48 protein-coding genes and 4 pseudogenes (2 of these 52 running past the window's edge) are annotated in these 57,671 nt (G+C 67.0%); 30 read left to right on the top strand and 22 right to left on the bottom strand.

All coding sequences use genetic code 11. The features are described 5' to 3' along the window. A protein-coding gene (locus tag LHA26_RS18255) for a LysR family transcriptional regulator (RefSeq protein ID WP_252168514.1) crosses the window boundary here: on the top strand, nt 1–168 show its final stretch. Its footprint begins 729 nt before the window's first position; the window shows 168 of its 897 coding nt (coding positions 730–897); its start codon lies off the left edge, out of view; the stop codon is at nt 166–168. A gap of 117 nt (nt 169–285) precedes the next feature. Here LHA26_RS18255 and LHA26_RS18250 read toward each other — a convergent pair whose 3' ends face one another. Then, complete coding sequence (locus LHA26_RS18250; protein ID WP_252168513.1) at nt 286–1,182, bottom strand: AraC family transcriptional regulator; 897 nt, start codon at nt 1,180–1,182, stop codon at nt 286–288. Nucleotides 1,183–1,332: 150 nt separating this feature from the next. On the opposite strand from LHA26_RS18250, the gene LHA26_RS18245 reads away from it, so the two are divergent. Beyond that, nucleotides 1,333–2,058, top strand: coding sequence for an SDR family oxidoreductase (locus LHA26_RS18245; RefSeq protein WP_252168512.1), 726 nt, complete (start codon nt 1,333–1,335; stop codon nt 2,056–2,058). A gap of 209 nt (nt 2,059–2,267) precedes the next feature. On the opposite strand, the gene LHA26_RS18240 is transcribed toward LHA26_RS18245, so the two are convergent. After that, nucleotides 2,268–2,789, bottom strand: coding sequence for a TetR family transcriptional regulator (locus LHA26_RS18240; protein ID WP_252168511.1), 522 nt, complete (start codon nt 2,787–2,789; stop codon nt 2,268–2,270). Nucleotides 2,790–2,956: 167 nt separating this feature from the next. Here LHA26_RS18240 and LHA26_RS18235 point away from each other — a divergent pair, with 167 nt between their 5' ends. Next, complete coding sequence (locus LHA26_RS18235) at nt 2,957–3,892, top strand: SDR family oxidoreductase (RefSeq protein ID WP_252168510.1); 936 nt, start codon at nt 2,957–2,959, stop codon at nt 3,890–3,892. 90 nt (nt 3,893–3,982) lie between these two features. Here the strand turns inward: LHA26_RS18235 and LHA26_RS18230 are convergent, their stop codons facing one another. Further along, the gene (locus tag LHA26_RS18230) at nt 3,983–4,927 is read right to left on the bottom strand and encodes a LysR family transcriptional regulator (protein WP_252168509.1); all 945 of its coding nucleotides are present in this window, start codon (nt 4,925–4,927) and stop codon (nt 3,983–3,985) included. Between the two features lie 85 nt (nt 4,928–5,012). On the opposite strand from LHA26_RS18230, the gene LHA26_RS18225 reads away from it, so the two are divergent. The 7 genes from LHA26_RS18225 to tehA all read left to right on the top strand — a co-directional run bounded on the left by LHA26_RS18225 (nt 5,013) and on the right by tehA (nt 10,656). Beyond that, on the top strand, nt 5,013–5,312 hold the full coding sequence (locus LHA26_RS18225) for a hypothetical protein (protein WP_252168508.1): 300 nt from the start codon (nt 5,013–5,015) through the stop codon (nt 5,310–5,312). A 530-nt stretch (nt 5,313–5,842) separates the two neighbouring features. Beyond that, entirely contained in the window at nt 5,843–6,817 is a 975-nt protein-coding gene (locus LHA26_RS18220) for an alpha/beta fold hydrolase (protein ID WP_252168507.1), read from the top strand. 132 nt (nt 6,818–6,949) lie between these two features. After that, nucleotides 6,950–7,414: a nuclear transport factor 2 family protein gene (locus tag LHA26_RS18215; protein WP_252168506.1), complete on the top strand. Its 465-nt coding sequence runs from the start codon at nt 6,950–6,952 to the stop codon at nt 7,412–7,414. A gap of 15 nt (nt 7,415–7,429) precedes the next feature. Then, nucleotides 7,430–7,759, top strand: a complete 330-nt coding sequence (locus LHA26_RS18210) for a hypothetical protein (RefSeq protein WP_252168505.1) — start codon at nt 7,430–7,432, stop codon at nt 7,757–7,759. A 95-nt stretch (nt 7,760–7,854) separates the two neighbouring features. After that, nucleotides 7,855–8,745, top strand: a complete 891-nt coding sequence (locus LHA26_RS18205; protein WP_252168504.1) for a LysR family transcriptional regulator — start codon at nt 7,855–7,857, stop codon at nt 8,743–8,745. 264 nt (nt 8,746–9,009) lie between these two features. Then, nucleotides 9,010–9,612 (top strand): pyridoxamine 5'-phosphate oxidase family protein, encoded by a 603-nt coding sequence (locus LHA26_RS18200; protein ID WP_252168503.1) that lies wholly within the window; start codon nt 9,010–9,012, stop codon nt 9,610–9,612. Nucleotides 9,613–9,678: 66 nt separating this feature from the next. Further along, the gene (tehA, locus tag LHA26_RS18195) at nt 9,679–10,656 is read left to right on the top strand and encodes a dicarboxylate transporter/tellurite-resistance protein TehA (RefSeq protein ID WP_252168502.1); all 978 of its coding nucleotides are present in this window, start codon (nt 9,679–9,681) and stop codon (nt 10,654–10,656) included. Between the two features lie 172 nt (nt 10,657–10,828). Here the strand turns inward: tehA and LHA26_RS18190 are convergent, their stop codons facing one another. Both LHA26_RS18190 and LHA26_RS18185 read right to left on the bottom strand, forming a co-directional pair. Further along, complete coding sequence (locus LHA26_RS18190) at nt 10,829–11,893, bottom strand: LLM class flavin-dependent oxidoreductase (RefSeq protein WP_252168501.1); 1,065 nt, start codon at nt 11,891–11,893, stop codon at nt 10,829–10,831. 52 nt (nt 11,894–11,945) lie between these two features. Beyond that, the gene (locus tag LHA26_RS18185) at nt 11,946–14,228 is read right to left on the bottom strand and encodes a TonB-dependent receptor (RefSeq protein ID WP_252168500.1); all 2,283 of its coding nucleotides are present in this window, start codon (nt 14,226–14,228) and stop codon (nt 11,946–11,948) included. A gap of 190 nt (nt 14,229–14,418) precedes the next feature. On the opposite strand from LHA26_RS18185, the gene LHA26_RS18180 reads away from it, so the two are divergent. The 7 genes and pseudogenes from LHA26_RS18180 to LHA26_RS20270 form a co-directional block, all read left to right on the top strand. After that, on the top strand, nt 14,419–15,378 hold the full coding sequence (locus tag LHA26_RS18180; RefSeq protein ID WP_252168499.1) for an aldo/keto reductase: 960 nt from the start codon (nt 14,419–14,421) through the stop codon (nt 15,376–15,378). Nucleotides 15,379–15,396: 18 nt separating this feature from the next. Beyond that, nucleotides 15,397–16,371: a TauD/TfdA dioxygenase family protein gene (locus tag LHA26_RS18175; protein WP_252168498.1), complete on the top strand. Its 975-nt coding sequence runs from the start codon at nt 15,397–15,399 to the stop codon at nt 16,369–16,371. 32 nt (nt 16,372–16,403) lie between these two features. Then, a complete protein-coding gene (locus LHA26_RS18170) occupies nt 16,404–17,483 on the top strand; it encodes an ABC transporter substrate-binding protein (protein ID WP_252168497.1) in 1,080 nt (359 codons plus the stop codon). Next, a complete protein-coding gene (locus LHA26_RS18165) occupies nt 17,480–18,334 on the top strand; it encodes an ABC transporter permease (protein ID WP_252168496.1) in 855 nt (284 codons plus the stop codon). Before LHA26_RS18170 ends, LHA26_RS18165 begins: the two co-directional genes overlap by 4 nt. Continuing rightward, nucleotides 18,331–19,110, top strand: coding sequence for an ABC transporter ATP-binding protein (locus LHA26_RS18160; protein WP_252168495.1), 780 nt, complete (start codon nt 18,331–18,333; stop codon nt 19,108–19,110). The genes LHA26_RS18165 and LHA26_RS18160 overlap by 4 nt, the downstream gene beginning before the upstream one ends. Before the next feature lie 285 nt (nt 19,111–19,395). Then, nucleotides 19,396–19,833: pseudogene (locus tag LHA26_RS20275) on the top strand (ATP-binding cassette domain-containing protein); the annotation flags it as partial. Nucleotides 19,834–20,481: 648 nt separating this feature from the next. Beyond that, nucleotides 20,482–20,976, top strand: a pseudogene (locus LHA26_RS20270) (ATP-binding cassette domain-containing protein); the annotation flags it as partial. Between the two features lie 43 nt (nt 20,977–21,019). Here the strand turns inward: LHA26_RS20270 and LHA26_RS18150 are convergent. The 3 genes from LHA26_RS18150 to LHA26_RS18140 form a co-directional block, all read right to left on the bottom strand. Beyond that, nucleotides 21,020–21,754, bottom strand: a complete 735-nt coding sequence (locus LHA26_RS18150) for a hypothetical protein (protein ID WP_252168493.1) — start codon at nt 21,752–21,754, stop codon at nt 21,020–21,022. Then, a complete protein-coding gene (locus LHA26_RS18145; RefSeq protein ID WP_252168492.1) occupies nt 21,730–22,197 on the bottom strand; it encodes an SDR family NAD(P)-dependent oxidoreductase in 468 nt (155 codons plus the stop codon). The genes LHA26_RS18150 and LHA26_RS18145 overlap by 25 nt, the downstream gene beginning before the upstream one ends. 467 nt (nt 22,198–22,664) lie before the next feature. Further along, nucleotides 22,665–23,582: a LysR family transcriptional regulator gene (locus tag LHA26_RS18140; RefSeq protein ID WP_252168491.1), complete on the bottom strand. Its 918-nt coding sequence runs from the start codon at nt 23,580–23,582 to the stop codon at nt 22,665–22,667. A 102-nt stretch (nt 23,583–23,684) separates the two neighbouring features. On the opposite strand from LHA26_RS18140, the gene LHA26_RS18135 reads away from it, so the two are divergent. Next, complete coding sequence (locus LHA26_RS18135; protein WP_252168490.1) at nt 23,685–24,860, top strand: epoxide hydrolase family protein; 1,176 nt, start codon at nt 23,685–23,687, stop codon at nt 24,858–24,860. Between the two features lie 495 nt (nt 24,861–25,355). Here LHA26_RS18135 and LHA26_RS20115 read toward each other — a convergent pair whose 3' ends face one another. The 4 genes from LHA26_RS20115 to LHA26_RS18120 are packed head-to-tail and all read right to left on the bottom strand — an operon-like array spanning nt 25,356 to nt 31,217. Beyond that, complete coding sequence (locus LHA26_RS20115) at nt 25,356–25,487, bottom strand: hypothetical protein (RefSeq protein WP_302898083.1); 132 nt, start codon at nt 25,485–25,487, stop codon at nt 25,356–25,358. A 28-nt stretch (nt 25,488–25,515) separates the two neighbouring features. Next, nucleotides 25,516–26,955: an efflux transporter outer membrane subunit gene (locus LHA26_RS18130; RefSeq protein ID WP_252168489.1), complete on the bottom strand. Its 1,440-nt coding sequence runs from the start codon at nt 26,953–26,955 to the stop codon at nt 25,516–25,518. Between the two features lie 4 nt (nt 26,956–26,959). Beyond that, entirely contained in the window at nt 26,960–30,061 is a 3,102-nt protein-coding gene (locus LHA26_RS18125) for an efflux RND transporter permease subunit (protein ID WP_252168488.1), read from the bottom strand. Next, nucleotides 30,054–31,217 carry an efflux RND transporter periplasmic adaptor subunit gene (locus LHA26_RS18120; RefSeq protein ID WP_252168487.1) on the bottom strand — a complete coding sequence of 388 codons (1,164 nt, stop codon included), beginning with the start codon at nt 31,215–31,217 and terminating at the stop codon, nt 30,054–30,056. Before LHA26_RS18120 ends, LHA26_RS18125 begins: the two co-directional genes overlap by 8 nt. Nucleotides 31,218–31,482: 265 nt before the next feature. Between LHA26_RS18120 and LHA26_RS18115 the strand changes: the two genes are divergently transcribed. Both LHA26_RS18115 and LHA26_RS18110 read left to right on the top strand, forming a co-directional pair. Beyond that, nucleotides 31,483–32,592, top strand: a complete 1,110-nt coding sequence (locus LHA26_RS18115; RefSeq protein WP_252168486.1) for a sensor histidine kinase — start codon at nt 31,483–31,485, stop codon at nt 32,590–32,592. After that, nucleotides 32,589–33,233 (top strand): response regulator transcription factor, encoded by a 645-nt coding sequence (locus LHA26_RS18110; RefSeq protein ID WP_252168485.1) that lies wholly within the window; start codon nt 32,589–32,591, stop codon nt 33,231–33,233. The genes LHA26_RS18115 and LHA26_RS18110 overlap by 4 nt, the downstream gene beginning before the upstream one ends. Before the next feature lie 679 nt (nt 33,234–33,912). Here LHA26_RS18110 and LHA26_RS18105 read toward each other — a convergent pair. Beyond that, nucleotides 33,913–34,284 carry a nuclear transport factor 2 family protein gene (locus LHA26_RS18105; RefSeq protein ID WP_252168483.1) on the bottom strand — a complete coding sequence of 124 codons (372 nt, stop codon included), beginning with the start codon at nt 34,282–34,284 and terminating at the stop codon, nt 33,913–33,915. A gap of 543 nt (nt 34,285–34,827) precedes the next feature. Between LHA26_RS18105 and LHA26_RS18100 the strand changes: the two genes are divergently transcribed. The 7 genes from LHA26_RS18100 (at nt 34,828) to LHA26_RS18070 (ending at nt 44,035) form a co-directional block, all read left to right on the top strand. Next, the gene (locus LHA26_RS18100; protein WP_252168482.1) at nt 34,828–35,484 is read left to right on the top strand and encodes an RNA polymerase sigma factor; all 657 of its coding nucleotides are present in this window, start codon (nt 34,828–34,830) and stop codon (nt 35,482–35,484) included. A gap of 25 nt (nt 35,485–35,509) precedes the next feature. Next, nucleotides 35,510–36,415: a FecR family protein gene (locus LHA26_RS18095; protein WP_252168481.1), complete on the top strand. Its 906-nt coding sequence runs from the start codon at nt 35,510–35,512 to the stop codon at nt 36,413–36,415. Between the two features lie 125 nt (nt 36,416–36,540). Continuing rightward, nucleotides 36,541–39,939, top strand: a complete 3,399-nt coding sequence (locus tag LHA26_RS18090) for a TonB-dependent receptor (protein ID WP_252168480.1) — start codon at nt 36,541–36,543, stop codon at nt 39,937–39,939. Nucleotides 39,940–40,008: 69 nt separating this feature from the next. After that, a complete protein-coding gene (locus tag LHA26_RS18085; protein ID WP_252168479.1) occupies nt 40,009–40,542 on the top strand; it encodes a PraA/PraB family alkane oxidation protein activator in 534 nt (177 codons plus the stop codon). Nucleotides 40,543–40,685: 143 nt separating this feature from the next. Then, nucleotides 40,686–41,177 carry a PraA/PraB family alkane oxidation protein activator gene (locus tag LHA26_RS18080; protein ID WP_252168478.1) on the top strand — a complete coding sequence of 164 codons (492 nt, stop codon included), beginning with the start codon at nt 40,686–40,688 and terminating at the stop codon, nt 41,175–41,177. A gap of 114 nt (nt 41,178–41,291) precedes the next feature. Continuing rightward, on the top strand, nt 41,292–43,472 hold the full coding sequence (locus tag LHA26_RS18075) for a TonB-dependent receptor plug domain-containing protein (protein WP_252168477.1): 2,181 nt from the start codon (nt 41,292–41,294) through the stop codon (nt 43,470–43,472). Between the two features lie 296 nt (nt 43,473–43,768). Continuing rightward, nucleotides 43,769–44,035, top strand: a complete 267-nt coding sequence (locus LHA26_RS18070; protein WP_252168476.1) for a hypothetical protein — start codon at nt 43,769–43,771, stop codon at nt 44,033–44,035. 182 nt (nt 44,036–44,217) lie between these two features. On the opposite strand, the gene LHA26_RS18065 is transcribed toward LHA26_RS18070, so the two are convergent. Continuing rightward, complete coding sequence (locus LHA26_RS18065; RefSeq protein ID WP_252168474.1) at nt 44,218–45,306, bottom strand: DUF5110 domain-containing protein; 1,089 nt, start codon at nt 45,304–45,306, stop codon at nt 44,218–44,220. 672 nt (nt 45,307–45,978) lie between these two features. After that, nucleotides 45,979–46,260: pseudogene (locus LHA26_RS20265) on the bottom strand (ISNCY family transposase); the annotation flags it as partial. A gap of 787 nt (nt 46,261–47,047) precedes the next feature. On the opposite strand from LHA26_RS20265, the pseudogene LHA26_RS18055 reads away from it, so the two are divergent. Then, nucleotides 47,048–47,462 (top strand): annotated as a pseudogene (locus tag LHA26_RS18055) (recombinase family protein); the annotation flags it as partial. Between the two features lie 521 nt (nt 47,463–47,983). On the opposite strand, the gene LHA26_RS18050 reads toward LHA26_RS18055, so the two are convergent. Next, nucleotides 47,984–48,925 (bottom strand): ROK family protein, encoded by a 942-nt coding sequence (locus LHA26_RS18050; protein ID WP_252168473.1) that lies wholly within the window; start codon nt 48,923–48,925, stop codon nt 47,984–47,986. 50 nt (nt 48,926–48,975) lie between these two features. After that, nucleotides 48,976–49,410, bottom strand: coding sequence for a winged helix-turn-helix transcriptional regulator (locus tag LHA26_RS18045; protein WP_252168472.1), 435 nt, complete (start codon nt 49,408–49,410; stop codon nt 48,976–48,978). Between the two features lie 77 nt (nt 49,411–49,487). On the opposite strand from LHA26_RS18045, the gene LHA26_RS18040 reads away from it, so the two are divergent. Beyond that, a complete protein-coding gene (locus tag LHA26_RS18040; protein ID WP_252168471.1) occupies nt 49,488–50,366 on the top strand; it encodes an alpha/beta fold hydrolase in 879 nt (292 codons plus the stop codon). Between the two features lie 280 nt (nt 50,367–50,646). Here the strand turns inward: LHA26_RS18040 and LHA26_RS18035 are convergent, their stop codons facing one another. Continuing rightward, entirely contained in the window at nt 50,647–50,943 is a 297-nt protein-coding gene (locus tag LHA26_RS18035) for a putative quinol monooxygenase (protein ID WP_252168470.1), read from the bottom strand. Nucleotides 50,944–51,011: 68 nt separating this feature from the next. After that, nucleotides 51,012–51,812 carry a type 1 glutamine amidotransferase domain-containing protein gene (locus tag LHA26_RS18030; RefSeq protein ID WP_252168469.1) on the bottom strand — a complete coding sequence of 267 codons (801 nt, stop codon included), beginning with the start codon at nt 51,810–51,812 and terminating at the stop codon, nt 51,012–51,014. A 111-nt stretch (nt 51,813–51,923) separates the two neighbouring features. Between LHA26_RS18030 and LHA26_RS18025 the strand changes: the two genes are divergently transcribed. After that, nucleotides 51,924–52,847: a LysR family transcriptional regulator gene (locus tag LHA26_RS18025; protein ID WP_252168468.1), complete on the top strand. Its 924-nt coding sequence runs from the start codon at nt 51,924–51,926 to the stop codon at nt 52,845–52,847. A gap of 6 nt (nt 52,848–52,853) precedes the next feature. Here the strand turns inward: LHA26_RS18025 and LHA26_RS18020 are convergent, their stop codons facing one another. The 3 genes from LHA26_RS18020 to LHA26_RS18010 all read right to left on the bottom strand — a co-directional run. Continuing rightward, nucleotides 52,854–54,797, bottom strand: coding sequence for an MGH1-like glycoside hydrolase domain-containing protein (locus tag LHA26_RS18020; RefSeq protein WP_252168467.1), 1,944 nt, complete (start codon nt 54,795–54,797; stop codon nt 52,854–52,856). 231 nt (nt 54,798–55,028) lie between these two features. Next, on the bottom strand, nt 55,029–56,645 hold the full coding sequence (locus LHA26_RS18015; protein ID WP_252168466.1) for an FAD-dependent oxidoreductase: 1,617 nt from the start codon (nt 56,643–56,645) through the stop codon (nt 55,029–55,031). Between the two features lie 194 nt (nt 56,646–56,839). Beyond that, a protein-coding gene (locus LHA26_RS18010) for a M61 family metallopeptidase (protein WP_252168465.1) crosses the window boundary here: on the bottom strand, nt 56,840–57,671 show its end. The gene runs 1,037 nt beyond the window's last position; 832 of the gene's 1,869 nt are visible here — the last part of the coding sequence; its start codon lies beyond the right edge, outside the window — the gene reads right to left on this strand; it ends in the stop codon at nt 56,840–56,842.

Below are 57,671 nucleotides of genomic sequence, written 5' to 3'. Positions count from 1 at the left end.
ATCATGGCGCAGGAGGATCTGCGCGCCGGCCGCCTCGAGCAATTGCTCGGCACCTATCGGCTCGATCCGGCCGAGGTACACGCCATCTTCCCGGCGGGGCCGAAATTGTCGGCCAAAATCCGATCGGTGGTGGATCATCTATCGGCTTCGCTGGGGGCCTTCACCTAGATCGCATCGCCGCCGCGCCAAGTCAGCGCCTTGGCGCCGAACCCGGCGGGACCCGATGTCTCTTTCGCGGCGCGACGGATGCCCCGGCGGCCGCGCCGGCTTCTCGCGCGGCCGCCGCTACAGCGCCATCGCCGACGCCGAACTCATCTGCAGCCGTTCGATGTCCTGGCGCGGCGAAGCGCCGAACAGGCGCCGATATTCGCGGCTGAATTGCGACGGGCTCTCATAGCCGACGGCGAATCCCGCCGCTCCCGCCGTTGCGCCCTGCACCAGCATCAGCCGCCGCGCCTCCTGCAGGCGCAGCTGCTTCTGATATTCGAGCGGCGTCATCCGCGTGACCGCCTTGAAGTGCGCGTGGAGCGAGGACGGGCTCATGCCGGCATCGGCGGCGATCTCGGTGATGCGGATCGGCGCGTCAAAGCGACGCCGGATCGCCGCGATCGCCCGGCTGATCTGGTTCAGATGGCTGCCCGCGGTCGCGACATGGCGCAGCATCGGGCCGTGCGGGCCGGTCATCAGCCGGTAGAGGATCTCGCGCTCGATCAGCGGCGCCAGCGCCCCGATGGTTTCCGGTCGATCGAGCAGCCGGACAAGGCGGCAGGCGGCGTCGAGCAGGTCGGGATCGCTGGGGTAGACGCCCAGCACCGGCAATTCGGTGCGCGCGATCGGCCCGCCTTCCGTCGCCATCAAGTCGGCGAGCATCTTGGAGTCGAGATCGATCTTGCAGCATAGATAGGGTTTGTCGGGGCTCGCCTCGGTGACGAGGCCGACCAGCGGCAGATCGACCGAGACCAGCAGATAGTGCGCAGCATCGTAGACCAGATGCTGCTCCCCGATCGACACCTGCTTCGACCCCTGGGCGATCAGGCAAAGCGAGGCTTCATAGACGGCGGGTGTCGGCGTGCTTGGCTGGTCGGCGCGGATCAGCGAGACGTGGGGCATAACGGTCGTGCAGATGCCCGTACCGCTGACGTGGCGATCGATGATGGCGGCGAGTTCGGCGATCCGGTCCATGTCCGTGCTGATCCCGCAGCCGGGCGGCGCATGCAAGCGCACACCCGCGATTTTGGAGGATCGTGCAAGGCCTCCGGAGGATCGCTCTACCGCTCCGATGCACCGGCGGGCCATCTGCACGCGCACCGGATCAACGGGAAAGGAAGCATCATGACGGGGACCATCGACAAGGTCGTGCTCATCACCGGCGCCTCGAGCGGCATCGGCGAGGCGACCGCGCGCGCGCTTGCGGCGGCCGGCGCGCGATTGTTCATCGGCGCGCGCCGCGGCGAGCGCTTGAAGGCGCTGGCGGAGGAATTGGGCGGCGATGTCGCGTGGCGGACGCTCGACGTGACCGACAGCGCGGATTTCGACGCCTTTGTCGCGGCGGCGGCGGCGCGCTTCGGGCGCATCGACGTGCTGGTCAACAATGCCGGCGTGATGCCGCTCTCGCCGCTCGCCGCGCTGAAGCGCGACGAGTGGAAGAAGATGATCGACGTGAACATCCACGGCGTCCTCAACGGCATCGCCGCGGTTCTTCCCCGTTTTGTCGCCGACGGATCGGGGCATATAATCAACGTCGCCTCGGTCGCGGCGCACATGGTGGTGCCGACCGCCGCCGTCTATTGCGCCACCAAGCATGCCGTGCGGGCGATCACCGAGGGCCTGCGGCAGGAGCATGACGACATCCGCTCGACGCTGATCTCTCCCGGGGTCGTCGCGACCGAACTGGGCCACGACATCACCGATGCGAACGTCGCGACCGCGCTGGCCGGATGGCGGAAAAAGTCGCTCACCCCGGACGCGATCGCGCGCGCGATCCGCTACGCGGTGGAGCAGCCCGAGGGCGTCGACATCAACGAGGTCATCGTCCGGCCGGTCGCGGCGGACATGTGATCGGTCTGCCCCTGGCCCGCATGCGCAGGAAGGACGCTTCGACGAGCGTCCGCCTTCGCGCGGGGTCGGGGATGATGAAGGCTAGGGCGGCGCTGTACGGCCCATGGCGCCGTCCTGGTTGTTCACCGGAGGCGACACCTTGTCCAGGCCTTGCGGAGCCCGTGGCCCGGTCCTGGAAGGCCACCTCCTTTGCGGCGTTCGCCTGGTCGCTACTCGGCGGCGAAGGCGGCGGTGACCGCGTCGAAGGCCTCGCGGAGGACCGCGTCGAACGGCCGCGCGCCGCCCTCCCGGTTGAAGGTTTCGGACGCGACCCGCGTGGTGCCGACGGCGACCATGGCGAGCAGCCGCAGCCGTGTCTCCCGCTCGGGCTCGGGCCATAGCGCGCGGAGCGCCGCAAAGAGCGCTTCCTCTTGCTGGCGATAGCTCGCCTGCTTTCGCGCCTGCACCGAGGCGCTGCTCCGCATCAGCCTGTCCAGCGCCAGCATGTCGTCGTGCGGAAAGGACGCGCAGACGCGCAACGCGGCGTCGCGGACGAGCGCGAACGGCGAAGCGCCGGGACCCTCCCGGAGGATCTCGGCGGCGAACAGCGCCCCGACGTCGCTCTGCAACGAGAGCAGAATGTCGTCCTTGGACTCGAAATAGTGGAAGAAGGTGCGCCGCGATATGCCCGCGGCGGCTGCGACTTCGTCCACCGTGGCGCCGTCAAAGCCCTTCTGGATGAAGAGACGCACGCCCGCCTCGGTGATCCGCCGTCGCGTCTCGCGGCGCTTCCGCGCCCGCGCGCCGGACGGGGAGGGGACATCAGGCGATTGATCCACGCGCAGACCTTCGAACAAACAGTTGCACTCGGTGCAAAAGGCATCTTACACTGAGTGCAGCTTTGAGGAAAGGCATGCGCATGGCAAGATGGACACAGGCCGACATACCCCCGCAGCAGGGCCGAACGGCGATCGTCACCGGCACCGGCGGCCTCGGGTTCGAGGATGCGCGCGCGCTCGCGCGGGCGGGCGCCTCCGTCATCCTGGCCGGGCGTAACGCCGCCAAGGGCCGCGCGGCCTTGGCCAGGATCCGAGCGGCCGTCCCGTCTGCCGATCTGCGCTTCGAGGAACTGGACCTTGCCAGCCTCGGCTCGATCGAGGCCTTTGCCGGCCGGATCGCGGAGCGCCACGCACGCATCGACATGCTGATCAACAATGCCGGGGTGATGGTGCCGCCGCGTCGCGCGGTTACCGAAGATGGCTTCGAGCTGCAGTTCGGGACCAATCATCTCGGGCATTTCGCGCTCACCGCGCACCTGCTGCCGCTGCTGCGGAACGGCGGGCGGGTTGTCTCGCTGTCGAGCGTGGCCGCGCGCTCGGGCGTCATCGACTGCGAGGACCTGAACGCAACCCGCAGCTATGCCGCGATGAAGGCGTATAGCCAGTCGAAGCTCGCCTGCCTGATGTTCGCGCTGGAGTTGCAGCGGCGCAGCGACGCGCAAGGCTGGGGGATTCTCGGTATCGCGTCGCATCCGGGTGTCGCGCGCACCGATCTGCTCCACAATGGCCCCGGTCGCCATAGCCTGCCGGGGCTCGCACGAACGCTTCTGCCGTTCCTGTTCCAGTCGGCGGATCGCGGCGCCTTGCCGACGCTCTACGCGGCGACCGCGCGCGATGCGGTGGGCGGCGCTTATTACGGTCCGGACGGCCTTGCCGAGGTGCGCGGCTATCCAAGCCTCGCGAAACTGCCCTCGCAGGCGCGGGATCCCCAGATGGCGGCACGTCTCTGGCAAGCCTCCGAGGCGCTTACAGGGGTACGTTTCCCGGATGGCGCGCCGCGAGCGCAGGCGGTTTAGCGGGCGCGGGCGGCAGCCTGTTCGGCCATGAAGGCGGTTGCCGGGTAATCCGCGACGATAAAGCGGGGGGGGGCTACCGCACAATAGCGATCACGCCCGGTCGTCGGTGGATCGCCATTCAAGCGCCGCCTCGCGAAGATGGTCGAGAAGGCGTCTGATGCGAATGGGCGTGTATCGACGATCGAGCCGGACGGCGTGCACCGCGGTGTCGGCACTGCGCCAGTCCCGCAGCAGCTCGACGACGCGCCCCGCGCGCAGATCGGCAAGCCCGACCCACGCGGGCAGCCACGCGAGGCCAAGCCCCGTGCGCATCATCGACCAGATCGCGCTCATGTCCTCCACTACGATGCGTGGGCGGGGCAGATGCCGGATCCCCTTTCCGTTGGTGGGATCGGTGAAGTGCCATGCGCGCAGCCGGCCGGTGCCGGGATCGCGGAAGCCGATCTGTTTGTGGGCGTCGAGTTCGGCCGGCGCGCGCGGGGCGCCGATCAGCGCGACATAGCGCGGCGTCGCGCAGAGCACCCAGGGAAAGCTGCCGAGCGGCGTGGCCACGAGGCCGGGCTGGCCCTGGATCGGGCCGATCCGGATCGCGATATCGATGCCTTCGGCGGCGAGGTCGAGCGTGCCGTCATCGGCCTTGAGCTCCAGCTCGATGTCCGGGTTCGCGCGCAACAGGCTTGGCATCTGGCGCGCCAGTCGCGCGCGGATCAGCGACGCCGGTGCGCTCAGCCGGACCCGCCCGCCCGCGCCGCTGGCCGAGGCGCGGTCAAGCACCGCCTCGAGCCGCTCCGCCTCGCGCAGAAGATCGCGCGTGCCCTCCAATAGCCGCTCGCCCTCCGGCGTCAGCGAGATGGCATGGGTGGTGCGGTGGAGCAGGCGGACGCCGTGCGCCTGCTCGAACCGGGAGACCGCCTTGGACAAGGCCGATGTCGTCGTGCCGGCGCGGCGGGCGGCTTCGGCAAAGGAGCCGGCATCCACCACGCGCGCGAAATGCAGCAGGTTGATGAGGCGCTGGAAGGAGGGCGGTGTGGACATGGTGGAAACTCCATGCTGCTAGATCCGCCTCTACACGGGCCCAGCGCAAATCGCGATGATCTCCGGAGCAACACGGAGTGCAACGATGATCCCGAAGCTTGAACTTGAGGACAGCCGGCTCGACGAGGCCGCGCGCGCGATCGGCGACGGGCCCGTCGTCATGGTGAACCTGCTGCGCTTCCGCGAGACGCCGGACTATCCCCCCGGCTTCGCCGATCCAAAACCGGATTCGCTCAGCGGCTATTACGAAGGCTATGTCGGCGGCTTCCGCCGGGCCGCGGAGGAACTCGGCATCGCGCCGGCGCTCGTCTATGCGGGTATGCAAAGGGCCGGTCTCCTCGTGGGTGCAGACGACAGATGGGACGAGATCGCGATCGTGCGCTAAGCCGCCTTCGCCGATCTGCGCCGCATCCTCGCCAGCGACACCTATGTCCGGCAGGCCAAACCCCATCGCTTCGCCGTACTCGCCGACTGGCGCTTCATCGCCACCAAGGAGCGCTGACACGGCGCGGCGTAGGCGGACGGGACGCCATCCTGCCGGCGGAAGCGCGACGGGGCCAGCCAAGGGGACGCGGCCGGTCCTTGTTCGCGGCTGACCGACGACTGGCTCCCTCCAGCTGCCGCGTCCCGGAGGTTGCCGCTCTGCCGCCAACCACCGTCCGGTGCATCAGGCCTTTTCGGGCTCGGCAGCGCGTGACGCGCCGATGGGCCGTTCCGATCTAGGAAGCCTTGCGCTCCACCTCGGACCGTCACCTGGGCCGCGGCCGAACTGCATCGTCGACCATCAGCCTCGCTCTTTCGGATTTCGGAACAATCCATTTCCGCTTTCTGCGATTATCGTTGCAGGCGAAAAGGGCGATCTCTCCTCCCGTAGCCGAGCGGCGCTGCTGCCGATCGGGAGTGAGGAGAAGACCGATGAAGCGCATGATGATCTCTCTGCTGCTCGCCTCCGCCGGGGCGATGCTGAGCGTACCCGCCGGCGCCGCGCCGGCGCCCGCCGCCGTCGCAAGCGCGCCGATCCCGGTCACCGTCCACTATCGCACCGCCACCGTCGACGGCGTGAAGATGTTCTATCGTGAGGCCGGCCCCGCTGACGGCCCGGTCGTGCTGCTGCTGCACGGTTTCCCGACCTCGTCGCACATGTTCCGCAACCTGATCCCGGCGCTCGCGGATCGCTATCACGTGATCGCGCCCGATTATCCGGGCTTCGGCCAGAGCGACGCGCCCGACCGCACCAAATTCGCCTATACCTTCCAGCACTATGCCGACATGGTCGACACGCTCGTCCAGCAGCTCGGCGCCCGTCGCTACACGATGTACGTGATGGATTACGGTGCCCCAGTCGGCTACCGGCTCGCCCTCAAGCACCCCGAGCGCGTCGCCGGCCTGATCGTCCAGAACGGCAATGCCTATGAGGAGGGCCTTGGCGACTTCTGGAACCCGATCAAGGCGTACTGGAAGACCGGCGGGCAGAAAGAGCGGGATAGCCTCTCCGGGCTGGTCAAGCCGGAGACGACCAAGTTCCAATATACCGACGGCATGAGCGACCTGTCCAACATCAGCCCGGACAACTGGGTGATCGATCAGGCCTATCTCGATCGCCCCGGCAATCGCGACATCCAGATGGACCTGTTCCTCGACTACCGCACCAACGTGCCGCTCTACCCGAAATTCCAGGAGTTCTTCCGCACCCGGAAACCGCCGACGCTGATCGTGTGGGGCAAGAACGACAAGATCTTCCCCGCCGAAGGCGCGCGCCCCTATCTCCGCGACCTTCCGGACGCCGAGCTGCACTTGATCGACAGCGGGCACTTCGCGCTGGAGGACAGGTTCGCCGAGATCGAGCCGCTGATCCGCACCTTCCTTGACACGAAGGTCGCTGCCCGCTGAACCCTGCCGGCGTCCCGGGCACTGCCCGGACCCCGGCTCGGCCCCGGCCGCGCGGCGCACCGCCGCCTGAACCTGCCCGCGTGACGGCGCTCCACAAGGACCGCCGTCCCCATTTGCGAAGAGGATCCCACCATGTCGCGTCCCCCGCTGCCGCCGTTCACCGCAGAAACCGCTGTCGAGAAGGTCCGCCTCGCCGAGGATGGCTGGAACAGCCGGGATCCGGCGCGCGTCGCGCTCGCCTATACCGAGGACACGCGCTGGCGAAACCGCGCCGAGTTCGTGAACGGCCGCGCCGAAGCCGAGGCCTTCCTGACCCGCAAATGGCATCGCGAGCTCGACTACCGCCTCATCAAGGAGATCTGGACGTTCGCGGGCAACCGCATCGCCGTGCGCTACGCGTACGAATATCATGACGACAGCGGCCAATGGTTCCGCGCCTATGGCAACGAGAATTGGGAATTCGCCGAGGACGGGCTGATGCGCGTCCGCCATTCGAGCATCAACGAGCATCCGATCACCGAGAGCGACCGCAAGTTCCACTGGCCGCTGGGCAGGCGCCCGGACGATCATCCCGGCCTCAGCGCGTTCGGCTTCTGACCCGGCAGTCGCATTATGGATGCGCCCATCCTCACGCCGGTGATGCGGATCCTGATCGAGATGGCGCTGACCGCGCGCGGAGGAGACGAGCCGCGCCGACGGCGACAGGACGCGGAGGCACGACGCCTCGGCGTCTGCGGAGCCGAGATCGACGCCGCGCGCGACGGGCGGAGCTTCGACGCCATCAATTCACAAGCGCTCGATCTGGCCCGGGCCGCTGCCGGACCGGACAGCGGGCGGCGCCGGCGGGCGTCGATCCAGGCGCGCAAGGCCGGTCTCACCGAGGCACAATGCCGGGAGATCGAGATTATGGCGGCCGCACTGTCACCGACCAGCCCCCCTTAGCAGCGGAATAGCGGGTGTCGCTACGGGCCGAAAATCCTTATCCCGTGCAATGATCGCCGGCGTCGGGTCGCTGGCGGCTTGGACGAGGCACGTCGATGGATCGTTGGCAGGCGATGCGGACCTTCGTGAAGGTCGCGGAAACCGGCAGCTTCGCCGAGGCCGGGCGCACCCTCCACATGAGCGCTCCGGCCGTGACCCGCGCGATCGCGGCGCTCGAGGAGCTGGTGGGCGCGCGGCTGTTCGTCCGGACCACCCGCTCGGTCAAGCTGACCGAGAGCGGGCGCCGCTACTTCACCGATTGCCAGCGCATCCTCTCCGACATTGCCGAGGCCGAGGCGGCCGCCGCAGGCGCCTACGCCAAGCCCTCAGGCACGATCGCGGTCACTGCCTCCACCCTGTTCGGGCGGCACTATGTGATGTCCATCATGACCGAATATCTGGACACCCATCCGGGCATGGCGGGTCGCGTCTTCCTCGCCGATCGCCCGGTCAACATCATCGAGGAAGGCATCGATGTCGCCGTTCGCATCGGCCATCTGGCCGATTCCGGCTTCGCGGCGGTGAAGGTCGGGTCGGTGCGGCGCGTGATCTGCGGGTCGCCGGCCTATCTCGAGGCGCACGGCATCCCGACGGTGCCGGGCGATCTCAAGGACCACCGGATCGCCGCCTCGACCAGCGCTTGGGCATCGCCGGAATGGCGCTTCGCCGGCGACCAGCGCGTCACCGTGCATCCGGCGCTCCAGTGCAACACCAACGAGGGCGCGATCGAGGCGGCGCTGGCGGGATGGGGCCTGACGCGGGTGCTCCACTACCAGATCGGCCCCGACCTCATTGCCGGGCGGCTCCAGATCGTCCTCGCCGACCATGAAGAGCCGCCGCTGCCGATCCATGTGCTTCACCCCGAAGGCCGGCAGGCGCCGGCCAAGGTCCGGACCTTCGTCGATCTCGCGGTGACCCGCCTGCGCGAGAACAGGCTGTTGAACTGAGCGCGCGGCTCAGCTCCCGACGTCGGTCGGCTCGCCGGCCTCCCGCGAGCGACGCAGCGCCTCGAGCCGCGCCGTGGCGAAACCGTCGGTTCGGCTCTTGCCCCTGCCTCGAGCAGCTCGGGATCTCGCGCCGTGGCGACGCGAGCGGCGCTCTCGTGCCGCGCGAGAGGGCGGAGGCGGGCAACGATCATTTCCCGCTGCGGAAGGATGAGTTCACCGGGTCGATCATTCCCGATCCCGGGCGTGCATCGTACCTGTTCGGACATGACCGCATCCTATCTCCACACCCTGTTCGGCGACGAGGCGAGGCGACTGCAGGAGCAGGCCGGCTCGCGGAGCGCCTATGCCCGCATGGAGGCGGGGCGCGCGCCCGGCGGTGATCGCCTGGGTGCGCGCGAGATCCAATTCCTGCGCGTTCGCGACAGCTTCTATATGGCCAGCGTCACCGCCGATGGCTGGCCCTATCTCCAGCATCGTGGCGGCGCACCGGGCTTCCTGAAGATCCTCGGCCCCGATCGCATCGGCTTCGCCGACTATCCCGGCAACCGGCAATATATCTCGCTCGGAAACCTCGCGACCAGCGACAAGGTGTCGCTGTTCTTCATGGACTATCCGGAGCGACGGCGCCTCAAGCTGATCGGTCATGCCCGGACGACCGCCATGCCTGACGGATTTGCGGACGCAGGCGCCCCGGAAGAGCGCTTCATCACGATCGACGTCGTGGGCTACGACTGGAACTGCCCGAAATATATCACGCCGAGGTTCACGGCAGCGGAGGTCCGTGAGGTGATCGAGGACCTGCAACAGGAAGCCGCTGTCCTTCGCGCCGAGAACCAGCGTCTGCGCGACGCACTGGCGTCGCGTTGAGGGCCCTCGCGGCGCACGTTGGTCGCCGATTGAACACCCCGCCACGCCCTGTAAGGACTTGTCGCGATGCGAAACGCTTCATCCTCTTCCTCGCTGCCGCGGGTGCCGGCCTCCTTCTTCGGGATCGTGCTCGGCCTTGCCGGCCTCGCGAATAGCTGGCGCGCAGCGCACCTCGCCTGGGGAATGCCCGCCATGATCGGCGAGGTCCTGTTCCTCCTCGCCGCTCTGGCCTGGGCGATCGTGTCGACGCTCTACGCTTTCAAGTGGATCGTCGCGCCTCTGGAAGCCCGCGCCGAGGCGGACCATGCCGTCCAGTGTTGCTTCATCGGCCTGGGCGGGGTCGCGACGCTGCTGATCGCGCAGGGGGCGCTGCCCTACGCCCGCGCGCTCGCGCTTCTCCTGTTCGCGTTGGGCGCCGTCTTCACGCTCGGCTTCGCGCTGTGGCGCACCGGGCTGCTCTGGCGCGGCGAACGGGACGCGGGCGCCAGCACGCCCATCCTCTACCTGCCCACCGTCGCCGGCGGCTTCGTCGCGGGCACCACCGCCGCGGCCTTGGGCTGGCAAGAATGGGGTCAGCTCGCGTTCGGTGCCGCCTTATTCTCCTGGCTCGCCATCGAATCCGTGCTGCTCCACCGGCTCTACACCGCCGCAACGCTGCCGCCGGCCATGCGGCCGACGCTCGGCATCCAGCTCGCGCCGCCGGCGGTGGGCGCCGCAACCTATCTCGCGGTCGGCGGCGGCGCGCCCGATCTGATCGGACGTGCGCTGATCGGCTATGCGTTGCTCCAGGCGCTGCTGCTTCTGCGGATGGCGCGGTGGATTGCGGAGGCGCCGTTCGGCGCGTCCTACTGGGCCTTCACCTTCGGCGCGACAGCCTTGGCGACCGCCGCGGTGAAGCTCGCCGCGACGGGAGATGGCCCGATGGCATTGCTGGCGCCGGTGCTGTTCGGGGCCGCCAACCTTCTGGTGCTCAGCATTGCCCTGGGCACTTTTTTGCTGCTCGGCCAGCGCCGCCTGATACCGGCTCCCGTCGCGAAACCCTGACCGGCGACCGGGCAGGCGGTCCGGCGAGAGGATCGGACGAGCGAAATGTCTCCTCGCGCGAAAAGGCGGGGTCCGCCATGGCCTTCCGCCTGCACCCAGCCCGCACGCGCCGGCGCCCCGGTTTGATCGGGAAGCAGGGCGGCCCGTATGCCGGTCCACTCGACGCTCCGGCTCAGCCACGCAGCAGCGGAAGCAACTGGTCGCCCTGTCGCCTGATCTCGGGCAGATAGGGCGTGTCCGACAGGATGAAATGGGTGATGCCAAGCGCGCGATAGTGACGCAGCGACGCCGCGACATCGTCCGGCGAGCCGACCAGCCACGTCGTGCCCGCGCCGCCTCCGCCATAGCGGCCGGGCGCCGTGTAGAGATTGTCGTCGAGGACGTCGCCCCGCGCGTGGAGGTCGAGCAGGCGCTGCTGGCCGACCGCCGGCGCGCGACGATGCTCGTCGACGCGGGTTCGCTCCTTCATCGCTTCCACCTTCGCTTCCGCGTCGGCCCAGGCCTGCGCGGTCGTGTCACGGACGAGCGTGGTGATGCGCAAACCGAATTCGAGCGGCGGCAGGTCGCGATCGAGGTCGCGGCTCAAGGCTTTGAGGCGGGCAATCCGGTCGGCGACGCCTTCGCGGGGCTCGCCCCAGAAGAGCTGGACGTCCGCTTCGGTCGCCGCCACCTTTTCGGCAGCGTCGGAGGCGCCGCCGAAGTACAGCTTGGGATGCCGGCGCGCTCCCTGCAATTGGATCCGGGGCTCGACCGTCGAACCTGCGACGTGGAAATGTTCGCCTTCGAACGTGACATCTGTCTCGGTCCAGAGGCGTCGGACGAGCCGCATGAACTCCTTGGTGCGACCGTAGCGGTGCGCCTGATTGCCTTCGCTGTCGCCATAGGCCGCAAGATTGTCCTGGCCCGAGACGATATTGATCTTCACCCGGCCACCGCTCAGATGATCGAGCGTCGCGGCCGCCGAGGCGAAATTGGCGGGACGCCAATAGCCGGGGCGAATGGCGATCAGCGGCTGGAACGTCTTGGTGCGAGCGGTGAGCGCGGTCGCCACGGTGAAGGTGTCGGGCCGTCCCCAGCCCGCGCCGATCAACGCGCCGCCCCAGCCATGCTCCTCGAGCGCCAGCGCATGCTCGGTCAGCGTCTCCAGGCTGTTATGGCCGGCCACAGTGGGATCGCCACGATGGCCGCCCTGCACCTCATTAGGAATATACCAGAGAAATTCGGATCGCTCGGTCATGCCTGGCTCTCGCGCTGTTTTAAAGACGAAGTCGGGGGGAATGCGGCCGGCGTCACAGGGTGACGCGCACTGTGCCGCCGACGGTCCGGGGCGCGCCGATCTGGCCGCCATAGCCGTAGGTGCCCGCGCCCACGACTGCGAGCGCGTTGAGGTTCGTGTAGAAGGTCTTGTCGAAGGCGTTCTCGACCCAGGCCGAGGCGTCGTACCGGCCGTTGGCGAAGGTCGCGCCGACCCGGAAGCTGGCAAGTCCATAGCCTGGGATACGGCCGTAAGGGCCGTCATCGACGGTGCCGAACATCGACGACCGATAGGCGTAGCGGCCGATGACATAGGGCGTCACGCCATGGCCGGCATCGAAACGATAGTCCGCGATCGCATTGGCGACCCATTTGGGCGACTGGTAGACGCGCTTGCCGGTGAGATCGCACACCGCCGCGCCGCCCACCGGGCATGGGGCATTGCGATAGCGGCTGTAGCGCGTGTCGTTGAAGGCGCCATTGGCCGACAGGCTGAGGCCATCTGCGACCCGCCATTGGCCCTCCACCTCGATGCCACGGGCACGCACATTGCCGACATTGGCGAGATAGGATTTGCCGCCGTTGATCGGGTAGATATTGGCCTGAAGGCCGCTCAGCTGCGTCCAATAGCCGTCGATGTTGAGCGTCACGCGCTGATCGAAGAACTGCTGCTTCACGCCGACTTCGTAGCTGTGCACCTTTTCCGGCTTGAGGATGAGGGGCGTGCCGCTGGAGGTCGACGAATTGAGGTTGAGGCCGGCGCCCTTGTAGCCCGTCGAGGCGGATGCATAAGCGAGGAGGGTGCCGGTCGGCTTCCAGGACAGGCTGCCGAGCCAGGACACATTGTTGCCCTTGACCGACACGTCATAGTGGAAGGGAATCGAGGTCGCGGCGTACGGGGTGCCGACGGTCGACGTGTCGGAAACACCGCTGCGCTTGTCGTGCGTGTAGCGGACGCCGCCGGTGAGCGTGAGGGTCGGCGTGATCTTGAAATTGGCCTGGCCGAAGGCGGCCAGACTATCCACCGACGTGTCGACATCGTCGAGATATTGGGAGCCCGGTGCGATCGAGACGGCGGCTGCGGACGGATTGGCCGTGCGCAGATAGCGGGTGAAGAAGGCCGACGCGTCGCTGCCGAACTGGTTCAGGATATAATGATCGAGCAGCTGCTGGTGGAAATAGTAGGCGCCGATCTGCCAGGAGAATCGCCTCGTCGAATCCGATGCGAGCCGGAATTCCTGCGAGACCTGCCGATCGCGCGTGATCGCGACGTTGCGATCGAGAATGTCAAAGGGCGTAGAATCCGACTCCTGGAGCGGATTGAAATACCAGTAGCGATAGTTCGTGACCGAGGTCGCGATCGCGAAGCCCAGATCCCAGTCGGCCTGCAGTGACGCGCCCCATTGATGCGTCCGCATCAGCTGCGGCGCATCCCACACGACATGATCGTTGCTGGCGGTCGGTGTCCAGCCCATCTGCGCGAGGGTCGCCAGCGTCCGTTTGGTGCCGCTGGAGATGGCGGGCGGCAGCACCGTCTTGATGGCGCTGACGCAGCATGTGTCCGATTCCCGCGAATAGTCGATGATCGCGCGCAGCTTGAGCTTGTTGCTGGGCGTGAGCAGCAGCTGCGCCCGGCCGCCCTGCCGGTTGATGCCGTTCCCGGCCTTGCCGGTCGTGTCATTGTCGATGGTGCCATTGCGATGCGTGTCGAAGCCGGTGATGCGGAAGGCCAGGAGGTCGGACACGATCGGCCCGGTCACGCTCAGCCGCTCCTGATGATAGGCATAGGTGCCGCCCGAAACCTCTCCGGTAACACCCCAGTCGAAGCTCGGCCCGCGCGTGGTGACGTTGACGACGCCCGCCGACGTATTGCGGCCGAACAGCGTGCCCTGCGGCCCGCGCAGCACTTCGACCCGGTCGACATCGATCAGATCCTGAAGCGCCATGCCCGGCCGGCCGAGATAGACATTGTCCACATAGACGCCGACCGAGGAATCCAGACCGTCCGACGCGCTCGATACGCCGATGCCGCGGATACCGAGCGACGAGTTGCGGGGGTTGCTGTTGAAGGCCGTGAGGCTGGGCACCCGCTGGGTGAGATCGGCGATCGTATAGCCGCCCGTCTTCTCGAGTGCCGATCCCGAGACGACGGAGAGCGCGATCGGCACATCCTGCGCGCGCTCGACCTGATGGCGCGCAGTGACCGTGATCTCTGCGGCATCGGGGGCGGGCGGCAGGCTCGCCGCCGCCGCATCGTCGGCGGATCCGTCTGTCGCGGCGTAGGCCGGCGCGCAGGCCCCGACGGCCAAGGCGATCAAGCTAAGCGTCGAGTGGATCGAGATCATTGGCCCCCCAGGCGGATCAGGTCGAGAGCGGGGTGCCTAAATCCCTGGTTACCGACTGGACAACTAGAGAATCTCAGGGATGGGCTAGTTTTTGTATCTCGATCGATCGGGATGGCTGGCCGATCGTGACGACCGCCGCCGGCCACAGGACAGGAAATGACTCATGCCCCTTCTTCGCCATCTCCATGTCAGTCCGCTGGGCCTAGGCGGAATGAGCCTCTCGGGCATCTACGGCAAGTCGGATGACGAGGCGTCGATCCGCACGCTGCAGCGCGCTGTCGATCTCGGCATCACCTTCTTTGACACCGCCACTGCCTATGGTTCGGGGCATAACGAGACATTGTTCGGACGCGCGCTGCGCGACCGGCGTTCCGGGCTCGTGATCGCGAGCAAGTTCACCCATGGCCAGGCGGGCGAGGGAAAGCCGAAGGTCGACGCGAAGGAGGCCGTCGCGGCGAGCCTCACGCGCCTCGGTCTCGAGCATATCGATCTCTACTATCTGCATCGTGTCGATCCCGATGTTCCGGTCGAAGAGTCGATCGGTCAGCTGGGTCGTCTGGTCGACGAGGGGAAGATCGGTGCTGTCGGCATTTCCGAAGCCAGTGCGGCGCAGCTGCGCCGGGGCAATGCCGTCTACCCCATCACCGCCCTTCAGAGCGAGTTTTCGCTTTGGACGCGCGACGTCGAGGCGGAGATCCTGCCGACCGCGCGCGAACTTGGCATCGGCTTCGTGGCCTATGCGCCGCTCGGTCGCGGCTTTCTCGCCGGCGCCACGCCGATCGACGCTGAGGATCGGCGCAACATCCATCCGCGCTTCAAGGCCGAGGCGATCGCAGCCAATAGCCGGCGTCGGCTGGTCATCGAGGCGGTGGCGCAACGCCTGGGCGTGACGGGCGCGCAGGTCAGTCTCGCCTGGGTGCAGGCCAAGCAGCTTGTCCCGATTTTCGGCACGCGCCACATCGCGCATCTGGAGGCCAATTGGGCCGCCAACGCGCTCGTGCTCGACGATGCGACGCTCGCCGAACTCGACGACGCCTTCCCGCCCGGGACGACGGTGGGCGATCGCTATCCGCCCGAGCAGCTGAGGCAGGTGCCTGCGGCACCCGTCGCGGCGCACGGCTAAACCAACGGAGTCCGAACCATGAGCGAAGCCCTGCTGATCGAGTTGCGCGAAGCCGCCTACCGCCGAATTTCCGTCGATGCTGTCACGCCGGTCATTGGCGCGGAGATCGGCGACATCGATCTGTCCCGTCCGCTCGATCCCGAGGCGGTGAACGACATCCGTGAGGCGATCCGACGCCATCGCGTGCTGTTCTTCCGCGATCAGCGTCTTTCCAATGAAGCGCTCAAGGCTTTCGGACGCAGCACCTTCGGGCCCCTCACGCCGGCGCATCCGATCGCCGCCGGCCTGGCGGACGATCCCGAAATCTGGGAGCGGACGGTGGACGAATATCGCCTTCGGCGCACCCGCAACGACACGCTGCCGCCCGGGCGCACCCCGCCCCGGGATTTCAAGGGCTGGCATATCGACATCACCTTCGTCGCCAATCCCAATGCGTATTCGATCCTCTACGGCGCCAGCATCCCGAGCGTTGGCGGCGACACCCTCTTCACCAATCTCGTCGAGGCGTATCGCGGTCTGTCCGCGCCGATCCAGACACTGGTGGACGGCCTCCAGGCCGTTCACCAGACCAGCGACTATGATTTCGGCGGCGAGCGGAAACTCACGGCGGACGGGCGCGAGAAGGGTTGCTTCGTCGCTCTCCACCCTCTGGTGCGGGTACATCCCGAGACGGGCGAAAAGTCGCTGTTCCTCAATCCGGGCACGATCACCCACATCGTCGGGCTGAAAGAGCCCGAGAGCCGCGCGCTCATCGATCTCCTCTATGGCGAGGTGACCCGGCCCGAATATCAGGTGCGGCTGCGTTGGCGGCCCGATACGCTGGTGGTCTGGGACAATCAGGCGGTCGCCCATGCCGGCCCGATCGATTACGCGCATTTCGATCTGCCGCGTGTCGTGCGCCGGATCACCGTGGCGGGCGACCTGACGCGCGGGCCCGACGGCTTCGTGTCCCAGCAGCTCGAAGGCGAGCTATTCGAGACGCTTGACGGATGACATCGGCCAAATCCGAATGGCCGCGGGGAACCTTGCCATTCGCCCTCCTTGTCGCGCTTTCGATCGGGCTGCTCTTTCTGTTCGCCCCGGCTCGCCGGGCTAAGGTCGCGCCGGCGGGCGCGCTGTCGCTCGACGCCCCGCTCCCGGTCAAGGTGCCCGCCGGCGTTGTGCTGCGGGTCGGCGATCCGGTGAACAAGTGGATCTTCCGGCATCTCGGCTGGGACAAGCGACTGCCCTTCCGCATCGAATGGGCAGAGATTACGGGCGGACCCGGCGTCACCGAGGCGTTCCACGCGGGCGCGCTCGATGTCGGTTACGGAGCGAACGTGCCGCCGATCCACGCCAAATGGAGCGGCATTCCCGTCCGCATCGTTGGTTTTGGCCAGTTCCCGCAGGGTGCCGCGAAGGCCCTCTATGTCATCGGCATCGCGCCCGGCGCGCATATCCGCTCGCTCCGGGATCTGAAGGGCAAACGCATCGCCTTCAGCCGGAGCCAGGTCCAGGCGCAGGTTGTCCTCCAGACCCTCAAGGCCGAAGGGATCGATCAGAGGGACGTCAGCCTCGTCGAACTGCCCTCGAGCATCGGCGGTGATGTCTATACGAGTGCGCTCGCGAGCGACGAGGTCGATGCGGCACCACTTGGCGCGGGCCTTGTGGCGCATCATTACATCACCAAATTCGGCGATCGAGGCGCCAGCCTTCTGCCCCATCCGCGCTTCCGCGACAGCGGGCTCGTCCTGTTCGTGCCCGAAAGCGTGCTGGCCGATCCCGGCAAGGCGGCGGCGCTCCGGCTCTACGTCGAATATTGGGGCAAGGCGCTGGCCTGGGCGAACGCCCATCCGGAGGAACTGGCGCGCGGCTATTATGTCGGCGTGCGGGGCCTCCCGATCGACGACGCCCGCCTCCAGGTGCACGCGCTTGGCCCGGTCAGCGCGCCCGAAAGCTGGAACGATGCCGTCGATTTCGAACAGAAGGCGATCGACATCTTGGGGCCGGCCACCGGCCGCCCGAAATTCGATGCGGCGTCGCTGTTCGATCGCCGCTTCGAGGCGATCGCGGCCCATGGCATGAAGGAAGAGCAGGCGTGCACGCCGTGTCGAGACGAGAGATGACGCTGGTCACCCCGCTGGCCGGCGAGGACCCAACAAACCCGGTCGCCGCGCAGGCGCCTTTGAGGCCGGTCGCGCGCAACCGTTTTCTGGGCTCCGCGCCGACGCGCCACGGCATCCTGCTCGGGCCCGGCTTGCTGCTGCTCTACTGGTCGGTCCTGTCGGTCACGGGCTTTCTCGATCCGAGGACACTGCCCGCACCATGGACCGCGGTCACCGCGGCGATCGACCTGATCCGAGATGGCAGGTTGCAGGAGAATCTTGCGGTTTCGGCCGGGCGGGCTCTGGCAGGCTTGGTCTTCGGATCCGCTGCCGCGGTTCTGCTGGCGCTGATCTCGGGGCTGACCGTGCTGGGCGGCTATGTCATCGACGGGCTCGTCCAGATGAAGCGCGGCATCCCCATTCTCGCGCTCATCCCGTTCATGGTGCTCTGGCTGGGCATCGGCGAGGCGATGAAGATCACCGTGATCGCGATCGCGGTCTTCTTCCCTATGTATATCCAGACGCACACGGCGCTTCGCGCAATCGACATCCGCTATGTGGAGCTTGCCGAGACGCTGCGATTGTCGCGCTTCAAATTCCTGGTCCGCATCGTGCTGCCAGGAGCGTTGCCGGGGATGCTGACCGGGCTGCGTTTCGGCACCACCGCCGCCTGGCTGGCACTGGTGGTTGTCGAGCAGCTCAATGCGACGAGCGGTATCGGCTATATGGTGACCCTCGCGCGGGACTATGCGCAGACCGATGTGATGCTGGTCGGCCTGGTCGTCTACGCGCTCCTCGGCTTTGCCTCCGATACCTTGATGCGGCAGCTCGAGCGCTATGTGCTCCGCTGGCGAAGGACGTTGGGCAAATGACCAAGGACATCGCCACCCGCGCGCTCGTGCCCGAACCCGTCGTTCGGATCCGCGATCTCGCGCGCACCTTCACGCTCAAGGGTGTGCTCAAGGGCGTGAATCTCGACATAGCGGCGGGCGAGTTCGTCGCCTTGCTCGGGCGGAGCGGGTCGGGAAAGTCTACATTGCTGCGCGCCCTCGCCGGCCTCGACTTCGAGGCACAAGGCGCGGGCGACTATTATGTCCCGGAACGCACCTCGGTGATCTTCCAGGATGCGCGGCTGCTGCCCTGGCTGCGTCTGCTGGACAATGTCGTACTCGGCATGGGCAAGCATGAGCGCGCGCGCGGCCGCGCCACGCTGGCCGAGGTCGGGCTTGCCGGTCGCGAGGACGCGTGGCCGCATGAGCTTTCCGGCGGCGAGCAGCAGCGCGCGGCGCTGGCGCGCGCGCTGGTCCGTGAACCGGAGCTGTTGCTCGCCGACGAGCCGTTCGGCGCCCTCGATGCGCTGACCCGCACGCGGATGCACGATCTGCTGCGGCGTGTGTCCGACGTGCATGACCCGGCCGTCCTGCTCGTCACCCACGACATCGACGAAGCCATCCTGCTCGCCGACCGGATCGTGATCCTCGAAAATGGACGATTGTCGGCCGACATCCGGGTCGATCTTCCGACCGAGCATGATGCGCGCGTCGTCCGTGTAGCCCGCCTGCGCACGGAGCTGCTGGCGCAGCTCGAAAGCCCCGCCGCCGAGCAGCTGATGGTGGAGGTGGGGCTGGGGAGAGGACCTATCCGCTAACAGAGATGGCCATCCTCCCCGGCACCATCGGCGATGAGCAAGGCCGCACGCCAAGCCAGGCTCGGCTGCGGGACGGCTATCACCAGCCGCTGGCGCTTTCGGTCGTCACTTCGTCGCGCCGGCCGCGGTGCCAGCTCCGACGGCACTACGGGCCCGACAGCGGAGGGGCCTTGCGGGCGCCGGCCCGACCCACTAATCAGCTTGGCCACGCCGCTGGAGATGTAGAACAATGTGATTTCGTCTGAACGCAATGCGGAATGTCTTGCCTTCAGGGAAATCTTGTTCATGCCTGCGATTACGGCGATCGACCTTGGCTGGTCGACGGCAGACGGCCATCCGGTCTTCTCTCATCTCAATCTTAGTTTTTGTGCGGAACGCGTCGGGATTGTCGGCCGCAACGGGGTAGGTAAGACGAGCCTCTTGCGATTGTTGTCGGGAGATCGCGCGCCCACCGCCGGCAGGATCATTATCGACGGGACCGTCGCCGTTTTGCGCCAGATCGTCCAAGTCGGGGCGGAAGACACCATCGCCGACCTGTTCGGGATCGCGGATCAGCTCAGCGTCTTGCGCCGCGCCGAAGCCGGCCTGGCGACCGAAAGCGAATTGGCGGAGGCGGACTGGACGCTCGAGATGCGTCTTGTCACCGCGCTTGCGAGGACCGGCCTGAACGCGGACGGTGCCACCCGGCTGGCGTCGCTCTCGGGCGGCGAGCGGACCCGCGCCGCACTGGCGAGCGCCATGTTCGCCCAGCCTGACTTCCTGCTGCTGGATGAGCCGACCAATAATCTCGATCGCGGTGGCCGGGCCGCGTTGCTCGATCTGCTTGCGTCCTGGAGTGGCGGCGCGATCATTGTTAGCCATGATCGCGAATTGCTCGAGCGCATGGACGCGATCGTCGAACTGACCTCGCTCGGCGCACGTCGCTACGGCGGCAACTGGAGCCAGTATCGCGCGCGCAAGGCGATTGAGCGCGCGTCCGCGCACCATGATCTGGAGGTCGCGCAGCGGCAGCTCGGTGACATCCAACGCAAGGCGCAGCAGGGGGTCGAGCGGAAACTCAGACGCGATGCCGCCGGCAGTCGGAAAGGCGCGCGCGGCGATATGCCGCGGATTCTCGCCGGCGCGCGCAAGCAACGGGCCGAGAATAGCGGCGGGGAGCATGCACGGCTCGCCGAACGCCAGCGGAGCCAGGCGATGGCCGCCGCCGCATCCGCCGGTGAGCGGATCGAACGGCTTGAGACCATGATGGTCTCCCTGGCGTCGAGCGGATTGGCGCACGGCGCGGCGGTACTCCGTCTTGACAAGGTCACAGCCGGATATTGTCCGGACGCGCCGGTGCTGCGCGATGTCTCGTTGAGTATGACAGGGCCAGAGCGCGTGGCGCTCATTGGGCCGAACGGCTCGGGAAAGACGATTTTGCTAAGCGTGATCGCCGGTCGGATCGTGCCATGGTCGGGCACCGTCCGCCATGTCGAGCGTCTGGCGATGCTGGATCAGACGGCCGCCATGCTCGATCCCGCGCTGTCAGTCGCCGAAAATTACCAACGCATCAATCCCGGCAGCGACGACTTCGCATGCCGTTCGGCGCTGGCACAATTCCGCTTCAAGGCCGATGCCGCCCTGAAGCCGGTCGGAGCACTCAGCGGCGGTGAGATGCTACGGGCCGGGCTCGCGTGTACCTTGGCGAGTCCGTTGCCGCCGCAGCTCCTCATCCTTGATGAGCCGACCAATCACCTCGACCTCGACTCGATAGCGGCGATCGAGGCGGCGCTGGCAGCCTATGACGGCGCGCTGCTGGTCGTGAGCCATGACGCGGCCTTTCTCGATGCGATCGGCGTCACGCGGTACATCGATCTGGCGACATGATCGCCGGGCCAAGCAAGCCCCGCAGCGGGCGGCGACACCGAGATCAGCGTTCGACGACACCAAGATCGGCTAAACAGCGTCTCTCCCAGGCGACGGCGCCCTGCTCGCGCGCCAGCGCCCGCGCGTGCCGCAAATTGGCCTTCGCTGCGTCGCCGTCCTGCTCGTCGTGCTGCGCGATTTCCGCCTTGGCGCGGAGCAATTCGGGTAAGAGCAAGCGCTCGCCGCTCGCCTCGCACCGCTCGATCGTCGTTTCGAGCAGATCGCGCGCCTCCGCGGACCGTCCGCCGGACATCAAACCGCGTACCAGTGCGAGCGAAAAGGGCGTCGTCAGCAACTCGTAGCGCGCCGCGCGCAGCCGGGAGAGGCTCTCCTCCAGAGCGCCGAGTTCCGGGCTGGCGCCGGCACGCGCGATCGCCAGCTCCCCGCGAAGGCCCGCCACGGCGGCGATGTAGGGGCCGAGCGCGTTGACCTCGGCGCACTCGGCGAACACCACGAGCGTCCGCTCCGCATCGTCGAGTTCGCCTGCCCAAAGATGGACCGAAAACGACCAGAGCAGGGCGATGCAGCGCGTGACGGCATGATCGAGACAGGTCGCGTCGGCGACCGCCTGCTTCGCCAGTCTCAGGGCCTGCTCGGCATTTCCGGTGAGCCACAAGGCACGCGCGAGTGCGATCGCCGAACGGTTGCGGTGATCGAATCCGTAGTGGATCGTGCGGCTGCGATGCGACGGCGGGCTGTTCTCCAGCGACAGCGTCAGGTCCAAGAGCGCGCGCGCCACCTTTCCAGCTCGTCCAGCCGGACATGGTCGCTCCGTTGCAACGCCGCGACCGCGTCGGAGCCGAGCGGCAGCCGCAAGGGCGGCCGCTCCGCGCCAACGATCGTCAGGATCGCCCTTGCGCCGCGCTCCGGGTCGCCCGGCTGCTTGCCGTCATAGGCTTGCTGCATCCGCGCCGCCTTGCCGACTACCGCATCATAATCGGCATGGCCCGTTGCGATGCTGGTCGATGCGCCCGCAGAGTCGGTGCGGAAGCCGCCCGGCTTGACGATGGTGACGCGCACGCCGATCAGCGCCATTTCCTGCGCGAGCACTTCGGAAAAGCCTCCGACTCCCCATTGCGCGGCGGAATAGGGCGCGCGGCCGGGCGCGCCGATCCGGCCGCCGACCGAGGAGAATTGGACGATATGCTCTCGCCGTCCCTCAAGGGGAACTGCAGCCAGCATTGCGCACCGCCGGGCCCGATCTCGACCTTGCCGACACCGTCCAATTCTTAGGGAATGCGACCTTCGATGAGGTCGCTGCCAAAACCGCGCCGTGTCGATGGCGGGCGATGCGGCGCACCCGCTTCGGTCCAATTCAACGCCAGCCACGTGCGGCCCCGCTTCTGGAACGCAGCCCAGGTCACGCGGAGCCGCCTGGGGGTGTGGAGAAGGCACCATATGCGAGGGCGTTGGTCGCAAGCTCGTGAAACGCCAGGGTTAACACCTCCGCCGCCTTGGGCGAGAGACGGATGTCAGGGCCGCCGCTGCTGAAGCGGCGGTGATGCAAAGGGTCACCAAGACCGTGAACGCCTGCTCGCCCCCGCTTGATCCGATTTCGTAATGGCGTGCGACACAGGCGCGCCGGCCGACATGAAGGGGCGGCCAATTCCGAGAGGCGCTACGGGGGGCTCTCGATGGCGGCAACTGGATCATTGCTGCCCGGCCTTCTCATCTATGTTCGTCTGGGACCGCAAGGCCGCCGCGGTCGACGTGAGCGCATCGATGAACACGCGCACCTTGCCCGATAGCGCACGGTGGCCGGGATAGAGGGCGTGGATGGCGATCCGGTCGCCGCGGCGGGCCGGCCACAAGCGAACCAGCCGTCCTTCCGCAACATAGGGCGCAGCGAGAAAGTCCGGCAGCCGAGCGATGCCGCCCCCCGCCAAGATCATCGGCAGCATGGCGGCGGAATCGGACACCGCCGCGGCGGGACGATAATCGCTGGCGTTGGCGGGCCCCGATGTCTCGTCATGGTAGGTGGCCGTGCGATCTGCGTAGCCGATCAAGGCGTGATCCTTGAGATCGGAGACGCAGCGCGGCGTGCCGCGCGCCGACAGATAAGCGGGGCTGGCGCAAAGCCAGCTCTCGGATAGGAGCAGGTGCCGCGCGATCAGATCGCTGTCCGCAAGCGGGCCGACGCGGATTACCAGATCGATCGGCTCGGCTGGCATGTCGACATAGCGGTTTTCGACAGCCAGCACGACGCGCACCCTCGGAAACATAGCCATGAACGCGGGTAGCATGGGGGCCACGAGCGCCGTCGCCACCGTGAACGGCAGGCTCACCTTCAGCGTGCCGCTGGGCACGCCGGCCATTTCGTCGATCGCCGCGCCGGCCTCGTCGACGTCGGCCAGAATGCGGAGCGCATGCGATCGGAACAGCGTGCCCGCGTCGGTCATCCGGAGGTGACGCGTAGAACGATCGATCAGGGCGACACCGAGCTGTCGCTCCAAACGGGCCAGCGCGCGGCTGACGCCCGACTTGGGCGTCCCGAGCGCGCGAGCCGCGGCAGAGACGCTCATGAGGTCGGTAATGCGCGCAAAGGCGCGAACATCGGAGAGCAGCATCGTCGTTCCAGATCGCGCAACAGCCTGTTCCGTATGGTCGGGCTAATCGGCGGTCCGTGCAACACGTAAACGCCTTCCCGGCAACCGAGGCGAGACTCAGTCATGATCAGGTACCAGGATATTCCCGCGGCGCCGGACGCTGTCGTACCGTTCCCGATCCATATTCCGGAGACGGCCTTGATCGACCTGGCCGGTCGGCTCGAGCGCACACGCTGGCCGGACGCCGGCACGGTCACGGATGGCAGCCAGGGGCCGACATTGTCGGCTGTGCGCCGCCTGGTGGAGCGATGGCGTGACGGCTATGACTGGCGTTCAGCCGAGGCGCTGCTGAATGGTTGGGGAAGCAGCCGAACCCTCATTGATGGGATCGGCATCCACTTCCTGCATGTGCGCTCGCCTGAGCCGGATGCGGTGCCCTTGCTGCTGGCGCATGGCTGGCCCGGTTCGGTGCTCGAGTTCCGCGACGCGATCGGGCCGCTGACCGATCCCGCCGCTTACGGGAGCGATCCGCGGCAGGCCTTCCACCTTGTCATTCCGTCCATGCCTGGGTTCGGCTTTTCCGACCAGCCCAGCGAGCCTGGCTGGAACGTTGGTCGGGTGGCGGCGGCCTGGGACGAGCTGATGCTGCGGCTGGGCTATGGGCAACGCTGGTGTGCGCAAGGAGGCGATTGGGGCGCGGCCGTCGTCACAGCGCTAGCGCAGATGCGCGCGCGCGGACTGGCCGGCATCCACCTCACCATGGTTCCCTTCCAACCCACGGACGCGGAGATCAGGGCCGCAACATCCGAAGAGCGCGCCATGCTCGCGGACATGAAGCGCTATTGGGACGAGCAATCGGGCTATATGAAGCTCCAGAATACGCGGCCTCAGTCCATCGGCTTCTCGCTGTCGGACTCGCCAGCGGGGCTCGCGGCCTGGATCTACGCGTTGTTCCAAGACGTGACCGATAGCGAAGGTGAACCTGAACGCGTGATCGCCTTGGATCACATCATCGACGACATCATGCTCTACTGGCTGCCCAATGCCGGCGCGAGCTCGGCGCGCTTCTATTGGGAGAATGCGCGGGCAGCCAGCATGCCTGCCGAGACCATAGATTTGCCGGCCGGCATCAGTGTGTTCCCGCGTGAAGCGGTCCGAGTGTCACGCCGCTGGGCGGAAAGTCGCTTCGCCGACCTGCGCCACTATAACCAGCCCGATCGCGGCGGCCACTTCGCCGCCATGGAGAATCCGGAGGCACTGGTGGCCGACCTGCGGGCGACGTTCAGGACCTTGCGCTGAATTCTTAAGATAGGGAGCGATGGCTATACCCCGCGAGTAATTGCCCAATTTCCGTCATGGCAGCTCCCACCCACTCCCAGTCGTCAGGCGCCGCATTCGTCGAACCCGAAATCTGCCGTCCGTTCATCTCCGATGGAGAAACATGGAATGACGAGGCCTGCAACTTCCCTGCCGTTCGCGTTCGACGCACTGAACGACAGGTTTCCAAGGATCCGACATCGGCTGCCTCCCGAATTGACGCATGGACGGCAAAGATGGGGCATAGAGCAGCCGGCGTGCTGCTCGAACCGGCGGCCCGGCTCGGGATCACAGCTGGTCCGTTTCGCCACTCGCTATCGTCTGAAGCGGCGTCAGCTGTCCGCCGAAGCCTGGGGCGCCGCGACGCCGTAGCAGGCGTTCGACAGTCTATTGAAGAATATCGGCACGCGCGGCCCAAAGGCGTGGGGCTTGGGCGGCATGGGAGCGCCCTGGCTGCGGGCGCGCGCGACGGCCTTTTCATACGACGGCCTTTTCATACCAGCAATCGGGCAGGTCGCCCGGGCGAGGGTTGATCCCGCCGTGCGCCGCTCGCGCCGCGGACGGCAGCACCGCCTGCAAAAGAACGCCGATCGCCACCGCGCGTATCATGCGATATGCCCTTCCCAGTTCGGCCGCGTCATCGTTCCGCGGGCCGGTTCCACCATCCGCCGCCCAGCGCCTGGAACAGGGCGGCCGCATCGACATACAGCGCCGCCCGCGCCTGCTGGAGCGTCACGGAGGCTTGCCAATATGCCTGCTCGGCGGCCAGCACCTGCAAGGGCGCGATCGCGCCCAGCCGGCCCTGGCCCTGAGCGAGTACGAGACTGTCCGCCGCCGCCCGCTCGGCGCGGTCGGCGGCATGCAGCGCTTCGGTATCGGAACCGACGGCGGCGAGCGCGTCCGACACATTCTGGAAGGCGGCGAGGACGGCACCGCGATATTGCGCCTTGGCCTGGTCGCAGGCCGCCTCGGCGGCATGCTGGCGATGGCGCAGCGTACCGCCGTCGAACAGCGGCGCGGTCAGTCCGCCGACCACGTTCCACAGGATGTTCTCGGGCGCGAGCAGGGTAGAGAAATTGGTGGATGAGCCGCCGAGATCGCCGCCCAGGGTAATCGCCGGCAAGCGCGCGGCGATGGCCACCCCGACCTGCGCGCCGGCAGCATGAAGTTGGGCCTCGGCGGCGCGCACGTCCGGCCGTTGGTCGACCAGTCTGGCCGGCAGGCTGAGCGGCAGGTTCGCGGGCAGGACGACGGTGGCGAGGTCGACGCGGGGCTGTTCGCTGCCGGGCATCTGCCCCGCCAGCACGGCGATCAGATCGCGCTGTTGCGCCAGTTGCTTGGTGAGGGGCGGCAACGCCTGTTGCGTCTGGGCGAGCAGCGCCTCCTGTGCGGCGACATCGGCGCGGGCGACATCGCCTAGCCGGAGGCGGGCGCGCAGGATTTCGAGAATGCGGACCTGCGCGGCGATGCTCCTCTCGGTGGCAGCGATCTGTTCACGCAGCGACGCCTCGGTGATTGCGGCGACAACGACGTTCGAGGTCAGCGTGAGATAGGCCGCTTCGCTCTGGAAGCGTTGCGCCTCGGCGGTTGCCGCGCTCGATTCGGCCTGGCGCCGGGCCCCGCCGAACAGGTCGAGCGTGTAGCCGATAGTCAGTTGAGCGGTGCTGAGCGTGTAGAGGTTGCTGTTCGACTGGAGCGGGGACGCGAGCACGCCAGGATTGCGTGCGCGTGCCGTCGAGGCGTCGACGCCGATGCTGGGCAGGAACACGCCGCGATCGGCTTTGGCCAGCTCCTGCGACTGGCGCAGCGCCGCGCGTGCCGCCGCGAGATCGGGGTTGGCGGCGATCGCGCGACGGACCAGCGCGTCGAGCGCGGGGGAATGGAACAGGGTCCACCAGTCGGCCGGAATGTCGGCACCGGTCGCGATCCTCTGGGTTCCGGGCTGGGCCGCGGGCAGGTTCGCGTAAGCGGCATCGGCGGGCGGCGCCGGCCGCTGGAAGCTTGGCACCACCGCGCAACCTGCGACGAGGAGGCTGCCGAGCGACGCGCCGAAGCGCCGGGCGCGGATCGCACGCATCGGATCAGGCCCCCATCTCTGGCTGCGGTGCCCGGCGACCCGCCCGGCGGGAAACGGCACGCTCGATCACGAAATAGAGCGTCGGCACCACGAACAGGGTCAGCGCGGTCGCGACGATCAGGCCGCCGACCACTACCGTGGCCAGCCCGCGCTGGACGTCGCTGCCGACACCGGTGTTGAGCGCGGCAGGCAGCATGCCAATGGTGGCGACGGTTGCGGTCATCAGCACCGGACGCAGCCGCTCGCCGGCTCCGTGCAGCACGGCTTCCAGCAGCCCCTCGCCGTCGACGCGGTGGGCGTTGAGGTTCGACACCATGATGATGGCGTTCTGGATCGCCACGCCGAACAGCGCGATGAAGCCGACCGCAGACGCGACGTTGAGCGTCGCGCCGGTCAGATGCAGCGCCACCAGTCCGCCCAGCGTCGCCAGCGGCACCGCGCCGAGGATCAGCAGCACCTGCCGGACCAGCGCGAACTGGATGTAGAGCAGCAGCGCCATCGCGCCGAACATGATGGCCAGGATCATGCCCAGCCGCTTCTCCGCCCGCGCCTGGTTCTCGAATTGCCCGCCCCATTCCAGGCGGTAAATGCTCTGGTTGAAATGCACCTTGGCGGCGATATTGGCCTGGGCATCGTGCAGGAACGAGGTCAGGTCACGATCGCGATACCCCAGCTTCACGGTCAGGTGGCGATGGCCCATCTCCCGCGTGATGGTGCTCTCGCCGGACTTGAGCGAGACGGTGGCCACGGCCGATAGGGGGATCTGCGCGCCGCTCGATGTCGTGATCGGCAGGTTGCGGATCTCGGCGACGGTGCTGCGGACCTGCGCCGGAAACCGCACGGCGATGTCGTAGCGGCGGTCGCCGACATAGAGCTGGTCGATACCCTCGCCACCGATGCCGGTCTGGATGAGATCGGTGATGTCGCCGGCGTTCACGCCCAGCCGCGCGGCGGCGGCGCGATCGACCCGCACCACCAGCTGCGGCAGCGGCGGCTCCTGGTCGATCGCGACATCGGCGGCACCGGGCGTCCGGTTCAGCACGTCGACGATCGCGGTGCCGATCCGGCGCAACTCGTGGAAATCGTGGCCATAGATCTTGATGACCAGTTCGCTATGGGCACCGGCCATCTTGTCGTAGACGCCGTCGATCATCGGCTGGCTGAACCCGACATTGAAGCCCGGCATCGCCTTGAACCTGGCATCCATGCGGCGGATCAGACCGGCCTTCGTCTCGCCGGCGGGCCAGGTGCCATAAGGCTTCAGGCCCACGCTCGCCTCGATATGCGACGGCGTGAAGGGATCGGTCCCGTCGTCGTTGCGACCGAGTTGGGTGACGACATAGGAGGTTTCTGGAAAGCTGCGAACGACGCGGCGCAATTCGCCCGCCATCTCCTTGCCCTTGTCGAGCGAGAGGCCGCTGGGCAGCTGGACCTGCAGCCAAATCGAGCCTTCATCGAGCGCGGGCAGGAACTCCCGCCCCACCTTCGCGCCCAGCAGCAGCACCGCCAGCGCCGCGGCACCGGCGATGCCATAGATGACGACCGGCAGATCGAGGCAGCGACGCAGCACGACGGCATAGGTGCGCTCGATCCAGGCTAGCAGCGGATTGTGGAAGACCTTGGCCGGCTTACGCAGCGCGACATAGGCGAGTCCCGGCACCAGCGCGAGCGACACCAGCAGCGCCCCGAGCAGCGCATAGCCGACGGTGAACGCCATCGGTGTGAACAGCTTGGCTTCGATCCGCTGGAACGCGAATAGCGGGATATAGGCGGTGATGATGATGATCGTCGCGAAGAAGATCGGTCGACCGACCTGCACGGCGGCGTCGGTCGCCTCGGTGCGGGTCAGCGGCTTGTCGGGCCGGGCTTCCCGGCGCCGGAGCAGCGACTCCATCATCACGATCGCACCGTCAACGATGATCCCGAAATCGATCGCGCCGAGTGACAGGAGGTTGGCCGGCACATGCGTCAGGTTCATCAGGATGAACGCGATCAGCATGGCGAGCGGGATGACGATCGCCACGATCAGTGCGCTGCGCGCGTTGCCCAGGAACAGGATCAGCACGATCAGCACGAGGCCGATCCCTTCGGACACCGTGTGCGAAACCTTGTCCACCGTGGTGTGGACGAGGTCGGAGCGGTCGAGATAGGGCACGATCCGCGCGCCTTTGCGCGCCAGCGCCGCATTGAGTTCAGCCACCTTGGCATGGACGTCGTCCATCACCCGCGACGGATTCTCGCCGCGCAGCAGGGTGACGATGCCCTCGATCGCGTCGCCACGATCGTCCTTGCCCAGAATGCCGTGGCGCTCGACCTGGCTCAGCCGGACCTTGCCGAGATCGCGCACCAGCACCGGCGACCCGCCCTTCTGGGTGACGACGACGCTGCCGAGATCGGTGAGATCGTGCAGCGCGCCGACGCCGCGCACGACATAGCCCTGCTCGCCGCGCGTGATCACGCTGCCGCCGGTGCTGTGGTTATTGGCGGTGATCGCATCGTCGACCGATTTCAGCGACAGGCCGAAACGCTGGAGCTGGGCGGGATCGAGTTCGACCTGATATTGGGTGGTGATGCCGCCGAAATTGTTGACGCCCGCCACGCCCTGGATCTGCGACAGCGCGGGGATGACCTCCCATTGCTGGAGTTCGGACAGTTCGCGCTGGCCGAGCGTGTCGGATTCGAGCGTGTAGCGGTAGATTTCGCCGATCGGCGAGGTCAGCGGGTCGAGTCCGGGCGTGATCCCCGTCGGCAGGGTGACGCCGGTGATGCGTTCCTGGATGCGCTGGCGCGACCAGTAATCCTCCGACCCGTCGCGGAAGACGAGCGTGATCAGCGACAGGCCAAACGTGCTCTTGGAGCGCATGATCGCCAGCCCCGGCGTGCCGTTGAGCGCGCGTTCGAGCGGGACGGTGATCTGCTGTTCGACCTCCTCGGCGGCGAGGCCGGGGGCCTGGGTGATCACCTGCGAACTGACATCGGCGATGTCCGGATAGGCTTCGATCGACAATTGCCGCCACGAATACCAGCCATAGGCGGCGATGAAGACCGCGAGCAGCAGCACGATCTTGCGTCGGGTGATGGCGAGCCGGATGAAACGCTCAATCATCGAGCAATACGCCGCCCTTGGCGATCACGCGCTGCCCGGCGACCAGGCCATGCGAGATCGTCGTGCGACCGGCTTCATCCGGGCCGGTCTCGACGGTGCGCCGCTCGAAGGTCCAGGGGCGGGTCTCCACGAAGACGGTGGTCGCGTCGTCCTTGAGAAGCAGCGCCGTGGTCGGTACGGTCGGCGCGGTCTTGGTCGGTGCGGTGAAGCGGACGGTCGCGAACATGCCCGGCTTGAAGCGCCCGGCGGGGTTGGAAAGGGCAATCCGTACCTTGGCGCGGCGGGTTTCGGGATCGAGCAGCGGCGCGATCGAATGCACCCGACCGGCGATGGTCTCGCCGGGATAGGCGGCAAAGGCGATGCCCACCGCCTGGCCCAGGCGGATCGCACCCAGGTCAGTTTCGGCGACATCCGCGGTTACCCAGACCGTGTCGATATTGGCGACCGTCATCAGCGACGCTGTCGGGTCGGTCCAGAAGGCACCGGGTGCGGCGGCAAGCTCGGTAACGACACCGGAGGACGGTGACGTCAGTGCCAGGCCGTCCCCCCGGGCAGCGGCGGACGCGCCGAGCTGGCGCAGCCGCGTGCCGGCCCGGGCCGCTTCCGCCTTCGCCGCGGCATAATCGGCCTCCGCCTGCTGCACGTCCTTGTCGGCGGCACCGCCGATCGCCTTCACGCCCATGGCGCGGTCCCGCGCGGCGATCGTCAGCCGCAATTGGCTCTGCGCGCGCGCCTCGTCGGCGAGAGCCGAGGCCATGTCGGGCGAGGCCAGTTCCGCCAGCACCTGTCCAGCCTGGACCGGATCGCCGAGGCGCACCCCGAGCCGGACGATCCGGCCGGCAAGCGGCGCCAGGATGCGGCTCTGCCCAGCGGGATCGGCCTCGACCATGGCCGGCGCGGCGATCTGCTGTGTGATATCGGTGTCGGTCACGGCGGCGAGGGCAAGGCGCGCGCGCAGCGGCGAACCTGACGGCACCACCACCCGGTCCCCCTGCACGACGAACGCGGGTGGCGCCGCCGGCTGCATCGGCACCTTCGCGTCGCACCCCGCGAGCACAGAGGCGGTGACCACGAGGGCGGCCGATCCGAGGATCGTCCTCGGCAATGCAATGCGCCCGCCGCATGCGAACGGCACTGCCCTAAAGCCGGTCGGCATGGCGAAACCCCTGTTCAATCTCGGTCATCGTGCCGGGCGGACATCCGATCGACGAAATGTCGCGGCTAACCCGGCAGCGGGCTGATAGGTTGGCCAACCCGATGGGGCGACATTCCATTCGGAAAGCGCCAATATACGAAAGTATATCTGACCTTCGCTGCCGATTGGAACCGGTCTCGCCACGCTCTATGCAGTGGGACCTTGCCCACCGGTCGGGACCAGGAAGTCCCGGTGCCGACCCGCAAGCAGGAAGGCGCAGAACACCATGAGCGACGCACTGCGCGCAAGATCAGCATCGATTTGGGTGGCCGGCGCCTGGCTGCATCGCGCGTTTCAGTCGCCGGCGGTCCGGGTGCCCGTAATGGCGCTGTTGATGGCCGCCATTTTCATCTCCGACACCTTGACCGATCTGGAGATCGCGACTGCCGTCTTCTACATCGCGGTCATTCTGCTCGCGGTCGGCCGCGTCCCCAGCCGCTATGTGGTCGGTCTCGCCGCGATCTGCCTCCTGCTCACCCTGGTCAGCTTCGTGCTGACCAAATCGGGGTCGCGGGAGGCCGGGGTGGTCAATCTCTCGATCAGCCTGTCCACGATCTGCATCACCACCTACCTGGCCTTGAAGATGGTCGCGGCCGAAGGCGCTGCCCACGAAGCGCGCGCGCAGCTGATCCGGGTCGCGCGCGTGACCAGCCTCGGCGAGCTTGCGGCATCGATCGCGCATGAGGTGAACCAGCCGCTGGCCGCGATCGCCAGCAGCGGCGATACGGCGCGGCGCTGGCTGTGCGCCGAGCCGCCCGGCGTAGGGCGCGCGCGGGACGCCATCGACCGGGTGATCGCCGATGCCAACCGTGCCAGCACCATCATCGCGCGGGTGCGCGAACATGCCCGAAGCGCGCCGGCGCAGCGGGGTGAGATCCGCATCGATACCGTCATCGAGGAGGCCGTGGCATGGTCGCAGGCCGAGCTTGAACGGCAGGGCATCACGCTCGATCTGGCAATGGCCGACCAGCTGCCGGTTGTGCTGGGGGACCGCATCCAGTTGCAGCAGGTGCTCTGCAATCTTATCCTGAACGCGATCGAAGCGATGGCGACCGTTTCCTCTCGCCGGCGGTCGCTGGCGATCGCCGCCATGTCCGATGTGAGCGGCGATATCGTGATTTCGGTGAGCGACACCGGACCGGGAATCCGCGAAGAGCATATGCCCCATCTGTTCGATGCGTTCTGGACCACCAAGGAAGGCGGGACGGGCATCGGCCTGACCATCATCCGCACCATCGTCGAGGCGCATGGCGGCGCAATCTGGGTGGACCGGATGAAGCCGTACGGCGCGCGCTTCCATGTGCGCCTCCCGGCCAGCGGGATCGACGCCGAATGACTGCGGACGCGGCGTCCATTCCGGCCGCACCGATCGTCTACATCGTCGACGATGATCCATCGATCCGGGCTGCGCTGGAGGACCTGCTCGCGTCGGTCGGCCTTGCGGCGACGCTGTTCGGCTCGACCCGCGCCTTTCTCGAAGCCGCGCCGGCCGATGCGCCCGGCTGCCTCGTGCTGGACGTGCGGATGCCCGGCCAGAGCGGAATGGAATTCCATGGCCAGATGGTGGAGCGCGGCAATCGCCTGCCGGTCGTCTTCGTCACCGGGCACGGCGATATCGCGATGTCGGTGCGCGCAATGAAGGCGGGGGCGATCGAGTTCCTGGCCAAACCGTTCGACAATCAGGAATTGCTCGACGCCATCCACCGCGGCATCGCGCTCGACGAGGCGCGACGAGCGGAAGACCGGCATCGAGCCACACTGAAAGGGCGGTTCGATGCCCTGGCCGACGGCGAAAAGGCGGTCATGGCGGGAGTCGTGAAGGGCCTGCTCAACAAGCAGATCGCGGGCATGCTTGGGGTCAGCGAGATCACCGTCAAGGTCCGCCGCCGCCAGGCGATGCTGAAGATGGGGGCGAAATCGCTGCCGGAACTGGTTCGCATGTCGGACGCGCTCGCTATCGGATCATGGGACGATTGATGGCTCAGGAGGGTCACGCTCAGGCCATGCGGGAGAGCGACGTCGCCGATCTCCCGGCGCATTGCCGTTCCCATCTTCCTCCCGCCCGAAGAGGCACGATCCAGCTGCGGCAGCGCTTCGTGTCCATGGAGCATTGCGATCGCGTCAAACGTCTGATGCGCCTTTCATCGGTGCTCCCGTCGGGGAAGCAGCCGAGTTTCTACGCTGGCGTCGTTCCGGGCACTCGGCTTCCACCGCTTCGTACGGGCATCCTTGAGATCGTCAACGAACGAAGACCGAGGGGACGGGGATTGGGACCTAGCACCAGTTTGGCGCTTCAGATTTGACGGCCGTGCCGAGTGCGCGCTGACAGTGCGGGCATCTGGAGGGTGGTGGTCGTGCGAAGAGGATCGAGCATGGCCTGCCTAACCGCCGGCATGCCCGGTTGCTGCGGTGATCCCGAGACTCTTTCTTGTCCGTCCCGCGACCCCCGCGTCCGGCGACCAATGTTCGGACGAGAGGGAACGGATCTTCTTCAGGGCGTATCCGGGCCGAGCGCGGCAGAACCGCGCCGCGCCCGGCAAGGGCAGGGACGCGCAGGGATCGGCCGGCCCTTGCTCCTTGGAAGTCGCCTAGACGCGGGGGTGCGCGTTCCAGCATCTGGGACAGCGGCCGCGCAAAGGCGGCGCCGAGAGGCCGCCTACCGATCCAGCAGCACCCAAAGCCGCGCGATCCGGCCTGCGACGATCTCGGCGGTGTCGATGCCGGTGACCACCGGATCGCCGCCGCGCGGCCCCGCCCGCCAGCGCAGCGACGCCATGCCATGATGGCCGACCGCGCGGCCTTCGGGCACGAAGGCGAAATCCGGGCCGAACTGCGCCAGCAGGCGTCCGGCGACCGCCGATATGGCGTCGCGGCCCGTCACCACCGCGTCCGGTTCGTACATCAGCGGCACCTCGGTGGTGAGTTCGGCCAGCGCCCGGGCGCGCTGCTGCGGGTCGCGCTCGTTGAAGACGCGCTCGAGATTGGAGCGCAGGATGTGATCATAGTCGGGTTCGGCAACGTCGGACATGCGAGCGTCCTTGCTGCGATGGTCAGTCGATCCCGATGCGGTGTAGCGCGGGCATCCGCGAAGACCAGCACGCGGCGGCCGCCAGGCGTGCGCGGCAAGACGGTCGAACGCCTTGGCCGCCCGACCCCGGGATCGAGCGCGGCGACGCTTATGGACGAGGCGCGCCAGAATCGAACGGCTTGAAGACCGGCACCTCGATCGGCTGACCGCTACGCCATCACGCGCGCGAGAGCACGGAATGGGCATGCGCCTCTGATCGAAGGGCGCTGGTGGCACGGTTTTGTCGTGTCGATCTGGCGGACTGGCGTAGCGCCAGGGGATTTTCGGAGGGCCACAGACGCTTTGCGGCTCAAGTCTATCCGAATTCATATAGATCCTTGTTCCAGTATCTGAGTCTACACCAAGTCAACCCGCTAAGTCCGCTATCCGCCAAAATGGCGCGTACTGAGCAAAGGACATGAGCCGACCGAAAAGGCGAGTCCCATCATTGTCACCGTGCGACGATAGACCGCCGGCAGAACGGGCATTTCGGCGCGGGCAAGAATGGCGTTACGCAATCTTCTGGAGATTGGCTCGGCGCTCAAGCGTCCGCTTACCGAGAAGGTCAGCTTGGAGCGCGCGCGCTGGTTCGATCGGCACATCCTGCCGCACGAGCCGTGCCTCTGCGCGTGGCTTCGCCGCCGTCGGCTCGACCCGCACGAAGTCTCGGACGTGGTGCAGGAAAGCTACGCCATCCTTGCCGCGCGCGAGCGCCTGGACGATCTGCATACGCCAAGAGCCTATCTGTTCAGGATCGCGCACTCGCTGGTGCTGCGGGACGAACGGCGTGCCCGCATCGTGCCGTTCGAGTCGCTTGAGTCCGTCGTCGCGGCGGAGCCGGTGGACGCGCTTTCGCCGGAGCGGATTGCCGTCGCGCGCGACGAGGTGCGGCGGCTGGCCATCGTCCTCCGGGCGATGCCCGCGCGCGTGCGCGCCGCCTTCGTCATGCGGCGCGTCCATGGCCTCTCGCAGCGCGAAATTGCCGAGCGGATGCGCATTTCGGAAAGCACCGTCGAGAAGCATATTGCGAAGGGCGTATCGCTCGTGATGGAATGGTCCGAACGCCAGGGCGGAGACAGGGGCTCCGGATCTTATAAGAGAAAAAGCATCGGGAACGGCAGGCTGAATGCAGGATCGCGAAGCGCCAAGCACGATCAATAAGGCGGCCGCCGCGTGGGCGGCTCGTATGGACCGCGGTCCGCTCTCCGAAGAAGACGCGACGACCCTTGAAGCCTGGCTCGGCGAGAATCCCAGCAGATTGGGCGCGCTGGCCCGCGCACGGGCCTGGCTGGCGCGCGACGATGCGATTTCGTCGCACGAGCCCCTCCTCGATCCTGACCAGTCTTCGCCACAAGAGCGGCCGCTTAGCCGGCGTCGCTTGCTCATGTCGGGCGGCGGGGCGCTGGCGGCGGCCTTGGGCGCCGGCGCGATCGGCTATGGCCTCACCGCGACGCATGTCTATGCCACCGCGCGCGGCGAGCGGCGCGAGGTCGTGCTGGAAAACGGATCGCGGATCACGCTCAACACGCTTTCGGAGGTGCAGAGCAGAAACTGGTTCGGCGCGCGGGACCTTCGGCTGGATCGCGGCGAGGTGCTGCTCGCGGCCGCCGGCGGACCGGCCTCCCGCACATGTCTGCGCGTCGGCGATTGGCGGCTCGAGGCGGCCACCGCGCTGCTCTTCGTCAGCGATCTGCCCGGCCGCCGTCCCGAAGCCACGGTACATCGCGGCTTTGTCGACATTTCCGGCCCGGCCGGGGTGCGCGGCGTGCGGTTGGAGCAGCAGCACCGCCTGGCCTTGGCGCCGGCGGCGCGGCTGGACCGCCAGATCGAGCGCTGCTCGGCGGACCAGCTGGCGCGCGAGCTGGCCTGGATGCAGGGGCAGATCGCGTTCCGGGACGAGGCGCTGGGGGATGCCGTGCAGGCCTTTGCCCGCTACAGCGCGCGCCCCCTCATCCTGCGCGATCCGGCGCTGGCGCGCGAGACGATCAGCGGCGTCTATGCGGCCGATGACGCGGCGGGCTTCGCCCGGGCGATCGGCACCGCATTCGGCGTCGCCATCCGCACCGAACCGGATCGCATTCTGATCGGCTGACATTCTCGGCCCGGCTCTGCCACCCCAAAAAAACTTCGCGGCGCGCTGGAGGAAAAGCGCGGCTCGCAACTCCTAGCGGATGGGGGAGCGGAGGGGCGCCCCCATCACGCACTGAGGGGGGTTTCGTGATCACATCCATCACGGCACGAAGATTATTGGAAAGCACAGGGCTTGTGCTCGCGCTGGCCGCCAGCGCGCCTGTTTGGGGGCAGGTTCGGTCGTTCAACATCCCGCCGCAGCCGGCCGTCGATGCCATTCCGGCATTCGCGCGGCAGGCGGGCATCCAGATCATCACCGCCTCCGCGCGGCTGCGCGGCCTGACCGTGCAGGCGGTGCAGGGCGAGCAGGATGTGCGCGGCGCGCTGCGGCGGATGATCACCCCGCTGGGCCTCGAGATCGCCTCCGACGCCGGCAGCACCATCGTGCTGCGTCCGGTCGCGCACCAGCCGGCCCCCGCCGCGCGGCCGGACACGCCGCGGCCGACGCCGGCGCACCCCGCCGCCGAGCCGGCCGAGCGGGCCGCCGACACCGATCCGCCGAGCCGGAACGCCAACGAGATCGTGGTCACCGCCCAGAAAGTCTCCGAACGGCTGATCGACGTGCCGGCGGCGATCTCCTCCTTCAGCGCCAAGGATCTCAACGACCAGAAGATCGAGGGCGGCTCGGAATTGCTGCGCGGCATTCCGAACGTGTCCTTCTCCAAGGATAATTTCACCGGCTACAACTTCACCATCCGCGGCGTCGGCACCAAGGCGATTTCGGTGACCGCCGATCCGGCGGTTGCGGTCAATTTCAACTCCTCGACGCTGATCCGCAACCGCCTGTTCGAGCAGGAATATTTTGACGTGACGCGGGTCGAGGTGCTGCGCGGGCCGCAGGGCACGCTCTATGGCCGGAACGCGACGGCGGGCGTGGTCAACATGATCCCGCACGCGCCCGAACTGGGACGATGGACCACCACCCTGCAGGGCGAGACCGGCAATTACGCCAGCAAGCGCGTGAGCGGCCACATCAACATTCCGAGCGGCGACAATTTCGCGCTTCGCCTCGCCGGCGCCTGGACCAAGCGCAACGGCTATGACTTCAACACCGTCACCCAGCGGCGGGTGAATGGCCGCGATCTCTACTCGACGCGGCTCTCGGCCCGCTGGGAACCCGATGCGCGGCTGCGCTTCAGCGCCTATTGGGAGCATTTCGACGAGAATGACGATCGCGCGCGGACGGGCAAGCAGCTCTGCACCCGCGGCGAGACGCCGAGGACGATCGACTATATCGACGAAAATGGCGCCGCCGCGACGTCACCGGTCGCCGGCCCCGGGGGCATGGCGTCGCTGACGCCGGGCTGCCAGGAGAAGACGCTCTATTCCGACGCCAGCTATGGCGTTCCCAACGGGCTCGGCTTCCCCATCGTCATCCCGCTCATCCTGGCACTTCCCGGGAGCGGCGAAGGCGGGCCCTTCGGCGATTATTGGACGGACTTCTCGCTCGATCCGTTCGCCACAGCCAATGGCCAGCAATCGCGCAACTTGCGCGAAATCGCCACCGTCTATGATCCCCGATATCGCGCGCGTAACGATCTGTTCCAGATCAATGCAGAGGTCGATCTCACCGACCGGCTGCATCTGACCTCGCAAACCCTCTTCACGAAGGATTATTACAACGCCTCCCAAGACTATTTCCGGTATCAAGCTTCCCCTTATTTTACGCCACCGGAGGCCTATCGTCCCAAGGAAGGTGACCCGCCCGACGCTGAGACCGTTCACGAAGGGTGGCGCCCCTGGCTCGGCTCACGCGACGGGCTGGGCACGTTCAAGGATCCGCAGCTTGGCGAACTGACCAGGCCGGTCGCGGTCGACCGGTCGGAAGCGCGCAGCCAGCAATGGTCGCAGGAAGTAAGGCTGCACTCCTCCTTCGGTGGCCCGATCAACTTCCACGTCGGCGCCAATTTCCTATCCTACAAAACCACAGAGGAATATTATGTTTTCAGCAACCCTTTCACCGCCGCGGCAGTAACCTCCGCCAGTTTCTGCGACAAGAAGGGAGTCGGCTGCCCCTATATAGATCCACTTCCGCTCGACAAGATCAGTGGCGAGGGGCATAATTATTATCGCGGAATCCAGCCGCTCACGACGACATCCTGGGCGGGATTTGGCGAGCTTTACTGGAAGCCCATCACCAATCTCAAGATCACCGCCGGGCTGCGCTACAGCAATGATCATAAGAGGATCACGCCCTATGCGAATCAGCTGCTGGCGTCGACCAACCCCTTCATGTCGTCGCCCAGCACCGTGGATCGCGGTCATCCCGCCGATCCGGACGAGATCATGCGCTGGGGGCGCGTCACCGGCCGGTTGGCGCTGGATTGGAAGCCGCGCCTTGGCTTCACCGACGAGACGGCGATCTACGCCTCCTATGCGCGCGGCTATAAGGCGGGCGGCGACAATCCGCGCGGGCGCGAGGGCACCTGCGGCCCGGACGGCTACCCCATTCCACCCGCCCTCGAATGCGCGGCCTATACCAAGCTTCCTACAAACTTCCGGCCGGAAGATGTGAATAGCTTCGAGATCGGGATGAAGAACTCGCTGGCCCAGGGAAGGGCGACGTTGAACGTCTCGGCCTTTTTCAATGATTATAAAAACTACCAGATCTCGCAGCTGATCAATCGGGCGATTAATACCGAGAACGTCCATGCCATCACCTATGGCGCGGAAGTTGAGGCGGCGTGGACGCCTTCGCGCCATTTCAGGATTGGCGCGACACTGGGCTATCTGGGAACCCGGATCGGCAAGGGGCAGCGCTCCTTCGACATACTGAACCGGACCCAGGGTCATGACGACTGGATCGCCGTCAATCCGTGGGCAAGCGCTCCGAATCCCTGCATCGCGCCCAAGACGCTTATCGGAAAATATCTGAAGGACCATAATCCAGTTGTGGCTGGCTACGAGGCGTCCGATGGCGGATTAGAGTTCATGTGCGAATCGGCGCATATTAGCGTAAACCCAAATCATCCACGACCAAATCACAATGTATTCAATAAGGATGAATACGGATTTACATACAACCCTCTTGGGCCCTATGATCCTTCAAAGCCAGCGGACTACTTTGCGGATAACCCGAACAATTACGGTGCACCCAATAATGGCTATGGATTCCCCGTAGACTTAAGCGGGCACCAGCTGCCCAACGCGCCGCATCTGACCTTCAATATCGGGGCCGAATATAATTTCGACCTGGGCAAGTGGCAGCTGTCGTTGCGCGGCGACTATTATCGCCAATCGAGCAGTTATGCCCGGATCTACAATACGGCCTATGACCATCTTCGTGCATGGGACAATGCCAATGTGGCGGTGACGCTCACTCGATCGGATTCGCGCATGACCTATCAGGTCTATGTCAAGAATCTGTTCGACGGCACGCCGATAACCGACGCCTATACAGGGCCGCAGGAAGTCGGCACCTTCACCAATATCTTTACGCTTGATCCGCGCATCATCGGCTTCAGCGCCAGGATCGCGTTCAGATGAGCCACTTCACCAGCTAGGGGAGGATCAACTTTCACAAGAGAAGCTCCGCGCCAGGAGACTGTAGGTAGCGTGCGTTTCGATCTCAATCCACTTACGCAAGAGGAATTGACGATGGGACACTTTACCAAGACCTGCGCCGCCATGATCGGCCTGCTTGCGCTCCAGACCGGCGCGACCGCCGCCACCATCTCGCCGGCCGGCCGGGCGGTCACAATGACCGGCACGCTGACCCAGGATGTCGCTGGGCAGTTCACCACCGTGTGCCGGGTCACGCTGTACGGCACCACCGATCGACTCGGCATCACCTTCGACCGCTACACCGGCACCAAGGTCAGCGGCGGCCCGCTGGACTGCAATTCCGGACTCGTGCTTCCGCTGCGTCTCCAGGCGGATTCTTCGAACCAAGTGACCATCATCAACATGACGGTCGACACCCGTCTCGGCCGTTGCGGCCCGAGCAATGTCGTGCTGCCCTGGAACAACGCCACCTCCACGGCGGGTCCCGGCACCGCCGTGCTCAAAGGCAATGGCGGTCAGTTTGCGGGCAAGGATTGCCATGCGAGCGGCAGCCTGACCGTCTCGCCCGCGATCCAAATCAAATAAGCATCGCCTGACCGGCATCAACTGGGCGGCGCGGTCACTTGGGCCGCGCCGCCCCTTCTTCTGGCCAAAACGGCGCACGGCATTTCACGAAAGCCGGAAAAGCGCTCGGCCCTGTCATCGAACCGCGCGAAAGGACGAGAGCGATGAAATACAGCAAAGAGATGTACGCCGGCTGCATCGGCCTCTTTTTCCTTCCCGCAGCCACACTCGCCGCGACGGTGACACCGGCCAGCGTCGCGGTGACAGTGTCCGGCACGCTGACCAAGGATCTGGACGGCCAGTTCACCACCAAGTGTCGGGTCTGGATGATCGGCGTCACGCATAGACACGGCATCAGCTTCACGCATCGTCACAGCGTCAACATCAATGGCGGTCCGCTGGCATGCGACGCCGATATGGCTATTCCGCTACGGCTACAGGCGGATACGCCGAAAAAGGCGACGCTCAAGAATGTGACGATCGACACGCATCGCGGCCGGTGCGGTCCGGGCGATGCCGTGCTGCCGTGGAACAACGCCACCTCCACGCTGGGGCCGGGCACCGCCACGCTCAAAATCGATGACAAGTTTTCACAAGGCAAAGCCTGCCACCTGAGCGGCAGCCTGACCATCTCGCCGGCGATCCGGATCCGGTAGCGATCGGCGGCCGAGCCGATCCGGGCGGCGCGCGTGCCTTGGCCGCGCCGTCCCTTCTTCGTGCATCAGGTCGGGATCGGTCGCCGGCCGGTCGCCAGGGGGATGGCGTTCGACATGCAGGGCCTGCTCTGTGCGCTCGTGATGGTCGCGGACTCCGGCCAAGCCGCCCAGGCCCTGGCCCCGGCGTCCGATCGCGCACCGGCGGCGCCGACCGCGCCCGACGCCGGGGCCGCACCCGACGCGATCGTGGTGACCGCGCGTCGCGGCGCCGCCGCCCTCCCACCCGAATCCGAACTCGGCGGCAGGGCCATCGAGACGCTGCACGCCTATGATATTGGCGAGGTGCTCCGCCGCACGGCGCAGCTGCGCGCGCTGGGCGAGGATCCGCTGGTCATCGTCAATGGCCGGCGCGTCGCCGATCCCGGGATCTTTTCCAATTTCCCGCCCGATGCGCTCGAGCGGGTGGAGGTGCTGCCGCGCGCGGCGGGGGCGCGCTATGGCGGCGATCCGAGGCGTCGGGTCGTCAACATCGTGCTGCAACCCCGCTATGCGAGCCGCGACGGCGAAGCCGAGGCCAAGGCGCCCAGCGCCGGCGGGGCGAGCGATCTCGGCCTCGACATCCGGCAAGGCAGCATCGCCGGCATCGATGTCACCCAATTCGGGGTGCAGGCGTCGCGCGCCTCGGCGCTGCGCGCAGCGGCGCGGCCGGTCTATCGCCGCGCGCATCCCGGCACCGACGCGGTGACGCTGCGGCCCTCCTCGCGCACGCTGGGCGGCAATCTGGCGCTGACCCGGGCGCTCGGCCGCTGGTCGTCGAGCCTCCATCTCGTCACCCAGCTCCAATGGAGCGGCGCGACCCTGCTGAGCGGCGACCGGCGGGTGCAGAGCCGCACGGCCACGCAGAGCCTGTCGGTCACGGCGGGGCTGACTGGGGACTGGGCGGGTTGGTCGATCCAAAGCACGCTGAGCGGCGAAGCCGGCGGGAGCCGTCTTTCGGATTTGGGCAGCACGCGATCGACGCGGCAATCGCTCACCGCCGCGCTCTCGGCCAATCGCACGCTGTTCACGCTTCCCGCCGGCGCCGCGAGCGTCAGCCTTTCCGCCCAGACGTCGCTTTCGCGCAGCCGCACCCGCATCGATGCCGGCGCGGCCGAGCGGCCGCTCACGGCGCGCGATGCGGAGCAGAGCGGCACCGTCTCGCTTCCGATCTGGCGCACCCCCCCCACCGGGCGACGCCCCGGCCTCGCCCGCCTGTTCGGCACCCTGACCGCGAGCCTCGGCGGCACGCTGCGGCAGAGCGATGCGGGCCGGGGCCAGGGGCTCAACGCGGGCCTGAGCTGGGCGCCGCTCGACCGGCTGAGCTGGACCGCCGATTGGGCCCGCGCGACGGACAGCGTGCCCGTGACCGAGCGTTTCGCCCCGGTCTATCGGGGCACGCCGATCACCGTGCTCGATCTGACGACCGGCCAATCGGCGCTGGTGGTCCCGATCCTGGGCGGTACGCCGGGCTTGCGCGCGCCGCGGTTCGAGCGCCGCGCCCTGTCGCTTTCGGCCGGGCCGTTCGGTCGGTCCGCGGCGCTTGCCGGGATCAGCCTGCAACAGTCCGAAGAGATCGACAGCATCGGCCCGCTCCCGGCCGTCACGGCGGAGCTGGAACGCGCCTTCGCCGATCGCTTCCAGCGCGATGCCGCCGGACGCCTGGTCGCGCTCGATCAGCGGCCGATCAATCTCGCCTTGGTGTCGGCCGACAGCCTGGGCACGAACCTGAGCCTGGGCGTCCCGATCGGCAAGGCGATGCCGGACGGATCACGCGGCACGCTGCGCCTGACCGTGAACAATAGCCTCCAGCTGCGGAGCCTGATGACGGTGCATCCCGGCCTGCCGCAGATGGATCGGCTGGCGGGGGATGGCGGCGGCGCGGCGCGGCACCAGCTCGAGCTGAACCTGGACGGGCAGCTCGGCCGATGGGGGCTCAACATGGCGGCGCATTGGCGCGGCGGCTATCGGGTGCGGCGCGAAAATGGCCGGAACAGCCCCGGCGATCTCCGCATCGCCGCGCTCGGCACGGTCGATCTGCGCCTGAACTACCGGCTGGAGCGCGCGCTTCGGCGCAAGGGCGAGGGCGGCAGCGCACGGCGGGCGGGGAACCTCCTGTTCGATCTGGAAATCGCCAACCTCTTCGATGCGCGCCCCGCCGCCCGGCTGGAAGACGGCGCGCCCGCCCCCGGCTATGGCCATGACGATCAAGATCCCCTCGGGCGAACGATCCGGCTGTCGGTGAAAGGCCGCTTCTAGGCAAATCGACGGTGGGCGAAGCGGGCCGCCCCCGTTTCGACGCGGCGGACGAGGGACGCCCCGTCAAAGGGCGTGGGCCTCTGAGGCCGCGTTCCCGGTGGAGCAGCGGCGATGACCCATGCAATGGCCGCGCCTCTCGAGATCCGACGGTCGGCGCGCCATTTCTCGAAGAAGATCCCGGCGAGGCGCGCTTGCGGGTGTTTACGCATCTCGCCGAAAATCAGTGTCGCGCGCTGCCTTGGCCATGCCGAAGCGCTGGCGGGGATTGGCATGCCTCAGGCGCCAAACGCCGCGCGATGCGTTTGCTCGATCTGGTCCCGGTCGGCCTCGCTCGCCAGCGCGGCGCGCGCGCGCTCGACGGCATCGAGCGCCTCGCGCGCGATGACGTGCCGTGCCGCCGGGGCGTGTCGCGCCAGCGCGCCCAGCGTCTTCTGCAGGCGAACGCCGACTTCGACGATCGCCGCGCCGTCTCGCGCGATGGGTCGGCACCGCGCGCACCCGAACACTGCTATCGCAGCAATGGCTGCCCCGAGCAACCGCCGACCCGCTCGATGTCAGGGTGACGATCAAGCGTGCTGCGATGACGGGCGCGCGATGCGATCGATGGCCAAGCCCGATCTGCCGCGCCATGACGCCCGTGCTTGCGGAACGGAACGGCGAGGGGGAAGGGTGAGCTGGTCTCGCCATGCTGAACCAAAAGGCTTCCAACAGGTGCTGAGCGCTGTGGTCGGGGGGCCGCGCATCATCACCGGCTCCCGAAGCGCAACGACGTTGGGCCGCCCTCATAGTGCAGAACCCGCTGCTGATCCCTGCCGGAGCCGTCGATGAGCGTCACGGCAAAGCCTTGTCGGGCCCGGAGGCCGGGATAATGGCCCTGCCTTGCCGATACGGTCAGGACTCTCGTCGCATCCTCCCAGGCGAGCGCGATCCGCGAGGCCTCGCCGCGACGATAACCGTCGCCGTCTCCCGCATCGTCGTAGAGCGTGAAGGCACCGTCATGCCCCGCATAGATGCGGATGGCGAGCGTGGCGGGCCATGGGCCCGATCGGTCGACGCCTTCGCTGAACGGAAGGATGGCGCCGGCGCGCGCGAACACCGGATGCCGCGCAAGCGTCGCATCGGCTTGGATCGTCTTCCCGCCGGGGAAGCGTTTGCCGGAATGGAGATCATACCAGTCGCGCCCGGCGGGCAGCACGACGGGCACGGTGGGAGAGGCGGGCGGTTGCTGACGCGCGCGGATGGACGGCGTGATCCACTCGAACCAGAGGCTGACCGCATCGGGCGTCTCCTGCCGCTGCTCGAGCCTGAAATCATAGGCGCGGCCGCGTTCCAGGACGAGATCGACAGTGAAGAAGGCGTCGCCCTCATGTCCGCGGAAGGAGACGGCGCCGTTCGCGTCATCGGCCCGCGACGCGGCCGAGCGCCCGTCGATGACCGTCTTGCCGTCAAGGACGAGCCGCAGCGCGCCCTTGCCGATCAGGCTGATCCGGGTCGGTCCGCTCTCCTGCGCGACGATGCGGCCGGTCCACCGCAGCGAATAGGCTTTGCCTGTGAGTGCCTGCGGCAGATCGCCCGCCCAGCTCATTTTGATATCGTCCGTCAGCCGGCGCGAAACGAAGCGGTCGAAATTGGCTCCCTCGAAATACTCGATCGTGGCGGCGGGCGCCACGATCCCCTGCACTGCATAATTTGGGAGGAATTCCTGCATGTTTGCGCTGGGATGCTGCATCGGCCGGTCGACGATGCGGACGAGCAGGTCACGGCCGAAGAAGAAGGTCGCGGGCTGCTCGCACACCGCTGGCTGGTCGGAATAGTCCATCGCCGGCGATCGCATCAGCGTGTCGCCGTCGCGCGCGACGCCGCCCGCGAGCGCGGCGCGCTCCGGATGGCTTTACGGGTTGGACCGGGCGTTCACACGTGCGGAGCGGGGAGAGTTGTTGGTGGAGGTCCGAAATCGGCGCCAGCTGCTGGCACTCGGCCGAACCGCACCAAAGACAAAGGGACCCCGGCTCGATCCGGCCCGACTGCCCGACGCGGCGGGGCAGCAATCCACTCGCCGCCATGGCTTTGGGTTGGGACGATCGCATCTACGAGCATCGTGGCGGGCAGTGGGTTGTCTACAGCGAAACCGAGGGCAAGGTGCCCGGCTGGCCCAAGTGGTTGCCTCGTCCGGCAGAGGGCCGGGTCATGCCCTTGGATCAGGGGCGCCGGCGTACGACCGGATCACCGACGACGGTTACAGCAACCTCATCCGCTGGACTATTTTAGCTGCAACTCGCGCTGGCAAGTAGCTTGACGCACTAAGTCGATGAACTTGGACGGCTTGTGTCCACAGAATTGAGAGCTCAACTGCGAGGATGGACATCTGCATGCGAGTCCGGTTTAGAAAAGCGCTTTGGCGGCACGCAACGGCCACTTCTGGGTCCTTGCGGCTTCGGTAGCGGCGCAAACGACCGTCCGATTCTCGTCCTAAAACCCTCGAAGCAGCCAGTCCGGAATCGAACGTTGCCTTGGCAAACCGCTGGTTGAGCTGCGCCAAATAGGAGGGGAGGAAGGCGTTGGCTCGGTCGATGGTGTCGATGCAATCGAGCCGCATCGCCTTGACGAGCCGGTCCTGCAGCGTGGCATTGGCGCGCTCCACGCGGCCCTTAGCCTGAGGCGAGTTTGGAGAGATCAGGTCGATGTTCAGCCGGTCCAGCGCGCGTCCGAGATGGGTCATGCCATCGCCATTCGCCGAGGCCATGTTGTTTCGGGAAGAGCTGTGCTTGTCGGTGTAGAAGGCGACCGGCTTATCGGGCCGTTCAAGTTATGCGCGCGTCGCTCGCAAGGGGAGAAGGGCGCCCTCGATCGGCGAGTCTGATAGAACATGTCATGTAAGCGCATAATATGACGCGATAAGTTTTGTTTTATCTGCGTAGACTCTTGATACTATGGTGAAGCGAGACGGAGGCTGAGATGGCTAGTGACAATAGGACCTATGTGGCTGTTATATTTGCTTTATCCATCATATCGGCGGTTGTCGCGACAAACAAATATATCGCAATCTCCCTTTCATCTAAGTCTAGCGCTTTCCTGTTATTTTTTGGATTGATAATTGCACTCTGCATGGTTATCCTCATGCTTAGAGATAGTAGTGTCTCCAATAACAGCAAGTAAGGGAAGGAGGATGATTGAAGATCTTGCTAGCTGTGAAATTGACGCTGTTGCAGGCGGAGCGTTGGAAGGGGCCGCTGCATCGGCAGGCTTGCTAGCCGCTGGTATGCTGCCGCTGCGGCAGTGCCGACGCCTGCCTCTCCCGCATCAGCAACAGCGGCGACCATTATAGGCGTTATCGGAATTGGATCTCGATATTTTGAAACTGTTTACGCTGGGAACGGAGATTGCTCATAGGATCCACGCTTTGGTCGGATGAACAATACTCGACCCCACTAATTTGACGATGCCTGCTTAGGTAAGGAAGCTGCCTAAGCAGGTTAGGGCCCGAATGATGCAAAAGGTATGGGTTCCGCATCGCGTCGGGAACGGCGAAAACTTGGGCGCTTCCGTGATGCACATCTCCGATGCACAATGGGCGCATGATCTACGGCTATGCGCGCGTCTTCTCCAACGGGCAGGACCTTACCCAGCAGGTCGCCCAGCTCCTCACTGCCGGATGCGTGAAGGTCTACCAGGAGGTGCGTCGATGCCGGCGACGTGCTGATGGTGACGGCCACCGACCGCCTTGCCCGCAACACGCGTGATCTGTTGAGCATTCTCCATGTGGTGAAGGAGGCGGGGGCAGACTTCCGCTGGATCGCGGAGCCCATGGTGGACACCACCTCGCAGTTTGCCGAAGTCGTCATCGCCGTGCTGGGGATCGCAGCGAACTGGCAGCGCCTGCGGATCGTGGAGCGTACCGCAGTTGGCCGTGACCAAGCCAAGGCCGGTGGGGTGAAGTGCGGCCGGCGAGCCGTCCTCACCCCTCATCAGCAGGCCGAGGCACTACAGCGGAGGTGACCGGTTCCGCGCGAAAGCGAGGCCAGCTTAAGCGTCCGGAGTTGCGACGGCAGCAGCCCGTCCGCTTTACAAGTCTGCCGCCTGGCTCCGCGGATCGTGCCTCCGTTTGCTCTCGCAGGAATTGCGCAACAGCAAGGCTCTTCGGCTTGCTGGGCCGGGGTATGGCTCCCGCTGTCCAGCAGTTTGCGAGTCTCTCGGCCCTCGTGATAAGTAGGGGTGGCAATCAAGGTCGTCCGGCACAAGATGATCCGGCGGGTCTGATAAGACGCGTTATGTTAAACTAGAGACTTGAGCGAGGCTGTCGCAGCTGCGCCATAGCGCGCCAGCAATTCATGGCCGAGAAGTTGAACAGCAGCGACGCCGCCATGACCCGTCCCATCGCCTGGCTGGGGATGCCGGCAACTTCGGTCAGATAGAAGCCGAAGTATAAAACGCTTAGATTCCAAAGCAGACTTTGCAGAAATGGCCGAAGCCATAGACCAGATGCAGCCGGCCCTGCAGGTGCCGCAGCGCCATCACGCCAGCGGCTTGCCCTGGTTGAGATGCGCAATCGGATCATAGTAACGGCGCGCGAGGGGGATGGAGGCGGCGCCGATCGCGGCGGCGCTGGCGTTGATCTCCGCCGCCAGAATCTGGGGCTGCGGCAGCCCCAGCCCGCGGCGCGGCGGCGGGAACATGGCGGCCATGCCCGCCCCGGCCTGGTGCGCCAGAGCCTCGGCCAGCGCGCGCGGCAGACGGCCGCCAAGCACCAGCGCCTCGACATCCATGGTGGCATGCACGACCTGGGCGAGACGCGCGAACTGATCGCCGGACTGTGCGACCCAGGCGTCGACGCCCGGCCAGGCCATGTCGAACCGCTCGATCATGTCGAGCACATTGGCCGTCTCGATCCCTTGGGCCGCCAGCACCTCGCGCAGCGTTTCCAGATTGGGCGGCGCATCGAGGATCGCGGCAAACTCGCCGGCATTGCCATGCACCCCGCGCCACAGCCGGCCGTCAAGGATGATGCCCCCGCCAAAGCCTGCCGCGACGTTGACATAGGCGAAGCTGTTGAAGCGGCGCCCCAAGCCCAGCAGCTGCTCGCCCACGGCGGAGGCGTTGGCGATGTTTTCGACCGTGACGGGAATGCCGAACGCCGCCTCGAACGGCGCTTGCAGATCGATCAGCGCCCAGGCATCAAGCTGGCTGGAGGGGTTGAGCCGCGTTCCCGCCCCCACGAAGAAGCCCGCAACGGCGAGGCTGATCGCCTGCACGCGGTGCAGATCCACGCCCTCGCGATCGGCCGCATCGTGCAGGAACGCGCGGAGCTGTTCCGCCGCAGTGTCGGGCGTCATGCGACTGTTCGGGAAGCGCCGGCTGCACACAGGGCGACCGGCCAGATCGACCACAACCATTTCCATCAGATCGGTCATCACCGAGAGCCCGGCGGCATAGGAGGCAGCGGGGTTGAGCGCCACCGTGTGGCTCGGTTGACCCCGGCCCTCGGCCCTGGGTTCGCCCAGCAGGATCAGCGCGCATCCGCCTGCCGAGCATCATAGGCCTGCCGTGCGGCTTCGAGATCGTCGAGATGCTCGATCGACCAGTCATAGACGGCCCCAAAGGGAACCTGGAGCGTCTTCCCCAGCGGCGTGATCGAATATTCGACAGCGACCGGCGAGGTCGCGAGGACCTGGCGGGCGATTAGCCCATTGCGCTCAAGTCGTCGCAGCGCCTGCGTCAGGGCCTTATGCGTGACGCCTTCCAGTCGACGCCGCATCTCGTTGAAGCGGGCGGGCCTGTCGCTGAGCAGGGTAAGGATCATGACCGCCCATTTGTTGGCGACCTGATCGAAGAAGGACCGCGCGGCGCAATCGGCGAAGAAGACGGGGTCGACGTCGGTGGGCACGATATCCTCCAGCCTACCTACGCGCTTGCAGGTGCGTAATTGAGCGTAGCGATCCATCGTATATCTGAAGCGCTGGATCTGGAAAGCGGGTTGGCCGTGCGCGTCGCGGCGCTCCCGCCCAACGAGGACAGACGATGACAAGGATCAACGACGTGTCGCGGCGCGGCCTTTTGGGCCTTGTGAGCGGGGCCGCCGCCATGGCGTCGCTGCCGCGCGGAGCGGCCGCAGCGGCGCCCTCGCCCACCGAGCTTTTCGTGACCGAAGCGGGCAAGGGGCGCAAGCTGATGCTGCTTCACGGCTGGACCGCCGACGGGGAGGACTGGATCTGGCAGCTTCCGGCGCTGGAGGCGCGCTATCGCACTGTCACTGTCGATTTGCGCGGCCATGGCCGGTCTGCGGTTCCGCCGTCCGGACATTATCGTCCTGCGGACTATGTCGCGGATATCGAGGCGCTGATCGAAGGTCGCTTCCGGGGCGCGCGGTTCATCCTGATCGGCCATTCCATGGGCGGGCAGATCGCGGCGCGGCTTGCGGCCCGACGACCCGATCTCGTCGACGCGGTCGTGTCCGTCGATGGCGCGCTGGGGTTCGCGGCGGAAACGGCGCCGCTGTTCGGCAAAGTCTCGCGCGACCTGCAAAGCGGCGGTCCGGCGCTCGTGGCGCCGGCCCTGTTCGAGACCGTCTATGACAAGGCGACCCCGGCGGCGCTGCGGCGCTGGCACGCGCGCCGTGTTCAAGGCATGCCGGCCCATGTCGTGCGCGAGTCCTTCGGCCCCTTGTTCCTTGGCCCCGATCAGGTCGGAACGGGTGCGCAGAGCGAGCGCTTTCTGCGCGGCCTCAAGACGCCCTTCTACCATCTTTGCCGCGATCCGGCCCAAGCCAGACGCATGCAGCCCTGGTTCTCCCATCCCGCTTCCAAGGTCGATGCCTGGGATCATGCCGGACACTGGATCATGCAGGACCGTCCGGAGGAGGTGAATGCCGCGATCCTGGCCTGGATCGAGCGGGTCTGATCGGCCCGTCCGGAGAACGCCATCCGCCGGGCCCATCGGTCGAAGTTCCCTCGGGATGAACGGGCGTCCGCCGAGAGGATGACCGCCCAGGGAGGTTGCGCCCCTCGCCCGGTCCATCCGGATGGGTGAGACCGGCCGCCGCTGCGCGCCCGGACCAGGATCATGACCAGCGTCGCATGGACACGAGGACGAGGGCGCCCGGCTTCTCCGCCGGTCGCGCAGCCAAGGCTCGACCGGCTGCGCGGCATGGCGGCTTCCCTCTGGAGCGATCGGTGGCCGATCAGGCGATCAGGACGGGATCGAGCGTGATCGCGAGGCGATCGGCGAGGCCCGCGATCATCGATGCATAGTGCTGGAAGTGCGCGCTGGCGCGGTGCGCCGCGACCGCGTCGGCGTCGCGGTACAGCTCATCGAGCACGAAGCGCGCGTCATCGGCCTGATCCTGCCATAGATCATAGCGCAAATTGCCCTGCTCGGCCCGGCTGGGCGCGATCATGCCGTCGAGCAGGGCGCGCAGCGCGGCCGCCTGGCCAGGTTTAGCGGTAAGAATCGCGACGATCTTCACATTAGTAGACATGGTCCTGCTCCTTCTCTGCGATGTCGGGACGGAGCGCGGTCGCAGCGCTCCGCCGGTCCTGCGGGTGCTCACGCCTGGGCGAGTGCGCGATCGAGCGCATCGATCAGCGCCTTGGCGAGCGCGTGATCGGAGGCCGGGTTCTGCCCGGTGATCAGTTCGCGATCGACCACGACGTGGGAGGCGAAGTCGGTCGTGCTGACCAAGACCGTCCCGCCCGCGATGCGCAGCGCCTTTGGCATGTCGAACGGAAGCTCGCCCTTCAGCAATTGTTCCTCGGCGATCTTCTCCTCGCTCGCGGAGAATACCGTCATCCGGTAACCGGCGTAGATCCAGTCGCGGGCCAGAGTTTTCGCCTTGGCATCCTCGCCCTCGATCAGCGCCGCCCTGAACGCGGGCGCATCGGCGAGCGCGGCGGCGGTGACGACCGGACCGTGACAGAGCAAGGCGGTCGGCTTCGCGGCGGCATGGAAATGGCGCAGGATGGCGCCCGCGTCGGGGTCCTGCATCAGATCGACCGCCGGCGCGTGGCCGCCGGGAACGAAGACGCCGGCAAAGCCGTCAAGGCCGGCGTCGATGACCGAGCGCAGCGTGCGGACCGCGTTCATCGCCGGATCTTCCGCGAAAAACGCCTTCGCCCGATCATAAGCGGCCTGATCGCCGCCGAAATGGCCCACCGTGTCGGACACCGCGTCGATATGGGGCTTGGTCCCGTCGGGGGTGGCGAGCACCAGCTCATAGCCGGCATCGATCAGCGCCAGCGCGGGCACCGTCGTTTCGTTGAGATATTGGCCGATCGTGGCGGTCCCGCCGCCGCGCAGCTCGATCTGCGTCGCGTTCGAACCGAGAATGAGGATCTTCGCCTTGGTCATCCGAGCCTCCGTGTCGCGGCACCGCTGCCGGTGAGGGAGAGATGGACCCTGCTGGCATATTCGAGAAGTTTATCTTGTTGATGTCAGATATACGCTCGGCATTATGTCTGGATGCGCTATGATCTCAACCTGCTGCCGATCTTCATCGCGCTGATGGAGGAGCGCAGTGTCACGCGGGCGGCCGAGCGCGTCGGCAAAACCCAGCCCGCGCTCTCCAACGCCTTGTCGCGGCTGCGGCTGATGTTGCAGGATCCGCTCTTCATCCGCGAACGCTACGGCATCCAGCCGACGCCGATCGCGCTTGAGCTTGCGCCCGCCATCGCCGAGGCGCTGGCGCAGCTCGACGATGCGGTGCTCGGCCAGCAGGGCTTCGATCCGGCGCAGGCCGAGCGCCTCTTCACCATCGCGCCCAACGGCTATGTGGAGTTCGTGCTGGTCCCGGCCGTGGTCGCGCGCCTCCAGCAGGTCGCGCCCGGCATCAAGCTGCGGCTGACGCCCTATGGCAATGACCTAGTCGAGACGGGCGTGGTGTCCGGCACGACCGCGCTGGTGCTTGGCCGCATCGTCGATCCGCCCGATAATCTCGTCGTCCAGCATCTGATGGAGGAGGGCCTCGCCTGCGCCGTGCGCGCGGACCATCCTGAGATCGGTGACGCGATGACGCGCGAGCAGTTCGAAGCGCTCAAGCATGTCAACATCGTGCCGCCCGGCCGGATGCGCGCCGGGCTCTTCCAGGCGCTTGCGCAGCGGCAACTCAGGCGCGAGGTCGCGATCTCGGTCACCAACTTCTTCGCGGTCGCCGAGATGGTGGCGGTGACCGACTATTGCGCGACCCTGCCCGCGCTCATCTGCCGGCGGCTGATGCAGGACAAGCGCCTGAAGATCCTGCCGGCGCCGGTGGATCTCGGCCGCTTCCCGGTCGAGATGGCGTGGCACGTGCGATATCGCCACGATCCCGCCCATCGCTGGCTGCGGGGTCTCATCCAGGACGTCGCCGCGCAGCTGGGGGATCGGTCGCCGCTCCCCGCATCCTGACCCGGACTACCGCGCCGCGTCATCGGCGACACCCGGTGCCATAAAGCCGAGCAATGCGCCCCAATGATAGAAGCGGTCGCTGTTCGGGACGGTGTCGCTGTCGGCCGACACGGCGCTGTAATTCTCATGCACATGCCCCTTCGCGCGCCATTCCTCCATGAACAGCGCCAGCGATCGCGCGCCGAGCGTATGCCGGGTGGATCGCGCCAACGGGGTGTCGTAGCGCGCAAGCCCCTGCCAGAGCAGGTAGTTCATCGGCCCCCAGATGCGGCCACGCCAATAGTCCTGATCCTTGAACGCAGGGTCACTGCGCGCGATCGCCGGCACGACGCGATCGCCCCAGAACTCGGCCGGATTGAGCAGATGGTCCCGGATCATCTGATCGGCGGCTTTGGGCGATGGAGCGCGGGCAAGCAGCGGGTAGAAGTTGGTCGGCGACAGACGCTCGCTCAGCCGCCCGGTCCGCAGGTCCTTGTTGCGATAGATGTGCGACACCGGGTCCCACAAGGTCGCAAGGCCGCGGCGGACGCGCGCGGCGCGCGCGCGCAGCTCGACCACGTCCTGCCGCCGACCCAGTTCCACGGCGATCTCGGCGAGCGCGTCGCAATCGACGATGTAGAGGCTCATCAGGCCGACATCGGCGAGCTGCATCAAGCGACCGTCGAAGCCCGCGCCGTCATACATCGGGCTGTTGTCGAGACCCGATTCATATTTCGCGCCCTGCAGGGTTCCGGGGCTGAGATCGTCCGGGTTGATCGGCGCGCTGTCCGCGTCGCTCCCCCACACGAGATAGTCGCCGATGCGGCGGTGCGCCGGCCACCACCGGTTCCACCTGAGAAGCCGGTCATAGCTATCCGCCAGCAGCCAGCGGTCGTGAAAGCGGCGATACAGGCCCAGGATCGTGACCGCGCCGACCGGCGGCTCAGACCGGTCCCAGCTCTTCCACCCGCCCGCCCGCGCGAAGTTCGGGACGAAGCCGGCCGAAGTGGACTCGTTCAAAACCTCCAGCGCGTTGGCATAGGCGAGGTCGCGACTGCCGAGCGAGGCCATCGTCGCCGCGAAGAACGTGTCCCAATCGAACACGACATAGCCGCCCCAATTCTGGTTCCAGATGCGGCTGACCGGAGACAGCACGCGCGCGCCGACCGGATCATAGATCGTGTCCCAGCCGAGCACCGTCTCGATGGCGCCCCGCACCGCCCCGGCCGTTCCGGCTCGCGCGGCACGGGCGGCGAAGCCTGCCCGCGCGCGCGCGATGATGGCAGTGATCTCCGCGATGGTCCGGGCCTGGCCGGTGCTGATCCCGGCGGGCTGATCGAGGCGGAACGCGAAATAGGGGTTGGTGACCGGCACCTGGCTGTCGGCAAGCACGGGCGCCGCAGCATGGATGGTAACCACCTCGCCCGGCAGGCGCGCGACAATGTCCGCGCCTTCCAGCGCGACGCTCCCCGGCCGGTTCCAGACCATACCGGCCGAAAGGATGGCGACGGGCGGCTGGCTGGTCGCCTCCTCTTCGGATCGAAAGCTCGTGTTGATCCGCTGAGATGCGGCGCCCAGCGAGGCTGGCGCCGGCTTGGGCTTGGACAGGGGCGTGACCAGCATCACGAGATCATTGCCGGCATGCGCTGTTTCGAGCCGCAGCGCGACCCCGCGCCACGTCAGCCGGAATTCCGTATAGGCGCCGTCATAGCTATGCGGCCCCGGATAGACCGTCTCGTCGCCCGCGGCTTTCCGACCGATCAGCACCGTGGGCAGGAAGGCATTGGTATTCTCCGCGCTTTCCTTCTTGACGCCCAAGCGGATTTCCAGACCGTAGGGCAGCAGCACCTGGCCCGCGATGGTGTTCGTGTCCCAGCTGTTCCAGCCCCGCTGCAATCGGCCCTGGACGGCGGCATAGTCGGGAGAGCGGGCGGGCGCCGCGGCCGCGGCGCCCGCGAGCGAAGCGGCCATGACGATGGCGCTTGCCGCGCGCAGGGCTTTTGCGGAACGATCGATCATGATGAGCGGGTATAGCAGCGCGTGCTTCCGCCACAATTCCGTTGCCGCCCTTGCTCGATCACTGCGCGCCAACTCGGAATGCCGATACCGAAGCGCGCGCGGACGGCGGCGCCCGAGCCGGTCGGCAAAGCGCCAAGGAATGCAGCGCTGATGGCCGGGTTCGGCGGCTCGCCTCACCGTGCCTCAGCCGTGGATATGCTCCCAGACCTTGGAAATCACGACCGAGCCTTCGCCGACCGCCGAGGCGACGCGCTTGACCGAGCCAAAGCGCACGTCTCCCACCGCGAAAATGCCGGGTCGAGAGGTGGCGTATGGCGAATTGCCTCCCGCCGCCTCGCCGGTCAGGATGAACCCCTTGCTGTCACACTGCACGACCCCGGCCAGCCACTCCGTATTCGGCTCCGCGCCGACCATGATGAACAGGGCGCACGCATCGATCGTCCGCGTCGAACCGTCGTCCGCGTTCTGGATCGTGACGGCCTCGAGCCGATCCGTGCCGTGCAGCGCAACCACCTTGGCGCCATAGTCGACCGAAATCGCGGGATCGGCCGCGAGCCTGCTGGAGAGGTAGCTGGACATCGATGCCGCGAGCGACGAGCCCCGAACGAGCAGGCGGGTATGCGCCGCCGTGCGGCACAGGAACATCGCGGCCTGACCCGCCGAATTGCCGCCGCCGATGACGATCGCCTCGCCCTGCCGACAATAGCGGGCCTCCAGCTCGGTCGCCGCATAATAGACGCCCGCGCCCTCGAATTCGGCGAGGCGATCGATCGGCAGCCGCCGATATTGAACGCCGGTCGCGATGACCACCGCGCGGGCGAGCACGCGCTGCCCATTGTCGAGGCTGGCGCAGAAGCTGCCGTCGGGCTGAGGCTCGAGCGCGGCCACCCGCCGCGGCATGATGAAGCGCGACCCGAATTTCATCGCTTGAACCTCGCCGCGCCAGACGAGGTCCGCGCCCGAGATGCCGGTCGGAAAGCCCATATAATTCTCGATCCGGCTCGACGTGCCCGCTTGGCCGCCGATGGCGGTGTCCTCGACCACCAGAGCGCTCAGACCCTCCGCGCCGGCATAGACCGCCGCCGCGACCCCCGCCGGCCCGCCCCCGACGATGAGAACGTCGAACCTTTGTCGCTCGTCGATGTCGTGGACGACGCCGAGCAGCCGCGCCACCGTCTCGAGCGTCGGCTCCGCCACGACCTGCCCGCGGCCATAGACAACCGCAGGACGATCGGGCGGAACAGCGCAGCTGTCCGCGACCCGCAGCGCCTCGGCACTGCCAAGCGCGTAGGACGAGTAGGGAAGCCGGTTGCGACCGGCGAACTGGGCGATGCGCGCGATGCTCCGGTCGGCTTCCTCGCCGATCAAGACGAGCGTTCCGTCCTGGTGATCAAGCTGACGCCGGCGGCGGGCGGCAAGCACGGTGATGATGATGTCCGACATTTCCGGGATATCGGCCATGAGCCGAAGCAGGTCCGCGCGCGGGACGACGAGCGCGGTCGTGTCGCGGGCCGCGCGCATCGGCATCGACCAATTGCCGCCGTACAGCAGGCCGATCTCGCCCATGAACTGGGTCGGGCCGAGCGTCGAAGGCACGCGGCGCTCCCCGGAATAGGGATCGACCACCTCGATCTCGCCATCCTCTACATACACAAACCGGTCCGCGGGCTTGCCGGCTTCGGCCACCATCTCGCCGGCGGCAAAGCGGACCGTCTCGCCTACCGCGCGCAACGCCGCCACATGCGCGGGAGCGAGCGGGACACGCTGCATCTCGGCGAGATCGCGACCAATCGTCTCCACCTCTACCTCCGGATCATCCACCCCTTTGCGGGTGCCCACATACCGAACGATCGCAAGGAGATCGTCAAGCTCGGCATGGCGTTCCAGATGCGGCGCGCGCGGCCCAGCTCCGGACGATCCCCGCTCTTTTTCGGCTTTGCTACCGGCTCCACCGTCCTTTTGAGCGGGTCGCGTGTCGTGGAGATTCGAGGCAGCTAGCGCCCCGTCAGCAGCGCGTCGAGCCGGTCGGCCCTGTCCGGGATGCGCTCCAGATGCGGGTAGCGTGCGCCGCCTCGATAGGCGAGGCGGACGGTGCGGCTTCGGGTGCCATCATCGACGACGAGATCGAGCGGCGTGGTGACGGTGTTCGCCACGGCGTGTTCGAGCGCGGCGGCGCTGTAAGGCAGCCCGTCCACCCGCGTAATCCGTCCCCCCGGCGCCAGCCCGGCCAGGAATGCCGGGCCTTCCCAGGAGACCGCACGCACGCGCCCGCCCTCATCCACCTTGAGCCCGACCGAGAAGCTATAGTCGCGTGCGCCGTCGTCCGTTTCGTTCTGGCGGAAGGTGTCGGTCGCCTCGGGCGTGAAAACCAGGCGCCAGCCCGCACGGGCCAGCCCGGCCATGGCATCTTGCGTCTCGTGGCTGTCGAGATGCCGCGCGAGGAAGCCGTGCCAATCGGCCGGGGCCACCCTCGCCAGCGCCGCGCAGACCGCCTCCAAATCATAGGCGCGGGCGGGCGCGCCGGGCGCGTCGACATGGAAGAAGTCGGCCGCGAAGGCGTCGAGCCCGCGCGCGCCGCGCGTCAGTTCGCGCAGGCGCGCGTCCACATCCAGCCAAAGCAGCACGCCCTCGGCGTAATAATCCTCCCGCCGTGTCCAATCCCGCCAGTCGACATGGTGCCCGGCCATGTAGACGGGATCGTTGACGCTGTCGGCGAGGCTCTTCCAGGCCCGGCCCTTGCGGGTCGCCACCAGCGCGGCATCGAGCGCGAGCCTGTCCAGCGTCTGCTGCCGGTCGCGCAGGCCCGCACGGGCGGCGAGGACCCGA

The sequence above is a fragment of the Sphingomonas morindae genome (assembly GCF_023822065.1).
Classification (GTDB): domain Bacteria; phylum Pseudomonadota; class Alphaproteobacteria; order Sphingomonadales; family Sphingomonadaceae; genus Solisphingomonas; species Solisphingomonas morindae.
This window is presented reverse-complemented; position numbering and strand designations above follow the sequence as displayed.

Coding starts and splice junctions, on each gene's coding strand:
- LHA26_RS18225 (WP_252168508.1), top strand. CDS start 5,013: ATGATCCCGAAGCTTGAACTTGAGGACAGCCGGCTCGACGAGGCCGCG.
- LHA26_RS18130 (WP_252168489.1), bottom strand. CDS start 26,955: ATGCGTGCGATCCGCGCCCGGCGCTTCGGCGCGTCGCTCGGCAGCCTC.
- LHA26_RS18075 (WP_252168477.1), top strand. CDS start 41,292: ATGCAGGGCCTGCTCTGTGCGCTCGTGATGGTCGCGGACTCCGGCCAA.
- LHA26_RS18215 (WP_252168506.1), top strand. CDS start 6,950: ATGTCGCGTCCCCCGCTGCCGCCGTTCACCGCAGAAACCGCTGTCGAG.
- LHA26_RS18105 (WP_252168483.1), bottom strand. CDS start 34,284: ATGTCCGACGTTGCCGAACCCGACTATGATCACATCCTGCGCTCCAAT.
- tehA (WP_252168502.1), top strand. CDS start 9,679: ATGCGAAACGCTTCATCCTCTTCCTCGCTGCCGCGGGTGCCGGCCTCC.
- LHA26_RS18030 (WP_252168469.1), bottom strand. CDS start 51,812: ATGACCAAGGCGAAGATCCTCATTCTCGGTTCGAACGCGACGCAGATC.
- LHA26_RS18165 (WP_252168496.1), top strand. CDS start 17,480: ATGACGCTGGTCACCCCGCTGGCCGGCGAGGACCCAACAAACCCGGTC.
- LHA26_RS18095 (WP_252168481.1), top strand. CDS start 35,510: ATGGACCGCGGTCCGCTCTCCGAAGAAGACGCGACGACCCTTGAAGCC.
- LHA26_RS18205 (WP_252168504.1), top strand. CDS start 7,855: ATGGATCGTTGGCAGGCGATGCGGACCTTCGTGAAGGTCGCGGAAACC.
- LHA26_RS18040 (WP_252168471.1), top strand. CDS start 49,488: ATGACAAGGATCAACGACGTGTCGCGGCGCGGCCTTTTGGGCCTTGTG.
- LHA26_RS18235 (WP_252168510.1), top strand. CDS start 2,957: ATGGCAAGATGGACACAGGCCGACATACCCCCGCAGCAGGGCCGAACG.
- LHA26_RS18245 (WP_252168512.1), top strand. CDS start 1,333: ATGACGGGGACCATCGACAAGGTCGTGCTCATCACCGGCGCCTCGAGC.
- LHA26_RS18200 (WP_252168503.1), top strand. CDS start 9,010: ATGACCGCATCCTATCTCCACACCCTGTTCGGCGACGAGGCGAGGCGA.
- LHA26_RS18065 (WP_252168474.1), bottom strand. CDS start 45,306: ATGCGATCGCCGGCGATGGACTATTCCGACCAGCCAGCGGTGTGCGAG.
- LHA26_RS18175 (WP_252168498.1), top strand. CDS start 15,397: ATGAGCGAAGCCCTGCTGATCGAGTTGCGCGAAGCCGCCTACCGCCGA.
- LHA26_RS18045 (WP_252168472.1), bottom strand. CDS start 49,410: ATGGATCGCTACGCTCAATTACGCACCTGCAAGCGCGTAGGTAGGCTG.
- LHA26_RS18125 (WP_252168488.1), bottom strand. CDS start 30,061: ATGATTGAGCGTTTCATCCGGCTCGCCATCACCCGACGCAAGATCGTG.
- LHA26_RS18140 (WP_252168491.1), bottom strand. CDS start 23,582: ATGCTGCTCTCCGATGTTCGCGCCTTTGCGCGCATTACCGACCTCATG.
- LHA26_RS18135 (WP_252168490.1), top strand. CDS start 23,685: ATGATCAGGTACCAGGATATTCCCGCGGCGCCGGACGCTGTCGTACCG.
- LHA26_RS18120 (WP_252168487.1), bottom strand. CDS start 31,217: ATGCCGACCGGCTTTAGGGCAGTGCCGTTCGCATGCGGCGGGCGCATT.
- LHA26_RS18070 (WP_252168476.1), top strand. CDS start 43,769: ATGCGTTTGCTCGATCTGGTCCCGGTCGGCCTCGCTCGCCAGCGCGGC.
- LHA26_RS18220 (WP_252168507.1), top strand. CDS start 5,843: ATGAAGCGCATGATGATCTCTCTGCTGCTCGCCTCCGCCGGGGCGATG.
- LHA26_RS18110 (WP_252168485.1), top strand. CDS start 32,589: ATGACTGCGGACGCGGCGTCCATTCCGGCCGCACCGATCGTCTACATC.
- LHA26_RS18190 (WP_252168501.1), bottom strand. CDS start 11,893: ATGACCGAGCGATCCGAATTTCTCTGGTATATTCCTAATGAGGTGCAG.
- LHA26_RS18250 (WP_252168513.1), bottom strand. CDS start 1,182: ATGGACCGGATCGCCGAACTCGCCGCCATCATCGATCGCCACGTCAGC.
- LHA26_RS18180 (WP_252168499.1), top strand. CDS start 14,419: ATGCCCCTTCTTCGCCATCTCCATGTCAGTCCGCTGGGCCTAGGCGGA.
- LHA26_RS18160 (WP_252168495.1), top strand. CDS start 18,331: ATGACCAAGGACATCGCCACCCGCGCGCTCGTGCCCGAACCCGTCGTT.
- LHA26_RS18115 (WP_252168486.1), top strand. CDS start 31,483: ATGAGCGACGCACTGCGCGCAAGATCAGCATCGATTTGGGTGGCCGGC.
- LHA26_RS20115 (WP_302898083.1), bottom strand. CDS start 25,487: ATGATACGCGCGGTGGCGATCGGCGTTCTTTTGCAGGCGGTGCTGCCG.
- LHA26_RS18025 (WP_252168468.1), top strand. CDS start 51,924: ATGCGCTATGATCTCAACCTGCTGCCGATCTTCATCGCGCTGATGGAG.
- LHA26_RS18020 (WP_252168467.1), bottom strand. CDS start 54,797: ATGGCCGCTTCGCTCGCGGGCGCCGCGGCCGCGGCGCCCGCCCGCTCT.
- LHA26_RS18100 (WP_252168482.1), top strand. CDS start 34,828: ATGGCGTTACGCAATCTTCTGGAGATTGGCTCGGCGCTCAAGCGTCCG.
- LHA26_RS18080 (WP_252168478.1), top strand. CDS start 40,686: ATGAAATACAGCAAAGAGATGTACGCCGGCTGCATCGGCCTCTTTTTC.
- LHA26_RS18145 (WP_252168492.1), bottom strand. CDS start 22,197: ATGCTGGCTGCAGTTCCCCTTGAGGGACGGCGAGAGCATATCGTCCAA.
- LHA26_RS18035 (WP_252168470.1), bottom strand. CDS start 50,943: ATGTCTACTAATGTGAAGATCGTCGCGATTCTTACCGCTAAACCTGGC.
- LHA26_RS18210 (WP_252168505.1), top strand. CDS start 7,430: ATGGATGCGCCCATCCTCACGCCGGTGATGCGGATCCTGATCGAGATG.
- LHA26_RS18230 (WP_252168509.1), bottom strand. CDS start 4,927: ATGTCCACACCGCCCTCCTTCCAGCGCCTCATCAACCTGCTGCATTTC.